Raw genomic sequence first — 54,915 nt, 5'->3', positions numbered from 1 at the left:
TTTATGCCGGTATCCTCCCAGCCCAGCACCTTGCCGGCCTGGTGCTCCGAGACGACGCCGGTGATGTGATCGTCGACCACAACGACTTCGTCGACGAGACCGCGCCATTGCGTGGCGAACATGCCGATGGTGGCCGAGCCGCAGCCGACGCGCATGCGGTGCTCGACCTTGCCGTCGATCACCGGCGGTTTGCCGGCTTCGACCATGACCGTCGCGCCGCCGTCGATGGCGAGCTCGACCGGCTTGCGATTGCAGAGGTTGAGCAGCGCGTCGCAGGTGGCGCGGCCTTCCTGCTTGGAGCCGCCGGTCAAGTGATGGACGCCGCCGAGCGACAACATCTGCGAGCCGTATTCGCCGGTCGTCACATGGCCGATCGCCTCGCCTTGCGAGCGCACGATTGCCGTCTCGTCGCCGATATGGCGGTCGGTGTCGATCTTCACCTTGACGCCGCAGTAGGAGAATATCCCTTCGGTGACGACGGTGACGAGATCGACGCCCTCGACCTCCTGGCTGACGATGAAGGGCGCCGGCTTGTAGTCTGGATAGGTGGTCCCGGCGCCTATTGCTGTCACGAAGCGGCGGCCGGTGTTGACCAGCTCGCCATTCCAGGCCTCGCCCTCGGCGATGAAAGGCACCACCGCGCCGCCGGTCTCGGCCGCGTGGTCGAGGATGGTCAGCGGGTCCATGCGCACGATGCGGCCGCCGACATTGCCGTAGCGGTCGCAGGCGCCGGTGCGGCCGTCGGCGATGTAGCACATGACCGGGCAGGCATCGCAGCGGATCTTTTCCGCCACCTGCTTCTCGCCGGGATCATGGGTTTCGAAACGTTCGGCAAGCTCGCTCATCGGCGCGCCTCCTTCTCACGGATCGCCGCCAGGATGCGGCTCGGCGTCGCCGGCACCTTGGTGACAAGGACGCCAGTGGCGTGGCGTATGGCGTTGAGGATCGCCGGCGCGGTGGGGATCAGCACATGCTCGCCGAGGCCCTTGGCGCCGAAGGGTCCTTCCGGATCCGGAACCTCGACCAGAATATGCTCGACCGGCGGCACATCGCCGATGGTCGGGATGAGATAGTCGTGCAAATTCTCGGTGCGGCCGGGGATGTATTCCTCCATCAGCGCCATGCCGATGCCCTGCGCGATGCCGCCCTCGATCTGGCCTTCGACCAGCACCGGGTTGATCGCCTTGCCGACGTCGTGCGCTGCGGTGATCTTGATCAGCTTGACGGTGCCGAGCTTGAGGTCGACCTCGAGTTCGGCGATCTGCGCGCCGTAACCATAGACGGCGTAGGGTTTGCCCTGCCCCTTGGCGTCAAGCGGCAGCGTTGGCGGGTCGTAGGTTTCCTCGGCGACAAAGACGACGCCGTCGGCATTGGCTTCCAGCTCGGACAAATCGATGCGCCGCGCAGCATCGCCCTCGCGGATGGACAGGTTCGCGCCGTCGAGCGCGATCGTCGCTTCCCCCGAGACATTGGCGAAGCGCAAGATTTTTTCGCGCAAGGCGCGACCTGCCTTCTCCGCCGCCTTGCCGGTGACGAATGTCTGCCGAGAGGCGGATGTTTTGCCGGCGTCGGGGGTGATGGCGGTGTCGGCGCTCTTCAGCCGGAATTTTTCCAGCGGCAGGCCAAGCGCATCAGCGCAAATCTGAGTGATGACGGTGTTGGAGCCTTGGCCGATATCGACGGCGCCCTGGTGCAGCACGACATCGCCGGTTTGCGAGATGCCCACCTTGATTGTCGAGGGATTGGGCAGCGAGGTGTTGCCACAGCCATACCAGCAGGACGCCACCCCGACGCCGCGCTTGCTTGCCGCATGCGTCGCGTTGAAGACTTCCGCTTCGGCCAGCGCTCGCGCCCAATGCGGCTGAAGCTGCTCCAGGCATTCGCCGATACCGACGCCCGATTCCAGCCGCTGCCCGGTGACCGTCTCGCAGCCGTCGCGCAGGCAGTTCTTCAGCCGGAAATCGAGCCGGTCGATGCCGAGCTTGCCGGCGAGCTCGTCATAGAGCGTCTCCTGCATGATGGTGGCCTGCGGCACGCCGAAGCCGCGGAAGGCGCCAGCGATCGGGCCGTTGGTGTGGATGGCGTATCCGGTGGCACGGTAGTTCGGCGTGGCATAGGGGCCGGAGGCGTGCACCGGCACGCGATTGGCCACCGTCGGCCCCCAGCTGGCATAGGCGCCGGTGTTGAAGTCGCCCTCGAAGACCATGCCGGTGATGCGGCCTTCGGCATCGGCGCCGATGGTCGCCTTCATCTCGGCCGGATGGCGCTTGGTGGTCGACATCATCGATTCATTGCGCGTGTAGGCGAGCGCTGCTGGGCGGCCCGTCTTCATCGCCACAAGGCCAATGAGCGGCTGCAGTGAGACATCAAGCTTCGAGCCGAAGCCGCCGCCGGTGGCGGTCGGCACGATGCGGACCTTGTCGACGGGAAGGCCGAGCACCTTGGCGGTGTCGTCGCGATCCATATAGGGCGCCTGGGTGCAGGCGACGACGACCAGCGTGTCGCCGTCCATATAGGCGTAGCCGGCTTCCGGCTCGATATAGGCATGCTCGACAAAGGAGGTTTCGACGGCGCCCGACACCGTGACCGCGGCACCCGCGAGCGCGCCGTCGGGATCGCCGCGTTCGACATAGCCGGAGGTGAGCAGGTTCGCCGGGCGGTGGCTGTGGATCAGCTCGGCACCTTCAGCCTTCGCCTCGCCGGGCTGCAGCATATGCGGCAGCTCGGTCCAGGCGATCGGAAAATCCGTCAGGTCGAGATCGAGGATCGCCTCGCGCTCGCCCGCCACCAGCGCCACCGCCTCGCCGCGCAGGCGGACAAAGCCTTCGGCCAGCGCCGGCTGGTCGGCAAAGGGACCGATGACGCCGAAGCAATTCCTGCCGGGAATGTCGGCGGCGGTGAAGACGCCGACAATTCCGGGATGCGCGCTTGTCCAGGCCTCAAGATCGCCGAAGCTGAAGCCGGCATGATAATGCGGCGAGCGGACCACCAGCACCGACAAGGCGTCAGCCGGGAAGGAATCGCCGCCGAATTTCTCGGTGCCATCGACCTTCGGCACGCCGTCGAGCCGGATCGGCGAAGCCCCGACCGCGTGGCCCACTTCCGGCAGGCGAAGGTCTATGCCGTTCATTTGCCGCGAGGCGCCCATCACCGCCGCGACGATTTTCCTGTAGCCGGTGCAGCGGCAGAGCGCGCCGCCCAGCGCATCCTGCGTCTCGGCCTCGCTTGGTGTCGGGTTGCGCTCCAAAAGCGCGGTGGCCGCGACCAGCAGGCCGGGCGTGCAGATGCCGCATTGCGCGGCGCCATGTTCGAGGAAGGAGGCCTGCAGGGCCGAAAGCCTGCCATTGGCAAGGCCTTCGACGGTGGTCACGGAAGCGCCGGTGACGGACGCCGCCGGCACAAGACAGGCGCAGACCGGATTGCCGTCGACCAGCACCGTGCAGGCGCCGCAATCGCCGGCATCGCAGCCGACCTTGGTGCCGGTGAGCCGCAACTCGTCGCGCAGAACCTGCGACAGCCGCCGGACCGGCGGAACCGAGACGCTGACGGCCGCGCCGTTGACCTCGAAGGCAATGTCGGCGCGTTCCATGCCGGACTGGGTCATGCCGGATTGGGCCATGTTCATGCGGCCACCTTGCCTTGGTCGAGGCCAGTTGCAGAGCGCACGGCGCGGACGACGATCTCGCGCGCCGCGTCCTGCCGGTACTCGGCGCTGCCGCGCACATCGGCGATCGGCGACAATTCATCGAACGGCGCCGACAGCACCGCGTCGGCAAGCGCCTCATCGATCGGACGCCCGCGCAGGGCTGTCTCAACGCCGGCAAGACGGCGGGCAACCGCCGAGCAGGAGCCGACAGCGACCGCCGCTTCGGCGATCACACCGTCCTCGACCACGAGCCGCGCCGCGGCCATGGCGATCGAGATGACGAGATAGCGCCGCGCGCCGAGCTTGACGAAGGCCGAGGTGCCGGCGGCGGAGCGCTTCGGCACGCGGATGGCGGTGACCATCTCGCCCGGCTGCAATGCCGTTCGGCGATTGCCGAGGATGAACTCGCAGAGCGGCAGATGACGGGTGGCTTTCGCCGAGCGCAATTCGACATCGGCGTCGAGCGTCAATAGGGCGGGCACGCCGTCGGCGGCGGGCGAGGCGTTGCAGAGATTGCCGGCGACCGAGCCGACATTCTGGATCTGTACGGAACCCACCTCGCGTGCGGCCGATTTCAGCGCATCGAAGGCGGGCGGGAGCGGGTGACGGACAATATCGGTCCAGGTGGTGCGGGCGCCGATCCGCCAATACTCGTCCGTCTCTTCGATGCCGCGCAACATGGCAAGACCGTTGATGTCGAGGATGTTGTCGCGAAAAGGTTTCGCGCCCTGGGCGGGGTAAAAATCCGTGCCGCCGGCGAGAACGCGCCACCGATCCTCGCCAAGCAAAGCGAGCGCCTCGTCGACCGTGGTGGGTTTCGCGTAACGGATCACGCTCTGCCTTCCAGAACCTTCCCAGAAACGGACCATTCCCACTTGGCCCTCCCAAAGCACCTGGCTTCGGGCTTTCTGCCGGTTTCACACCGGTCAAATTCATTCGTATGCAAATGATATCAGGCGCACTGGAATTGTCAAAGCAAGAGTTCGTGCCGCCGCGGCGGTACGGCAGGCTGAACGCATTTGTTATGGCCTTGGAGGTTGACGGCGCCGGCCATCTGGTCAAGGTTCCGTGTCCGGTCGCGTCAGCGGCCTTTTGGACTGGAGCCTCAAGCCGATACCAGGGGCCCAAACGAGAGGGAACCGCATGGCCGACGAAGCGCTGATCGTCATCGACCTGCAGAACGATTTTTGCCCCGGCGGCGCGCTGGCGGTGGCCGGCGGCGACGAGATCGTGCCGCTGGTCAACGACCTGATCCGGCGGACCGACCATGTGATCCTGACGCAGGACTGGCACCCGGCCGGACATTCGAGCTTTGCCTCCAGCCATCCGGGCAAACAGCCGTTTGAAACCATCGAGATGCCTTATGGGCCGCAGACGCTGTGGCCGGACCATTGCATCCAGGGCAGCCTCGGTTCCGATTTCCATTCCGGGCTCGCCTGGACCAAGGCGGAGCTGGTGATCCGCAAGGGATTCCGCACCGCGATCGACTCCTATTCGGCCTTCTTCGAGAATGACCACACCACGCAAACCGGCCTTGCCGGCTACCTGAAGGAACGCGGCATCGACACGATCACGCTGGTCGGGCTCGCCACCGATTTCTGCGTGGCCTTCTCGGCGCTCGACGCGGTGAAGCAGGGTTTCAGGACGACGGTTAGGCTCGACGCCTGCCGCGGCATCGACCTCAACGGCTCGGTCGAGGCGATGCTGACGCGGATGCGGGATGCCGGCGTGACGCTCGAAGACCATTCGGCGGATTGATCGGACTGTGGGGAAGGTCCCCCTCACCCGGATTGCCAACCGAATTGCGAAGAGCAATTCGGGGCAATCCGACCTCTCCCCGAGGGGAGAGGTCGCCGGCGCTGGCGCCAGCCTCTTCTCCCCACCGGGGAGAAGGTGGCCGCGAAGCGGCCGGATGAGGGGGCGTCTCGCATTTGCCGCACTAGCCATCGCGCTACTATTCCCAGCACAAGCACTGGCCGCCGAAATGCACGAACTGCCCGGCGCCGCCATGTCGCTGTGGTGGGCGCTGCCCTTTGCCGGCCTGCTGCTGTCGATCGCGACCGGACCGCTGCTCTTTCATCGCGTGTGGGAACATCATTACGGCAAGATCGCTGCCGGCTGGGCGGCGCTGGCGGTTGTCCCGCTGGCCGCCGCCTTCGGCATTCCGACGGCAGGCGAGGCGGTGCTGCACACGCTGCTCACCGAATACATGTCCTTCATCATCCTGCTGTTCGCGCTCTACACCATCTCCGGCGGCATCCTGCTTGCCGGCAACATCCACGGCACCCCACTCGTCAATGTCGGCCTGCTTTTGATCGGCGCGCTGCTTGCCTCGGTCATCGGCACGACCGGCGCCTCGATGATCCTGATCCGGCCGATGCTGCGCGCCAACGACAACCGGCCGTTCAACGCCCATGTGGTGATCTTCTTCATCTTCCTGGTGTCCAACATCGGCGGCTCGCTGACGCCGCTGGGCGACCCGCCTTTGTTCGTCGGCTTCCTGCGCGGCGTCGATTTCTTCTGGACGACGATCCACATCCTGCCGGACACGCTTTTTGTCGGCGGCCTGGTGCTGGCTGTCTTTCTCGCGATCGACATCATCCTGCACCGCCGTGAGGCCGGCATGCCCAAGATCAAGGATCCGACACCCGATACAAAGGTGCGCCTGCGCGGCATGGCCAACCTGCCGCTGCTCGCCGGCGTGATCGGCGCGATCCTGCTTTCGGCGAGCTGGAGACCGGGCATTGGGGTTTCCGTGCTGGGTGTCGGCCTCGAACTGCAGAACCTGGTGCGCGACGCCATCATCCTGGCGCTGGCCTTCCTGTCCCTGAAAGTCTCGTACAAGAGCCACAGGCAAGCCAACGGCTTCACCTGGGGACCGATCGCCGAAGTGGCGAAGTTGTTTGCCGGCATCTTCATCTGCATCGTGCCTGTCATCGCCATCCTGCGGGCCGGCCACGACGGCGCGCTGGCACCGCTGGTGGCGCTGGTCACCTCGACCGACGGCCAGCCCGATGATCTCGCCTATTTCTGGCTGACCGGAGCGCTGTCATCCTTCCTCGACAACGCACCGACCTATCTGGTGTTCTTCGAGCTTGCCGGCGGCGACGCCAGGCACCTGATGACGGAGGCCGCCTCGACGCTTGCGGCGATCTCCGCCGGCGCCGTGTTCATGGGCGCCAACACCTATATCGGCAACGCGCCCAACTTCATGGTCTTTGCCATCGCCAGGCATCGCGGCTTCAAGATGCCGGGCTTCTTCGGCTACATGGCATGGTCGGGCCTGGTGCTGATCCCGACTTTTTTGATTGCTGGTTTTCTGTTTTTCGGGTGAGCCGGGAGCGGTCAGCCTCGGCACGGAGGCGATGGCGCTTGCGTAGGCCTGGCCGGCAATTTCTGCTATGAGTGGAAGAGGCGGGAACGATCGAACGCTGAACCGAGGAATGCGTATCGAAGCTTGTTGGGGCGACAATGACCATCCAAGCCGGGAGCCTGCCCTATCTGTCAGGCGAATTCCTGGACAGCCTGACGATTTCCACGTCCGACATGGTCGACGAAATCGAGCGGCAGATCGTCGGCCAGAGGCGGGGCGATGTATGGTGCGCGCCGAAGGCGGTGGTTCTGCCCGGCGACAACCGCTACATCATGGCGACCCTCGGTGTCGCGACCGAGCCTCGGGTGCTGGCGACCAAGTCGCTGGTGGTCAATCCCCGCAACGCCGAGCGGGGACTTCCAACCCTGAACTCGCTGATCACTCTTCTCGACGCCGAAACGGGATTGCCGCTTGCGGCGGTCGACGGCAATTGGGTGACGGCAAAGCGCACGGCCGGCCTCAGCGCCGTGGCAGCCAGGCGTCTGGCTCGAGCCGACTCGGCCTGTGTCGCGTTCATCGGATGCGGTGTTCAGGCGCGCGGTCACCTCGAAGTCCTGGCCGATCTTTTTCCACTGCGGGAGATCCGAGCCTTCGGCCGAGGCACGGTCAATCGGGACGCCTTGTGTCGGATGGCCGAGACGCGTGGTCTGACTGCCGTGGCGAGCGATACCGCCGGAGCGGCGGTCGAGCCCGCCGACATCGTGGTGACCACGGTCACTTTGATACCCGAGCCCGTTCCTTTTTTAGATGCGCATTGGCTGAAGGCCGGAGCCTTCGCGACCATAACCGATCTGGCTCTTCCGTGGCTGCCCAAAAGCATGGCTGTCTTCGACAGGATCGTCATAGACGACCTGGCGCAAGAGGCGCAGATGAGCAAGCCGATGGTGAAGCCCGAGCTCGTCGCGGGCGACCTGACGGGTTTGGTCAACGGCGATGTGCCGGCTCGTCAGAGCGCAAGCGAGCGAACGGCATTCGCTTTCCGCGGCATGGCGGTCGGTGATCTCGCACTGGCCGGCCTGGCATTTACGCGCGGAAAAGCTGTCGGCGCGCTGGACGCTTAGAATCCCGCTCAGCCCACTCCCACATATCTTCGCACCGCTGACGGGTCGGCGCGCAAGGCCTCGACATCGACCGTCTCGCGGTTGCGGCCGTTCTCGATGAACGAGACGCGGTCGGCGACCGAGAGCACGGCGTCGACACGCTGCTCGACCAGGATGGTCGAGACGCCGAGCTCACGCAGCTTGGCCACGGTCTCGCGGATTTTCGCGATCATCGACGGCATAAGGCCTTCGGTCGGCTCATCGAGCAAGAGCACCTGCGGTTCGAGGCAGAGCGCGCGCGCCATGGCCAGCATCTGCTGCTCGCCGCCGGAGAGCGTGCCGGAGCGCTGCTTCAGCCGCTCCCTGAGCAACGGGAAAAGGTCAAGGACGTTTTCGCGCGTTTGCTTGCCCTTGCCGCGTGCCATCAGGCCGATCTCGATGTTTTCCGCCACCGTCATGTCGGCGAACAGGCGTCTGCCCTGCGGCACATAGGCGACGCCGGCCTTCGGCACGTCATGCGCGGCGAGCCCGGTCAGTTCCTTGCCATCCAATTTGATCGAGCCGCTTGCTGCCGGCACCAGGCCCATGATCGCCTTCAGCGTCGTCGTCTTGCCGGCGCCATTGCGGCCGAACAGGCACAGCACCTCGCCCTTGTTGAGGACGAGGTCGAGACCGTAGAGCACCTGCACTTCGCCATAGTAGCAGTCGAGGCCGGCAATGGCGAGCAATCCGCCACTGGTTCCAACGGAGTCAGCCATGGGTCGCTCCGAGATAGGCGTCCTGGACTTGCGTATTGGCGCGAATCTCACCCGGCGTGCCTTCGGCGAGGATCTTCCCCGAATTGAAGACGGTGATGCGGTCGGCAAGCTGCATGACGACCGGCATGTTGTGCTCGATCAGAAGAACCGTCGCGTCCTTGGCGATCCCGCGCACCAGCGCGATGAAATTGTCGATCTCGCTGTCGGCCAGGCCCTGTGTCGGCTCATCGAGGATCAGCAGGCGCGGCTTCAGCGCCAGGCCCATCGCCACTTCGAGCAGACGCTGGTGGCCGTAGGAAAGATGCGCGGCCAGCGTGCCGGCGCGGTCGGCAAGACCGGTGCGCTCCAGCGCGGCCATGACGCCGGTCCTGACCTGCCCCTTGGTGCGGCCGTCCGTCAGCGTGCGTTGCACCGGCAGCGCGACATTGTCGAAGACCGTGAGGTTGGCAAAGACGCTGGTGATCTGGAAGGTGTAGGCGACGCCGAGCCTGACCCGCTGGTAGGCCGGCATGGCGGTGATGTCGACGCCGTCGAAGACAACGACACCTGATGATGGCCGGATGCGGCCGCTGAGCAGGCTGACGAAAGTCGTCTTGCCGGCGCCGTTCGGGCCGATGACGGCGCGGATCTCGCCCGGCATCAGCGCGAAATCAACGCCGTCGACGGCGCGCAGGCCACCGAACTGGCGCGACAAGCCCTTGGTGGTGAGCAGCGGCATCATGGCAGCCACCGCAGCCAGCGCTCACGGATGCTGCCCATAATGCCCTTTGGGGCAAACAGGACGAGCAGGATGAGCGCCACGCCGACAATCAAGAGATAGGCGGAGGTGAAGCCGCTGGTGATGTCGGTGACATAATACATGAACAGCGTGCCGATGAGCGGCCCGAGCGTGGTAGCAGCGCCGCCGAGCAGCACCCAGAGCAGCGGCAGGATCGAATATTGGATCGACGCGAAATTCGAGCCGACATAGCCGAACAGCAAGGCATAGGCCGCACCGGAGGCCGCGCAGATGGCGCCGGAGGCGACGACGGCGGCAAGCTTGTTGGCGACCGTGTCGTAGCCCAGCATTTTTGCCCGTTCCTCGTTCTCGCGAATGGCGGCCAGCACGCGCCCGAAGCGGGAGCGGACGACGGCCAAGGTGACGAACAGCACGATCGCGAACAGCGCCAGCGCGCTCATGTAGCGCACGGTCGGATCGGTCAAGTCGAAGGATGCGCCGCCGATCGAAACCACCCGCGACGCCTGCTGGATGACGAGGCCTTGGTCGCCGCCGGTCCAGGCGGCGAAATAGAGGATCAGCAGGTAGAAGACCTGGGCGAACATCATGGTGACGATCATGAACGCCACGCCCGAGGTGCGCAGCGCCAGCAGGCCGATGACCAGAGCGAGCAGCGCGCCGCAGGCGACACCGGCGACGAAGGCTTCCGGCATACCCCAGCCGAGGTGATAGACGGTCAGGCCCGCGCCGTAGAGGCCGGCCGAGAAGAACATGGCGTGGCCGAGGCTGAGCAGGCCGACATAGCCGAAGAGCAGGTTGTAGCCCATGGCGAAGACCGCCAGCGCCATGATGCGGGCAAACAGGCCCTGATGGTAATCCGGCAGGACGAAGTTCAGCGCGAACAGAAGCGCGATGACGCCGATATGCAGCGCGTAGGTCTTTGCCGGCGACGCATCCCTCATCGCGGCGCGGTTCCGAACAGGCCTTGCGGGCGGAACACCAGCACCATGGCGACGACCAGCGTGGCGATGATCTTGGCCAAGGTCGGCGAGAAGAACATCGAGATGATGCCGTCGGAGAGCCCGATCAGGATGGCGGCGACAACGGTGCCGCGCAGCGAACCGAGACCGCCGATGATGACGACGATGAAAGACAGAAGCAGCGGGTCCTGCCCCATCAGGTAATGCGCCTGGCTGATCGGCACGATCAGCACCGCGGCGATCGCGGCCAGCATGGCGCCGACGGCGAAGACCCCGGCATAGACGCCCTCGACCGGGATGCCGAAGGCCTGCGCCGTCTCACGGTCATATTGGGTGGCGCGCATGATCAGGCCGATCTTGGTGCGGGTCAGCACCAGCCAGGTGATCACGAGCAGCACGGCGGAAGCGGCGACCACCGACAGCTTGTAGCCGGAATAGCCGAACCAGGGCAGAAGGATGCGGTAGCTGAAGGGCGGCTCGACGGGGCGCGCCTCAGGGCCGTAGAAAGTCAGCGCCAGCTGCTGGATGATGTAGAGCATGCCGATGGTGGCGACGATGGTGCTTTCGGGGTTGTAGTTCAGACGGCGCAGCACCAGCCACTCGGCGAGGAACGCGACCAGCCCGACCAGCAAGGGCGCGATCACAAGCGCTGCCACAAAGCCGATGGCCGGGTGGCCGGAAATAGCCGTCGAGATCGCCCAGGCGAGCACCGCGCCCAGCATGAAGAATTCGCCATGGGCGACATTGACGATGCGCATGACGCCGAAGACCAGCGACAGGCCAAGCGCCGTCAGCGCAAGCACGGCGGAGGTGACCAGGCCTTCGAGGGCGGCGAGGAGAAGGTGGGGTCCGAAGTGCATCTGGGCGCCCTTACCCTCCCCCTCGTGGGGAGGGTGACCGCGTAGCGGTCGGGTGGGGGGTGGGGCAAGGGCCATCGCAGCCCCCTCCCCGTCTCACTGGCTTCGCGAAATGCGAAGCCAGTTCGCCGACCCTCCCCACAAAGGGGGAGGGTAAGGCGCCTACAGCGCCTGTGTCGTGTAATCCCCTTCCGGCTCGTAGAGGCCGTCCTCGATCTTGGTCTTGTGGACGACCTTGAGCTTGCCGCCTTCGACCTTGGAGATGTTCTGGATGCCGAAACACTGGTGGATCTTGCCGTTGAAGGTCTTCGGACCCTGCGGATGTTCCGGCCCTTCGGCGAATTCCTTCAGCGCCTCGGTCGCCTCGACCAGCTTGGCGCGGTCTTCGGGTCCCTTGTAGCCGGCGTCCTCCATCGCCTTCTTGACGACATAGAGCGTTTCCCAGCAGCCGAACATATGCGATGCGGTGGAGACGTCCTTGGGATCGCCGACCGCGGCGCCATTGTCGTCGATGCCGACGGCGGCGCGGTAGGCTTTTTGCGCGGCGGAGTCGTCAGCCTGCGCGTAGCGCGGCGAACCCTCCCAGAAATGGCTGCCGTCGAGGAATTCGAGGCCGGGGCTGTTGATGTCGGTAGCCTCGAGCGAATCCATGAAGCCGAAGAGCTGCGGCCGGTTCGAGCCGTAGAACTCGCCGAGCTCCTTGACGAAGGTGAGCACGGCCGGGCCGACCATGACGTGATAGATCACTTCCGTCTCGGCCGGGATCTGCGGGAAGTATTTGGTGAAGGACGATTCCGTCGGTGGGATGGCGATCTGGGCGATCACGTCGGCGCCTTGCGCCTTCAGCGCCGGCGGCAGGTAGTCGCGGTGGTCGTAGCCGAAGGCGAAGTCGGGGAAGATCTGCGTCACCTTCTTGCCGGCATTCGCCGCGATCCACGGCGCCATGGACTGGATCTGGCTCTTCACGTCGGTAATGCCGGGCTGGAAGACGTAGCGGTTGAGCTTGGTCGACGCGACGTGATGGCCTTCGCTCACCACGAAATAGGGGATCTTGTTCTCGCCCGCCGCGGGCGCCGAGCCGATCACCACATGCGAGAACAAGGTGCCGAAGACGATGTCGGTCTTGTGCTGCTTGGCGAATTTGTTGACCACTTCGGCGCCGCGCGCCGGGTCGGTGCCGTCATCCTCGATCACCAATTCGACCTTGCGGCCGCCGATGCCGCCGGCGTCGTTGATCGCCTTGACGGCGGCAGCGCTCGTCTTCTCGTACCAGCGGCCATAGGCGGCGCCGATGCCGGTGCGGTGCGACTGGAAACCTATTCTGATCGGCGCCGAGCTCTGCGCCTGGCTGTAGCGCACGAAGCCGGGCGCCAGCGCAAGGCCGGCACCGGCGGCCATGCCCTTCAGCGCGGTGCGGCGCGACAGCGTCGTTTTGGAGAGGTCGAAAAATCCGTTCTTGTCAGCCATGTCCGTTCCCCTGTTTTTTCAGTCTTGACCAGCGATAAGGCGGCTAATCCATCCCGTTCCGAAGGACGGAAAAATTGCATGTGTACAAACTAAATCACCAAAGCTTTGGCCTGGCAAGCGAGCTTTACCCGACGGCATTGTTGGTACGTTCTTGTGTCATCCGGCGGTCGGCGTGGCAAGCAGCCAAAGGCCGAAGATCGTGTAGGCGATCATCAGCAAGGTGAGGGGCAATTGACTGAGCGCTGCGCGCGATGGCCGCCGATGGAGCCGCCAGGCAAGGCCATGCGCGACGAGCACGGCCAGCACATGGCCGGCGATGATGACGCCGGCCTGCAGGTTCCACAGCCACCAGGCCGACTTGGCGCCGGCGACGACCCCCGCTTCGACCATCCTATTGGCGGTGCCGAACAGGTTCCAGCCTAGTGCGAAGGGATCGGAGAGTGCCACCAGCGCATATTGGCCATCGACCAGAAGCACGGTGAGGTAATGCGCGATGTGGTAGGCAAGCGCGATCGGCACGATCGACCAGACCAGCAGGCCGGCCGCATCGCCGAAGGAATGTTTATCGCCGGCGAGACGCTGGCCAAGAAAGACGGTCAAACCGAATACCGCCGCGAGCAAGATAAAGGTCAGTGCCAAGCCAAGGCTGCCGATGCCGATCAGCGCGGTGCGGCCGGGATATTCCAGCGGATTGACGCCGAACAGGCCGAGCCAGAAGAAGGTCTTCGACAAGCCGTCGAAGGACACCGACGACAGCGCCAGCAACAGGAAGGCCATGCCGCTCTGCGGCAGCGGCTCGGCGGCGAGCAGCTTCGCCCCGGGCCAGCAGAGCGAGAGCCGGCCTTCAAGGCGCTCGACAGGCGCGAAGCGGGCGACCATCGAGAAGAAAACCGTCAGGAATTCGCCGCGCTTGCTCCAGGCGTCGTAGCCGACGACAAGCATGGCGACAAAGCTCGCCAGCCAGTAGAGACCGGCGGCAAAGGCGAGACGGGCCGGATCGTCAGGCGCGGGATCGATCAGCTCGAACCAGGCGAAGGCGAGGACCAGGATGACGGCCGGCCAATAGCCGAGCCAGTTGGGCAGGCGTGGCTTTGCCGCACCGGCATCGAGGCCGAAGACGCGAGAGGCGACACGCCACGGTCCGTACCACGGATTGAGCCACGACCAGATATCACCGAGCACGCCCTGCAGCAGAGTGAAGCCGGCCCAGAGCAGTGTCCAGATCACCAGCGGCAGCGGGTTGGAGAGCGGGTCGCGGCTGCCGAGAAAGCCGGCGGCGACGAGAAGTATGAAGCCGGCAAAGGAAATCAGGCTGAGGATGGTGCGTGGGCGGTCACCGAGGGTGAAGAGCGACAGGCGCTTGCGCCAGAAATTGTCGAGCGCGGCGGGTGGCAGCAGCGCCAGAACGAGGAAGCTGGCGGCCACGGCAAGCGCGCCGCCGGCGATGTAGTAGCCGGTTGGCAGCAGCAGGACGTGGCCGCGGTCGGAGGCGTGGGCGAAGGCGGGGGTGGGGAGAAGCGAGGCAAATGCAGCTGCGATTACCCCAAGGAGATTAACTCCAGCGTCGCGATCCTTCACACCCCCCTCTGTCCTGCCGGACATCTCCCCCGCAAGGGGGGAGATCGGATGTCGCCCCAGCTTTCGCCAATTTTCAACGGTGCAGAAAGATGCGGGGTGCCCGAAGCTGCCAATCTCCCCCCTTGCGGGGGAGATATCCGGCAGGACAGAGGGGGGTGGGCGGGAACTCAACTTATCCGAATTCCATCTAAAGCTAGCTCGGGCGAGTCAGATTCCTCACACCTTCACCAGCTGCTCCACCCTTCCCTTCTCGCCGAAGATCCGCAGATACCGCTTGATCTCCTTCTCATCCCCGGTCGCCTTGGCGGGATTGTCCGACAGCTTCACCGCCGGCCTTCCATTGGCTTCCGTCACCTTGCAGACCAGCGATATCGCATCGAGGCTGTCTGTCTCGGTCGGGGCGCAGCCTTCGAAATCATTGGTGAGGTTGGTGCCCCAGCCGAAGGACATGCGCACCTTGCCGCGGAAATGCCTGTAGGTCTCCTCGATGGTCTCGACCTCCAGCCCGTCGGAGAAGATCAGCAGCTTCTGCTTGGGGTCCTTGCCCTTCTTGCGCCACCAGTCGATGATCCTCTCGCCGCCCTCGATCGGCGGCGCGCTGTCGGGACGGAAGCCGGTCCAGTCGGCGACCCAGTCCGGCGCGTCGCGCAGGAAGGATTCCGTGCCGAAGGCGTCGGGCAGCACGATCAGGAGATTGCCGCCATAATAGCGCTGCCAGTCCTGCAGCACCTTGTAGGGCGACTGCCGCAACTCCTCCTCGGAATTGGCGAGCGCCGCGAACACCATCGGCAATTCATGCGCGTTGGTGCCCAAAGCCTCGAGGTCGTTGTCCATGGCCAGAAGCACGTTGGAGGTGCCGGTGAAGGCGTCGCCGATGCCTTCCTTCAGCGCCTCGACGCACCAGCGCTGCCACAGGAACGAATGGCGGCGCCTCGTGCCGAAGTCGGAAATGCGGATGCCGGGCAGCGCCTTCAGCCGCTCGGTCTTGGCCCACATCTTGGCCTTTGCGCGAGCATAGAGCACATCGAGCGCGAACGGGCCGAAGGAGCGCATCGCGGCTCGCGAGCGCAACTCGTTGATGATGGCCAAGGCCGGGATTTCCCAGAGCGTCGTGTACATCCAGGGGCCGGGGAAGGAGAGCACGTACTGGCCGTCGCGCCTGGACAGCTCGTAGTCGGGCAAGCGGAAATCCTCGAGCCATGCCAGGAATTCAGGTTCGAAAATCTGCTTGCGGCCGTAAAAAGTGTTGCCGCCCAGCCAGATCATCTCCTTCTTGGAGAAACGCAAGGTGCGGGCATGGTCGAGCTGCTCGCGCAGTTCCCTTTCGTCGATCTCGTCGGCGAGGCGGACCGAGGTGGTGCGGTTGATCAAAGTGAAGGTAGCGTCGACCTTGGGATACATGCCCCAGATCATCTGCAGCATCAGAAGCTTGTAGAAGTCGGTGTCCAGCAGGCTGCGGACGATCGGGTCCAGCTTCCAGGTGTGGTTGTAGACGCGCCTCGCTATATCGGTCTTTGCCATGCTTCCTCGCCCATGAAGCACGACGCACTAAAACGCGGGCGCCATACTTCAAGTCCTTGTTCGAGCAATTCCGGATGGGGACCGTCTCGCGGTGTTCCTGGAATTGCCTCAGCCAACTCGCCTCTTAGCACTGTATTTTCGAACGCGCTCCCCGCTTTGCAAGCTGGCCCGACAAAAAGCAGCTATGCAAGTCCAGCCGTCAGGACGCGGTCCTGGAGCATTTCGCCGTTTCACGCAAACGGCGAAATGCTCCAGCTTTCTTGTTTTGACGCAATTCCAGACGGAGGCTACGGCGAAGTCGCCGAGCCTAAACGCTTCACACTTTTCCTGGAATTGCTCTGGCCCCTATGACCTTGAGGGCGGGGCGTTTCCTGCGGCTGGGCACGCGACCGGCCACCGGCGCATCGGCGCGGCCCTCATCCTGCTCTTTCTCGGCGAACAGCCAATCGATGAAGAGCTGGACGATCGGCGCCGAGCGCATCTCGTTGCGGCAGACGACGTAGAAATCGTCGACCGCCGGCACCGACAGGGTGAAGGGCGCGACGAGCATGCCCCTGGCGAGCAGGGCGCGCGCCGTTACGGAATCGCCGAGCGCGACGCCATGGCCATGCACGGCGGCCTCCGTCGCCATGCGCGCGTCGCCCAGATGGTGGCGGCGGCCGCGCGCGAGGTCCAGCGCGTCGGCTGCGGCGAGCCAGGTGTGCCATTCGCGGCCGTCGTCGCCATGCAGGAAGACGTGGTCGGCAAGGTCGCGCACGCCGCGGATCGGCCGATTGTTGATCAGCGTCGGGCTGACCACGGGGAAGAGTTCCAGCCCGGACCATTTGCGCATCCAGCAATCGGTCCAGCTACCGTCGCCATAGTGCACGCAGACATCGATCTCCGGCGCGCGAATATCGCGGGCGTCGTTGGATGGGATCAGGGTGAGCTGGATGTCGGGATATTGCGCGGTGAAGGAGCCGAGCCGCGGCGTCATCCAAAGCAGCAGCAGCGCCGGCACGCAGGACACCGACAGCGTGCCGGCACTCGCCGGCCGCGTCATGCGCTGCGTGGCGGCGGCGATGCCTTCAAAGGCGGCTGAGACCGCCGGCAGGAATTCGGCGCCGTGCGGCGTCAGCTTCACGCGCTGGCCGCTGCGTTCGAAGAGTTTCACGCCGAGCGATTGCTCGAGCGCCTTGATCTGATGGCTGACGGCGCCGTGCGTGACATTCAGCTCACCTGCCGCCTTGGTCAGCGAGGCGTGGCGCGCCGTGGCCTCGAAGGCGCGCAGCGGGTTCAGCGGCGGCAGGCGCTTGGCCATGGAAGGGCTCCTACTTTGTGAGATTTTCTCACAACCTAGACCCTAACAATATCAATTGATTTTTCAATGCGGCTGCTCGACACTTTTGCCTGGAACAGCTTCAAGAGACGGGAAATCCGCAGCACAGCCGGCGGGCAACGATCCAGCCGGGCAACCGGCCGGCTTGGCAAACCGTCCGTGCGGGCAGCAAGCAGAGGAGAACCGGACATGGGTTACGATCGCGGCAAGCTCGAAGCGTTGCGCCGCAAATATGGCGAGAGCCATGGCGGCGAGATGTTCGACCCGAAATTCCGCAAGGTGGCCGACAAGATCTTCAACAAGTCGGGCACGCGGCTTGCCCCCTATTCCGGCGTCCCGACCTTCCTCGCCGCGCCCTATCGGGAAATTGCCGCCGAGAACCCGGACTTCGGCGACCTGCAGGTGGCGATGATCGGCGTGCCGATGGATCTCGGCGTCACCAATCGTCCCGGCTCGCGCTTCGGGCCGCGGGCGCTGCGCGCCATCGAACGCATCGGCCCTTACAACCATGTGCTGGAATGCGCGCCGACGCATGAGCTTCGCGTCGCCGACATTGGCGACACGCCGTTCCGCAGCCGCTACCGGCTGGAGATCAGCCACGAGGACATCGAAAAGCGCACCAACCAGATCGTCGATGCCGGCTTGCTGCCGCTCTCGGTTGGCGGCGACCATTCGATCAGCCATCCAATCCTGAAGGCGGTCGGCAAAAAAGCGCCGGTCGGCATGATCCATATCGACGCCCATTGCGACACCAGCGGGCTGTTCGACATGACCAAGTTCCACCATGGCGGGCCGTTCCGCAACGCGGTGCTGGACGGCGTGCTCGACCCGTCGCGCACCATCCAGATCGGCATCCGCGGCTCGGCCGAATATCTGTGGGAGTTCACCTACGAATCCGGCATGACCGTCGTGCATGCCGAGGAAGTGACCGGCCTCGGCATCCCGGCGATCATCGAGAAGGCGCGCAAGATTGTCGGCGACGGTCCGACCTACATCTCCTTCGACGTCGACAGCATCGATCCGGCCTTCGCGCCGGGCACCGGCACGCCGGAAGTCGGCGGGCTTACGACGCGCGAGGTGCTGGAGCTGCTGCGCGGGCTGAAGGGCCTGAACATCGTCGGCGGCGACGTCGTCGAGGTGGCGCCGCAATATGACTCGACCACCAACACCGCCCATGTCGGCGCCCAGGTCCTGTTCGAGATCCTGAGCCTGATGGTGTTCAGCCCGGCGATCAAGAAAGGCTGAAACCAACTGACCAATACGGCCGCCGCGCTGGAGCCGGCGGCCGGTTTCAACAACAAGCTTCCAGCAGGGGAATAACCATGACTCTTCGCAATGCACTGAAATCCGCCATCGCGGCGGCCATGATGCTCGGCGCCGCAGGCCTCGCCACCCAGGCGAAGGCCGACGCCGTCGACGACATCACCAAGGCCGGCGCCATCAATGTCGGCATCTTCTCGGACTTCCCGCCCTTCTCCTCGGCCAGCGCCGATATGAGCATCAAGGGCTATGATATCGACGTGGCGCAGGCGATCGCCGATTCGCTCAAGGTGAAGCTCAACCTGGTCAGCGTCACCGGCCAGAACCGCATCCCTTATCTCACCGACAAGCGCGTCGATATCCTGATGAGCGTCGGCTATTCCAAGGAACGCGAGCAGGTCATCGACTTCGCCGCCGCCTATGCGCCCTATTACATCGCCGTCATCGGGCCGAAAGCAACGGCCGTGAAAGGCAAGGAAGACCTCGCCGACAAGTCGATCGCGGTCAATCGCGGCACGCTGGAGGACACCTCGCTGACCGAAGCCGCGCCGGCTTCGGCCGACATCCGCCGCTTCGACAACTACAACTCCGTCATCCAGGCCTTCATCTCCGGCCAGACGCAGCTCATGGTGGTCGGCAACGATGTCGGCGCCCAGGTGCTGGCCGAGCAGGACGCGCTGCAGCCGGAGCAGAAATTCCAGCTTTTGACCTCGCCATCGCATATCGGCCTCAACAAGAACGAGGACCGGCTGAAGAAGGCGGTGAACGATGCGGTTGCCAAGATGCTCGCCGACGGTAAGCTCGACGAGAGCTCGAAGGCCTGGCTGAAGACGCCGCTCAATCCCGACAATCTCAAGGATTGATCTCCGGCGCGGTTCAGCCTGCAATGAGGGCTGAGCCGTTCCGCCTGCTCCAACAAGGTCAATCGCCATGGGCTACAGCCTCGACTTCGGCTGGCTTGCGGGTGCGGCGGGCGTGATCGCGCGCGGCGCGGCGACGACAATCCTTCTGATCGCCGTCACCACGCTCGCGGGAACCTTCCTCAGCATCCTGGGCGCCGCCGGCAAAAGAAACGGCCCTAAGCCGCTTCGGCTGGCAATCGGCTGCTATGTCGAGGTGATGCGCAACACGCCGTTCCTGGTGCAGCTGTTCTTCATCTTCTTCGGCCTACCCAGCCTTGGCGTCAGGCTGGACCCGATCCTGGCCGCGATGCTGGCGATGACGCTCAACATGGCGGCCTATACGATCGAGATCGTCGGCGCCGGGCTCGACGCCGTGCCGCGCGGACAGACGGAGGCCGCCCTGGCGCTCGGCCTCAGGCCCCGCCAGGTGTTCATTAAGATCGTGCTGCCGCAGGCGCTGAAGGTGATCTATCCGGCGCTGACCAGCCAGATCGTCATCATGATGCTGGAATCGGCCGTGGTATCCCAGATCGCTGTGCGCGAGCTGACCTACGAAGCCGACATGCTGCAGGCCCGCACCTTTCGCGCCTTCGAGACCTATTTCGTGGTGACCATGGTCTATCTCGGCCTGTCGATGGGGCTGCGCCGGTTGCTCGTTGCCGGTGGACGCCGGGCGCTTGGGGCAGGCGTGTCATGATCGAGTTCACCCTCTGGGACATCGTGCGCAACCTTCTGCTTGCCGCCCGCTGGACGGTGCTGTTGTCGCTCGCCGCCTTCATCGGCGGCGCGCTGGTCGGGCTGGTGGTGCTGTTCTTCCGCATCGCCAAAAACAAATGGGTGAAGCGGATAGCCTCGGGCTATATCGCGCTGTTCCAGGGCACGCCGCTCTTGATGCAGCTCTTCCTGATGTTCTTCGGCCTGCCGATGCTCGGCCTGCGCATCGAACCGTGGACGGCGGCGGTGCTTGGCTTGACCTTCTTCGCCAGCGCCTATCTCGCCGAAATCTGGCGCGGCGGCGTCGACGCGCTGCCGAGGGGACAGTGGGACGCCGGCGCCAGCCTCGGGCTGCACTATCTGCAGGAACTGCGGCTGATCATCCTGCCGCAGGCCTTCGCCATCACCCGCGCGCCGACCGTCGGCTTCCTGGTGCAGCTGATCAAGTCGACGGCGCTGACCTCGATCATCGGCTTCGAGGAACTGGTCAGGACCTCCAACGCCATCAACAATGCCACCTTCGAACCGTTCAAGGTCTACGGGCTGGTGGCGCTGATCTTCTTCGTCATGTGCTTCCCGCTGACGCAATATGCGCGGCGGCTGGAGCGCGCGGCGGCGCGTTGAGCCGGCGAAAGGGTGCCGAACGGACCGGCAGCCTTTGTCGATCAATGCCCGAAGGCGAGCTGCGGCGCGATGCGATCGCGCCGGAGCCAGCGCGCCAGCAGCAGCGCCGCCACCACGGCCAGCCCCGTGGCCAGGCCGATCCAGATGCCGACGCCGTTCAGGCCGAAATGGAAGGCAAGCAGCACGCCGAGCGGCAGGCCGACGCCCCAATAGCCGATCGCGGCGTAGATCATCGGCACCTTGGTGTCGTGCAGGCCGCGCAGCATGCCGGCGGCAACCGCCTGGGCGCCGTCGAAGATCTGGAACAGCGCCGCGAACACCAGGAACGACACGGCAAGCGTGATCACCCTGGCATTGGCCGGATCGGCAAGATCGATGAAGGCGCCGATCAGCGTGTGCGGCCAGAGGATCATCACGAGGCCCATCAGCGCCATGAAGGACACGCCGATGACGAAGGCAGTCCAGCCAGCGCGCGACACGCCTTCTGGATTGCCGGCGCCATGCGCAAGGCCGACCCGGACCGTGGCCGCCTGGTTAAGGCCGAGCGGCACCATGAAAGAGATCGAGGCAATCTGGATGGCGATGGCGTGGGCGGCGAGCGAGTCCGCATCGATCAGGCCCATCAGCAGCGCCGCCGCATTGAAGATCGTCACCTCGAAGGCGAGGATGCCGGCGATCGGCAGGCCGAGTCTCAACAGGCCGCGGAAGCGCGGCCAGTCGGCGCGCCAGAAGCGGCCGAAGAGACGATAGCGGCGGAATTTTTTCTCCAGCATCACCACCGCCGCCAGGCCGGCGAACATCAGCGTGCTGGACAAAGTGGTGGCGAGACCGGAGCCGGCGATGCCCATCGATCTGACGCCGAGATTGCCGAACATGAACACCCAGTTGAAGAAGGCGTTGCAGGCGACCGCGACGAAAACGATGATCAGCGCCCAACCCGGCCGCTCCAGCGCCGAGATGAAGGAGCGCAGCACGATATAGCCATAGAAGGGCAGCACCGCCCATTGCAGCCAGTGCAGATAGATGCCGGCCTCATGCGCGAGTTCCGGCTTCTGACCCATGGCCAAGAGCACCTCCTCGCCATGCCAGAGGAAGAGCCAGATCGGGATCGAGATCAGGATCGCCAGCCACAGGCCCTGGCGCACGGTGCGGCGCAGGTCGCGCACCGAATGGCGGCGGCGGCCGAGCTCGGTCGCCATCATCGGCGAGGTCGCCAGCATCAGTCCCAAGCCAAAGATCAGCGGCATGAAATAGAGGTTGGAGCCGAGCGCGCCGGCGGCGAGCGTGTCCGGCCCGAGCCGGCCCATCATCATGACGTCGGTCGCGGTCATGGCGGTCTGGCCGAGATTGGTCAGCACCATCGGCCAGGCAAGCGCGATCGTCGCCCTGATTTCCTGACGCCAAAGGTTTTCCGGCGCGAGAGCGCCGGTTTCGATCGCAGACATTGTTCCGCTCTTTCAGAACACGGCGCGTCGGCAAAAAGGCCGGAAGCCGTACACAACGGCGCAAAATGGCGCCATTTGCGTCGCCTTGTGGATGAAAAGCGACATGTTGGCAAGGGAGGAGGCCGGGTTAGCGATTGATCCAGGCCGGGCCCGGAGTCCGCGACGCCTCTTTCATTTGCCGCCCGCGGGCTGCTACGGATGGCCCTTGGCATGCGCAGCAGCGCGCCATGCCGGGAGGAATGGATGCCGTTCAGGCGCAGAAAGAACACGGCCGCGATCCCGCGCACAGTGCCTGCCTTCGAGCACATCGTGACGGAGGCCAGCGACAGTTTCCTGTGGCGGCTCGACGATTATCCGTGGGAGCGCAATGTCTGGAATTTCCATCCCGAATACGAAATCCACCTTCTGCGGAAATCGTCCGGCGTGGTGCTGGTCGGCGATCATATTGGCGAATTCGGGCCGGGCTATCTGACCATCGTCGGCGGCGGGCTGCCGCATGACTGGGTGACGGCGGTGCAGCCTGGCGAGCTGATCGAGGGCCGCGATATCGTGCTGCAATTCGATCCCGAACGGCTGCGCGGTTCATCCGGGCTACTGCCGGAATTGCGCGAGCTGGAGCCGTTCCTGGAGCGCTCGCTGCGCGGCATGGTCTTCCACGGCCAGACGGCGCTCGACGGCGCCGAGCTGATGGAGCGGATGGGGGAGGTGCATGGGCTGGCAAGGTTCCGCATGTTCCTCGAGCTGCTCGACCTCTTGGCCACCACCGACGAATACGCGCTTTTGTCGTCGCCGGACTTTTCGCCGCTTCTCGACGCAGAATCGCTCGATATCATCCAGCGCTCGCTGACCTATCTGTTCCAGCATTTCGCCGAAGACCTGAAGCTGCCGGACGTGGCCGCATTGGCCGGCATGAGCGAAAGCACGTTCTCGCGCTTCTTCCAGAAGAACACCGGCAACTCCTTCAGCGATCATGTCGCCAAGCTGAGGCTCTGGCAGGCTTGCAAGCTGCTCGCCGACACCGATATCCCGATCACCGACATCTGCTTCCAGGTCGGCTACATGAACATCTCGAACTTCAACCGGGCCTTCCTGCGCAAGCACAAGATGACGCCGTCCTCCTACCGCAAGCTGTCCCGACAGCGGCTGACGCTAAGGGCGTAACACAGCCGACATCCACCCACTTCCGATTGCGCTGATACTCGTGTGACGGGCAGACTCTGTCGGTGACATTTTTTGCACCGCACAATGCATAAAAGTACAGGTCTGCCGCAACGGGGCTTCTAGTCTCGCCTTCTCCAACTGCTCATTTTGGCGATGGGTGGCAGGTCAGACGGGCGACGGTGAGGGTCGCTTAGTCAGATGACCTCCGCTGCCGCGAGTGTTCCTGGAGGAGAAAAATCAATGAATTCACATCGGCTCGCTGCCAGCCTCGGCGCAGCGTTCGTGCTTACCGCTTCCGTATCAACCACAGCACTTGCCCAGGCGCCGGTCTGCTCGGCGCCGGTCAAGGTGCTGGCGCAGCCTCGCGACGGGCTGACGCTTCTGGAGGACTCCAAGGACGAGTTCAAGAAACTCTCCGGCGCCTCGTTCCAGATCGATTACCTCAACGAGAACGACCGCCGCGCCAAATCGCGCGCCGACGCTTCCACCGTCGGCAACTACAACGTCTACTATGTCGACGAGGCCAATGTGGCGCTGTTCGCGTCCTCGGGCTGGATCGCGCCGCTCACCGATTATTATCCGGCTGACTATGACTTCGCCGATTTCGATCCGGGCCGTCAGAAGGTCGCCACCTATGACGGCAAGGTGTGGTTCGCGCCGCTGACCGGCGGCGGCGACCTTATGGTCTATCGCAAGGACGTGCTGGAGGCCGCCGGCATCCAGCCGCCGAAGACGCTGGACGAGCTGATCGCCGACGTGCCGAAGCTGACCAACGCCGACAAGGGCATATACGGCATCGCGCTGCGCGGCGCGCGCGGCTCGGGCGCCAATGTCTGGCGCTGGATGCCCTTCTTCAAGGCCTATGGCGGCAAGTGGTTCGACGGCGACAAGCCGGCTTTCAATTCGGACGCGGCGGTAAAGGCGACCGAGACCTATCTGAAACTGTTCAAGGACTCGGCCCCCGGCACGCAGACCGGCAGCTGGGATGAATCAACCGGCGCCTTCCTGTCCGGTCAGGTCGCTATCCTCGTCGAATCGACGCCGCTATCGGGCATGGCGGTCGACCCGAAGACCTCGCAGGTGGTCGGCAAGGTCGGCTTCCTGCCGCCGCCCTCGCCGCTGCCTGGCGGCGGCTACGGCCATGGGCTTGCCATCGGCACCAAGGCCAATGCGGACGACGCGGCGAAGAAATGCGCCGGCCTGTTCATTGCCTGGGCGACGTCGAAGGAGAATGAGAAGCGCCGTCTCGACGCGCATCAGTTCGGCGAGCTGAACCGCACCAGCGTGCTCTCCAGCAAGGAATTCGCCGACATCTACGGCGCCGATCTCGGCCAGGCGTTGGCCGAAACGGGTAAGGTGACGGCGGTGAACTTCTGGCAGGACCCGCGCTGGCCCGACCTCGGTGACCGCTGGGGCATCATCCTGGAGGAACTGGTCACCGGCACGCGCACCGACATCAAGGGCGGCCTCAACGAGCTCGAGGCCTATGCCAACGATCTGGTGAAGAAGAAGTAATCCTCCCGCCCGCGGCGCGCGGTTCACGGCATTCGAAGGAATGCCGGGACCGGCGCCGCGGGACCTTCACCAGACAGCAGCAAGATTCCGAGGATAGGCAATGCGCCGCCGCTCTTCCCTGCCCATCACCTTTCTTGTGCCGACGCTCGCCATCCTGCTGGTGCTGTCGATGGTGCCAACGCTCTACGCCATTGTCATCGCATTGCAGAACCGCGAGCTGAGCGCGCCCGGCTATTCCTGGGTGTGGTTCTCGAACTTCGCCGACCTCTTTGCCGACCGCCGCTTCCTCAACGCCGTCTGGGTCTCGGTGAAATGGGAGATCGTCACGGTCGTCGCGACCATGGTTGTGGCGATCGGGCTCGGTGTGCTGATGTTCGAGGTCGCCGGCCCACGCCTGCGTAATTTCTACTGCCTGCTGTTCATCATCCCGGTGCTTTTGCCGCGCGTCTCGGCGGCCTTCGTCTGGAAATTCGCCTATCACCCGCTCTACGGCATCGCGACCTATCCCTACCGGCTGATCACCGGCGGGCTGATCTTCGATCCGCTGTCCAAGCCCGGCACCGCGCTCTTCGCCGTGGCTTCGGTGGACGTCTGGCAGTGGGGGCTGTTCTTCGCCGTCATCGTGCTCAAGCTGCTCGAAACCTTGCCGCCGCAGCCGATCGAGGCGGCCAGGCTCGATCACGCCAGGCGCTGGCAGATCCATGCCTATGTCACCTTGCCGATGCTGAAGGCGCCGCTGGTCAGCCTGATGTTCGTCAAGATGATCGAATCGCTGCGCTCCTTCGACCTGATCTATGTGATGACGCGCGGCGGGCCGGGCGTCGCGACCGAGACGCTCGACATGTATGCCTTCTCGCAGGGCTTCATCGAATCCGGCAAGGTCTCCTACGCTTCGGCCATGGCCGTGCTGATGATGATCGCGACCGTCATCACCTTCACCATGCTGTGGAAGCGGGTGCAGGCATGAAGCCATATCGATTGAGACCGGGCCGCCTCATCGCCAAGGCCGTCCTGGCGCTGGCTGGGTTCCTCGCCGTGTACCCGCTGGTCTGGACGGCGCTCAATGCGCTGAAGAACAATGTCGACATCATCACGCGCGTGCCGAAGGTGATCTTCACGCCGACGCTCGCTAATATCAGCTACATCCTTGGCCGTGACAGCGTGCTGACCGGGCTCTACAACTCCGCGGTCGCCTGCGGCGCGGCGGTGCTGATCGGCATCGTGCTTGGCTTGCCGGCGGCCTATGCAGTGGCGCGCTATCCCAACCGTTTTGCCGGCGACATCCAGTTCTTCGTGCTTTCGCTGCGCTTCCTGCCGCCGGTGGCGGTGGCCATTCCGCTGATGGTGATCTGGCTGCAGATCGGCCTCTACGACACTTTGCCGGCGCTGATCGTCACCTATTCGCTGCTCACCATCTCCGTCATCATGTGGCTTGCGATTCCGGCCTTCCAGGGCGTGCCGAAGGAGATCGAGGAGGCGGCTTTCGTCGACGGCTACGGCGCCTATTCGGTGTTCTGGCGGATCGCGCTTCCCGTTGCGGCGCGCTCGCTGATCGGCGCCATCGCCTTCAGCTTCGTCTTGGTCTGGAACGAGTTCCTGATCGCACTGATGCTGTCGAGCTCCAACGCCAAGACGCTGCCGATCGTGGCTTCCGAGCTGTCGCAGCAAGGCATGAACGTGCCGTGGGGCATCCTCAACGCCTCGGTCGTGCTCCTGTCGCTGCCGCCGTTACTCTTCCTGGGCGTGCTCAGCGGCTTCCTGAATTCCGTTTTCCGGCAAAAAAAAGTTGAAGTGAGGATACCCGATGCGGGCACTGGTGCTTGAGAAAAAAGGCGAACTGTCGCTGCGCGAGATCGCGCTGCCGCAAGAGGTCGGACCGGACGATGTTCGGATCGCCATCCACACGGTCGGCGTCTGCGGCAGCGACGTGCATTACTACACGCATGGCGCCATCGGCAGCTATATCGTGCGCCAGCCCATGGTGCTCGGCCATGAGGCCTCTGGAACGATCGTCGAAGTCGGCGCCAATGTCACGAGCCTGAAGGTCGGCGATCGTGTCTGCATGGAGCCCGGCGTGCCGAACCTTGCGTCGCGCGCGACGAAGCTCGGCATCTACAATGTCGATCCGGACGTCCGCTTCTGGGCGACGCCGCCGGTGCATGGCGTGCTCGCGCCCTACGCCGTCCATCCGGCTGCCTTCACCTACAAGCTGCCGGACAATGTCTCCTTCGCCGAGGGCGCGATGGTCGAGCCCTTCGCCATCGGCATGCAGGCGGCGGCCCGCGCCCGCATCGTGCCGGGCGACGTCGCCGTGGTCGTCGGCTGCGGCCCGATCGGCATCATGATCGCGCTCGCCGCGCTGGCGGGCGGCTGTTCCAAGGTGCTGATCTCGGACTTCTCCGCGCCGAAGCTGGAGATCGCCGGCCAGTATCCGGGCATCGTGCCGGTCAATGTCGGCGAGCAGTCGCTGGTCGACGCGGTGCGGAGCGCGACGGACAATTGGGGCGCCGATATCGTGTTCGAGGCGAGCGGCAGCCCGAAGGCCTTCGCCAATTTGTTCGACATCGTGCGGCCGGGCGGCGCGGTGGTGCTGGTCGGGCTGCCGGTGGAGACGGTCGAGCTCAATGTGCCGGCGGCGATCTCCAAGGAAGTGCGCATCGAGACCGTGTTCCGCTATGCCAACATTTTCGACCGCGCCTTGCAGCTGATCGCCTCCGGCAAGGTCGACCTCAAGCCGCTGATCACCGGCACCTATGATTTCTCCGAGAGCATCAAGGCGTTCGAGCGCGCGGCGCAAGGCAGGCCTCAGGACGTCAAGCTGCAGATCCTGCTGACCGGCGAGAAGGGATAAGGCATGTCCGCCATCGTTTGCTCCCATGTCGACAAGGCCTATGGCGCCACGACCGTCATCCGCGATCTCAACCTCGCGATCGAGGAGCATGAATTCGTCGTGTTCCTGGGGCCTTCCGGCTGCGGCAAGTCCACGCTTCTCAGGATGCTGGCCGGGCTGGAAGACATCAGCGGCGGCGAGGTGTCGATCGGCGGCAAGGTGGTCAACGATCTCGAGCCGGGCGACCGCGGCATCGCCATGGTCTTCCAGAATTATGCGCTCTATCCGCATATGACGATCTTCGACAACATCGCCTTCGGGCTCAAGCGGCAGAAGGTGCCAGCGGCCGAGATCAAGAAGCGGGTCGAGGCGGTCTCGAAGACGCTCGGGCTGGAGCCCTATCTCGGCCGAAAGCCGACCGAGCTTTCCGGCGGCCAGCAGCAGCGCGTGGCGATCGCGCGCGCCATGATCAAGACGCCGAAAGTGTTCCTGTTCGACGAGCCGCTCTCCAATCTCGACGCCAAGCTGCGCAACCATATGCGCGTCGAGATCGCCAGGCTGCACCAGTCGCTGAAGACCACCACAGTCTATGTCACGCATGACCAGCTCGAGGCGATGACGCTGGCCGACCGCATCGTGCTTCTGAAGGACGGCGTGATCGAGCAGATCGGCTCGCCGGCGGAGATCTATCGCCATCCCGGCAACCAGTTCGTAGCCGGCTTCATCGGCACGCCGAACATGAATTTCATCGAGGCGATGGTCAGCCGCAACGGCGATGGCTGGACGCTGACCAGCGCGGGGACGGTGCTATCGCTTGAAGGCGGCGGCTTCCATCTGCAGCATGGCGATCGGGTAGTATTCGGCATCCGGCCCCCGGATCTCAAGACGGCGAACGGAGGCGCAGGCAACATCCTGCAAGGCACCGCCGACCTCATCGAATTCCATGGCAATGACGCGCTGGTGACGTTCGGCTCGGGCGGCAAGGAGATCAGCGCGCTGGTGCCGGCCCGCGAATGCCCGGAGTTGCGCGCGCCCGTGCGCTACAGCTTCGATGAAGAGAGCATCCATCTATTCGACGCAGAGACCGGTAAGTCGCTGCGTAGGCAACAGGTTAGCTGATTTCGTCGAGCATCTGCCGCTGGCGGTGCATTTCGAGGAAGATGCGGTAGTCGCGGTCGAAGCGGGCGCCGGCTTCCTTGTTGGGCGGGCGCGTCCTGCCGCCCTGCTGCATGGCGACGCAGGCCGCGTTGAGGTCGGGGTAGAGCCCGGCGGCGGTTGCCGCCACCATGCCGGTGCCGAGCAGCACGGCCTCGTCGGCCAGCGGCTCGACCACAGTGCAGCCGGTGGCGTCGGCATAGATTTCCATCAAGAGCGGGTTCTTGGTGTGGCCGCCGGTGACATGCAGCGTGTCGATCAGATAGCCGTTCTCGTTCAGCGCCTCGAGCACATGGCGCACGCCGAGCGCGATGCCGACGGCAGTGCGCCAGTAGAGCTTGCACAGGCTGTCGAAGGAGGAATCGAGCGTCAGGCCGCTGATGACGCCGACCGCGTGCGGGTCGGCGAGCGGCGAACGGTTGCCGTGGAAATCCGGCAGCACATGCAGCCTTGCGGCCAGCGCGTAGCCGTCCTCGGCGCGCAGCTCGGCGACGCGCCGGGCGATCTTCATGTGCATGGCCGCGTCCGGCTCGCCGCCGGCGCCATGCCAGCGGATGATGTGGTCGAGCAGCGCGCCGGTGGCCGACTGGCCGCCTTCCGACAGCCACAGCGTCGGCAGGGCCGCGCCGAAATAGGGACCCCAGACGCCGGCGAAAGGCTGCGGGTCATGCGACATCGCCATGACGCAGGACGATGTGCCGGCAATCAGCGCCAGGTGCCGGCTGATGTTCTCCTCGTCGCCGGCAAAGCCGCCCAGGACACCCAGCGCGCCGGCATAGGCGTCGATGACGCCGGCGCCAACCCGGCATTTTTCAGTCAGGCCGAGCTCGGCGGCGGCCTTCGCCGTCAGCGGACCGATATCCGTGCCGACTGGGCTCGCCTTTTCCGGCAGATTGCCGTGCTCGAACAGGTCGCCGAGGCCGACGAGCTCGAAGAAGTCGCGCCGCCAGCTTTCTTCCTCATGCGCGAGATAGGTCCATTTGGCCGTCAGCGTGCATTGCGAGCGGGCGAGCGAGCCTGACGCCTTCCAGGTCAGGAAATCGGCAAGGTCGAACAGATAGCCGGCTTCATTCCATGTCTTCGGCAGATGACGCTTCAGCCACATCAGCTTCGGCGTTTCCATTTCCGGCGACATCACACCGCCTATATAATCGAGCACGGCGTGGCCGCTCGCCGTGCATTCATCGGCCTCGGCGATGGCGCGATGATCGAGCCAGACCATCGTGTCCCAGCGCTTCTCGCCGGTGACCGAGACGCTGATCTGGCCGCCATGCCTGTCGCGCGCGACCAGCGAACACGTGGCGTCGAAAGAGATGCCGGCAATATTGCCTGCGGCAACGCCGGATTTCTCGAGAGCGGACCGCACGGATTTGCATACCGCCGACCAGATATCCTCCGAATCATGCTCGGCATGATCGGGCTTGGGCTGATGCATGGCAATCGGATGATCGGCGCGGGCGAGCAGGTTGCCGCGCGCGTCGAGAATGCCCGCGCGAGCGCTCCCGGTGCCGACATCGACCGCGCAAACGAAACTCTTCGTCAAGATGCTTTTTCTCTCGCTCCCAGGCCTGCAATCAGATCGGGCAATTGCAGCATGTCAGCGAATATAGAGTCCGGTTCGGTCGACGCAAGCCGGGCTTTCAAGCCGGGATTTCCGGCATGCGAGCCGCCGGTGAAGGCGAAGACCCGCATGCCCGCCGCGCGCGCCGCGGCAACACCGGCCGGGCTGTCCTCGACGACCAGGCAATTGCGCGGATGCGCCCGCAGGGAGGCAGCGGCATGGAGGAAAAGGTCGGGCGCCGGCTTGCCGCGCTTGACCATGGTGGCGCTGAAGATATGCGGCTCCAGCAGCGGCAGCAGGCCGGTGACGTCAAGCGCGTAGCGGATGCGCTCCAGCGTGCCGGACGAGGCGACGCAGCAAGGCAGGCCGAGCTTCGGCAGCACCTCCTTGACGCCCGGGATCGGCTTCAATTCCTCGCGGAACTTGCGCATCAGGTCGACGCGCATGGCGGTCAGGTGCTGGTCGCTGATCTCCAGCCCGAAATCGCGGCCGAGGATCTCGCGCACGCTCTTCATGCTCTTGCCGAGAAAATGCTCGTAGGCGGCGTCCTCACTGACCGCGCCGCCGGCGAGATCGATCATGCCGAGCAGCGCCGAGACCGAAAGCGCCTCGCTGTCGACCAGCACACCGTCACAGTCGAAGATGACCAGTTCCGGCCGCATCGCGATCTGCTTCCAGTGAGCGTCAGAGCTTGCCGGCGAGATAGCGCGTCAGGGTTTCGCGCGCGCCGTTCGCCCACAGCGCCTTCAAGGCATGGGCGAAGGCCCCGGCGAAGACGGGCGAGCGGCCGACATCGCCATAGATGTCATCCATCGCCAGCCAGGCCTTCGGATCGCCCTTCGCGGCCTTCGCGGTGGCCTGCATGCGATCCCAGTTGGGGTCGTTCGGCTCGGTGACCGCGCCGCTGTCGGTGGTGCCGAAGCAGTAGCGGCACCAGAGCGCGGATTCCAGCGCGAGGCCGGCAACGCCCTTGCCCGCTTTCAGCCGGTCGGCAATCGTCGGGATGATGAATTTCGGCTGGCGGTTGGAGCCGTCGAGGCAGAGCCGGCGGATGGTGTCGCCGATCTTGGGATTGGAGAAACGGCGCTCGATGAGCTGGTAGTAGTCCTCCAGATCGGTGTTCGGCACGGGCGGCACGGTCGGAATGATCTCGTCATGCTCGAGCTTCGACAGGAATGCGCGCACCAGCGGCTCCTGCATGCCTTCATGGACGAAATGGATGTCCATCAGCCCGGCCGGATAGGCTATTGTCGCGTGGCCGCCATTGAGGATGCGGATCTTCATCAGCTCGTAGGGCGACACATCCTTGACGAACTGCACGCCGACTTTCTCCAGCGCCGGACGGCCGGCGGTGAAATGGTCCTCCAGCACCCATTGCTTGAACGGCTCGCAGAACACCGGCCAATTGTCCTCCAGCCCGAAATCGTCGGCCAGTATCTTGCGCTCGCGGTCGGTGGTGGCCGGCGTGATGCGGTCGACCATGCCGTTCGGGAAGGCGACCTTGTCCTCGACCCATCTGGCGAGGTCCTCGTCGATCAGCCGGGCGAGGCCGATGACGCCGTCTGAGGTAACGTGGCCGTTGTGGGGGATGTTGTCGCAGGACATGACGGTGAACGGCACGATGCCGTCGGCGCGACGGCGCAGCAGGCCGGCAAGGATGATGCCGAACACGGTTTTCGGCGTGGCGCCCGGCTGCGCGTCGGCGACGATGTCGGGATGAGCCGGGTTGAACTTGCCGGAGGCCGGGTCGATGAAATAGCCGCCTTCGGTGATGGTCAGCGACACGATCTTGATCGCTGGATCGGCAAGCTGGTCGATGGTCGCGGCGGCATCGCCGGGCGTCAGGAAATCGATCATGGCGCCGGTGACCCGGGCGCTCATGTGACCCCGGTCCTGCTCGACAACGGTGGTCAGCCAGTCCTGTTCCTGCAGCTTGGAACGGCCGATCTTCTCACCTTCGAACACGCCGGCGCCGATCAGCGCCCAGTCATGGCCTTCGCCGGTAGCAAACAGATCGTCGAGATAGACCGCCTGATGCGAGCGGTGGAAATTGCCGACGCCAAAATGGACAATGCCGGCCTTCAACGCAGAGCGATCATATTTCGGACCGGCGACCTTGGCCGGCAGCCTGGCGAGATTGGAGGAAGAGAGTTTCACGGTCATCTCATTTTACCCTTTGGCCGATCCGCAGCCCGACTGTTCCGCCTCCTGTGGAGTGGGAGTGAGGGGCGGCGCCTGGTGTTCCAGTCCGCTGCCCCTCACCTGCCCCATGGCGTCTTCTCCGGAGGAAAGAGAGAAGCGCCTTCCCCCTCAACCGTTCAACTCATCCACTGCCCGCCATCGACATTGTAGGTCTGGGCGACGATGTATTCGGCCTCGTCGCTGGCGAGGAAAACCGCCATGCCGGCGAGGTCCTCCGGCTTGCCCATGCGGCCATAGGGAACGCCTTCGCCGACCAGCCGCTTCTTCTCGCCTTTCGGCCGCTTCTCATATTTGGCGAACAGCGCGTCGACCTGGTCCCACATGTCGCTGTCGACGACGCCCGGCGCGATGCCGTTGACGTTGATACGGTGCTTGATGAGGTCGAGCCCGGCCGATTGAGTCAGCGAGATGACGGCGGCCTTGGTGGCGCAATAGACCGCGACCAGCGGCTCGCCGCGGCGGCCGGCCTGGCTCGCCATGTTGATGATCCTGCCGCCCTTGCCGCGCGCGATCATCGAGCGGGCGGCCGCCTGCAGCATGAACAGCGTGCCGGCGACATTGACCGCGAACAGTTTTTCGTAGCTCGCCCTGGTTATCTCCACGATCGGCGCCAGGTCGAAGATCGCGGCGTTGTTGATCAGCACGTCTAGACCGCCGGCCTTCGCCTCGACCGCCTTCACCGCCGCCTCGATCGAGGATTGGTCGGTGACGTCGAGCCGGATTGCGTAAGCCGCGGATCCGATCGCTTTCGCCGTCGCTTGCGCCGCGTCGAGGTCGATGTCGGCAATCGCCACCGTCGCGCCTTCGCGCGCATAGGCCTCGGCGAAAGCCCTGCCGATGCCGCGCGCCGATCCGGTGATCAGCGCCGATTTGCCTCTCAACCTCACTGTCCCGTCCTCACGCGGCCAGCGCCTTGCCGTCGGCGCCGAAGCGGTGAAGCTTGGTCTTGTCGGGGGTCAGGTAGACGGTGTCGCCATGCCTGACCGCGACCTCGCCGTCGGCGCGGACATTGACCGTGCCGATGCCGTCTGCCTGGACGTGCAGGAAGGTGTCTGAGCCGAGATGCTCGGCAACGCCGACCGTCGCCTTCCAGTCGCCGGACGAGGTCGAGATATTGAGATGCTCGGGCCGGATGCCGATGGTCTTGGCGCCGTATTTCTCCGCCGGCGCGCCTTCGATCATGTTCATCTTGGGCGAGCCGATGAAGCCTGCGACGAAGAGGTTCTTCGGCGTCTTGTAGAGCTCCATCGGCGAGCCGACCTGCTCGATGTTGCCGGCGTTCAGCACGACGATCTTGTCGGCCATGGTCATGGCCTCGACCTGATCGTGGGTGACGTAGATCATCGTCGTCTTCAGCTGATGGTGCAGCTCGCTGATCTCCAGCCGCATCGTGCCGCGAAGCGCTGCATCGAGATTGGACAGCGGCTCGTCGAACAGGAAGGCCGAGGGCTGGCGCACGATGGCGCGGCCGATGGCGACGCGCTGACGCTGGCCGCCGGAGAGTTGGCCTGGACGCCGCTCGAGATAGTTGGTGAGGTTGAGGACGCGCGCGGCGTCCTTCACCTTCTTGTCGATGGTCGCCTGGTCCTCGCCGGCCATCTTCAGCGGGAAGGCGATGTTCTTGGCGACCGTCATATGCGGATACAGCGCGTAGGACTGGAACACCATGGCGAGCTTGCGCTTGGCCGGCGCCTCGCGGGTGACGTCGCGGCCATCGATCGAGATGGTGCCGCCGCTGGTGTCCTCCAGCCCGGCGATCAGCCTGAGCAGCGTGGACTTGCCGCAGCCCGAGGGGCCGACGAACACCACGAACTCGCCGTCCTCGATGTTGAGGTCGATGTTCGGAATGATCGTCGTCGACCCGAAGGACTTGGAGACGTTCTTGAGCGTGATGTTTCCCATGGTTTCCTCCCGGGGATGGTCTTCGTCGTCCGCCGCGTGGGCGTTCCTACTTCACGGCGCCAAAGGTCAGGCCGCGCACCAGCTGCTTCTGGCTGAACCAGCCCATGATCAGGATCGGCGCGATCGCCAATGTCGAGGCCGCCGAGAGCTTTGCCCAGAACAGGCCTTGCGGACTGGAGAAGGAGCTGATGAAGGCCGTCAGCGGCGCGGCGTTGGTGGTGGTGAGCCGAATGGTCCAGAACGCCTCGTTCCAGGCGAGGATGATGTTCAAGAGCATGGTCGAGGCAATGCCGGGAACGGCCATTGGCGTCAGCACATAGATGATCTCGTTCCAGAGCGAGGCGCCGTCCATGCGCGCCGCTTCCAGGATCTCGCCGGGGATCTCGCGGAAATAGGTGTAGAGCATCCAGACCACGATCGGCAGGTTGATCAGCATCAACATGACGGTGAGGCCGATGCGGCTGTCGAGCAGGCCGCTATCGCGGAAGATCAGGTAGATCGGGAACAGCACCGCGACGGCCGGCATCATCTTGGTGGACAGCATCCACATCAGGATGTCCTTGGTGCGCTTGGTCGGCGAGAACGCCATCGACCACGCCGCCGGGATGGCGACGATGAGCGCGAGGACGGTCGAGCCGACCGAGAGCAGCACCGAATTGAAGAAGAACTTGAAGTAGCCGCTCTGCTGCTGGACCTCCGAATAACTCTCGAAGGTCCCGGACGGGATCAGGTTGAAGCCCTGGATCGCCTCCTGCTCCGACTTGAACGATGTGATGATCGTGTAGAGGATCGGAAAGAAGATCAGCAGGGCGACGACCCAGGCCGCGGCCGTGGCGATGGTCTTGTGCTGGGTGGTGACTGCGCGGGCCATGTCGGGTCCTCCCTCACTTGTCCAGGTTCTTGCCGACGGCGCGCATGGCGAAGAAGGCAACGATGTTGGCGAGAATGACGGCGATCACGCCACCGGCGGATGCCTGGCCGATTTTGAACTCCAAGAGCGCCTTCTGGTAGACCAGGAAGGGCAGGTTGGTGGAGGCGTAGCCGGGGCCGCCATTGGTGGTGACCAGGATCTCGGCATAGACCGAGAGCAGGAAGATCGTCTGGATCAGGATGACGACGGTAATGGCGCGCGACATATGCGGCAGCGTCAGGTAGATGAAGCGGCTGAGGAAGCCGGCGCCATCCATTTCGGCCGCTTCCTTCTGCTCGCCGTCGAGCGACTGCAGAGAGGTCAGCAGGATCAGCGTGGCGAAAGGCAGCCATTGCCAGGCGACGATCAGGATGATTGCGGTCAGTGGATGCTGCCCGAACCAGTCGATCGGCTCGGCGCCGAAGAAGCGCGCGATATCGGCAAAGACGCCATATTGCGGGTGCATGATCATGTTCTTCCACACCAGTGCCGCGACCGGCGGCATGACGAAGAACGGCGAGATGACCAGGATGCGCACGATGCCCTGGCCCCAGATCGGCTGATCGAGCAGCATCGCCAGAAGGATGCCGCCAACTACGGTGATGACCAGCACGCTGACGACGATGGTGAGCGTGTTGAGGATGGCGGCGAAGAACGCCGGATTGGAGTAGAAGAGCTTGTAGTTGGCGAACCAGACGAAGCCGTCGCGGATCGGGTTCAGCGGATTGTACTGCAGGAGCGAAAAGTAGATCGTGAAGACGAGCGGCACGATCATCCAGATGAACAGCAGGACCACCGATGGCGCCATCATGAAACGGGCAAGCGAACGGGTTTGCTGAGTAGCCATGACGGTCACCCTCCCAAGGTCAGCCGGATTTTCAGAGTTGTGCCCAGAATCTTCCCGGTTTTGAAGGGTGGCCGCCCGAACTGGGTTTCGGGCGGCCCCTTGCCGGCCATGATGGGCGACCGGCGTTCGGCACCGGGAGGAGCCTTACTTGATGTAGCCGCCTTCGGTCATGGCCGCGGTGGCCGCGTCTTGGGCCTGCTTGAGGGCATCGTCGACGCTCGACTGGCCGGCAAGGGCGGCCGAGAAGAGCTGGCCGACGGTGGTGCCAAGACCCTGGAATTCAGGAATGGCGACGAACTGCACACCTACATAAGGCACCGGCTTGACCGTCGGATGCGTCGGGTCGGCGGCGTTGATGGAGTCCAACGTCATCTTGGCGAAGGGCGCGGCCTTCTGGTACTCCGGATTGGCATAGAGCGAAGAACGCGTGCCCGGAGGGACGTTGGCCCAGCCTTCCTTCGAGGCGACCAGTTCGGCATAGTGCTTGCTGGTTGCCCAGGAGACGAACTTCTCGGCGGCATCGGCCTTCTGGGTGCCGGCGGGGACCGCCAGCGACCACGCCCATAGCCAGTTGCCGCGCTTGCCGAGGCCATTGTCGGGCGCCAGCGCATAGCCGACCTTGTCGGCGACCTGCGAGGCCTTCGGATCGGAGACGAAGGACGCGGCGACCGTGGCGTCGATCCACATGCCGCACTTGCCCTGCTGGAACAGCGCCAGGTTCTCGTTGAAGCCGTTTGACGAAGCACCTTCCGGACCGTCGGCCTTCATCAGGTCGACATAGAACTGCAGCGTGTTCTTCCATTCCGGCTGATCGAACTGCGGCTTCCAGTTCTCGTCGAACCAGCGGGCGCCGAAGGAGTTCGACATGGCGGTGAGGAAGGCCATGTTCTCGCCCCAGCCGGCCTTGCCGCGCAGGCAGATGCCGTTCACACCATTGGCGCGGTCGGTCATCTTGTCGGCGGCCTGCTTGATGAAGTCCCAGGTCGGCGCGTCGGGCATCTTGAGGCCCGCCTTCTCCATCAGGTCCTTGCGGTACATGACGAAGGAGCTTTCGCCGTAGAAAGGCGCGGCATAGAGCTTGCCGTCGACCGAAAGGCCGCCGGCGATGGCCGGAATGATATCCTTGACGTCATAGTCGTCGCCGAGCTTGTCGAGCGGCAGCAGCCAGCTCTGCTTGGCCCAGATCGGAACCTCGTAGGTGCCGATGGTCATGACGTCGTACTGGCCGCCCTTGGTGGCGATGTCGGTGGTGACGCGCTCGCGCAGCACGTTCTCTTCAAGGGTGACCCAGTTGAGCTGGATGTCGGGGTTGGCCTTGGTGAAGTCGTCCGTCAGCTTCTGCATGCGGACCATGTCGCCATTGTTGACGGTGGCGATGGTGATGGATTCGGCATGCGCGGCGAAAGCAAGGGCGCTGGCCGACAACAGGCCCAGGGTGAGCGTGCGAAGTTTCATCAAATTCCTCCCTTAAACCAAGATGAGCATTTGCCTTGGCTTTGAGCAATTACTCACTTGCCATGATTTATGTCAAGGCGGAATCGATGCTGCAGCGCAGCAGAAATGACGCTACGTGACCCTGTCCGGCGACGCGGCCGGCACATTGGAGACGGGAGCTGAAGGCAGCCGGCTTACGGGCAGGCGATCTCGGCCAGGATCCAGTCGCGGAAGGCCCGGATCTTCGGCACGTTGCGGCGGGCCGTCGGATAGACCAGCCAGTAGGCGTGGCCGTCGTCGCCGACCAGGTCGAAGGGCTGGACCAGGCGGCCGTCGGCGATCTCGTTCTTGAACAGCGCCCTGGTCAGGATCGCCACGCCATGGCCGGCCATCGCCGCGTTGGCCTCATAGGCCTGCGCGCCCATGCTGGAGCCCGGCCGCTTGGCGAGATCATGCCCGGTCACGCCGGCGGCCTCGAACCATTGCGTCCACCAGATGTCGCCGGGATCGAGGATCGGCAGGCGCAACAGGTCAGCCGGTTCCTTGACGCCGCCTATGCTCGCCGCGAGCTTGGGGCTCAGCATCGGCGTGAAATCGGCGTCGAGCAGCTTATGCGCCTCAAGGCCCGGCCATTTGCCGCCGCCTGAACGGATGGCGAGATCGACATCCTCGCGCGCGAAATCGGTCAGGCGGCTCGACGTGTCGAGCCGCACGCAAGGGCCGGATGGGCAATCTGGAACGCACCCAGATGCTGGGCCAGCCAGTTCGAGGCGAAGGTCAGCACGGTGGTGACGCAAAGCAGGCCGTCGGCGCCGCCGCGCGCAGCGGCATAGGCCTGACCCAAGATGGCGAAGGCTTCGCTGACCGCGGGCGCCAGGCGCTGGCCGGGTTCGGTCAGCTCGATCTGCTTCGGACGGCGCAGGAACAGCGGCGCGCCGATGCGTTCCTCTAGCACCTTGATCTGGTAGCTGGCAGCCGCCTGGGTCATGCCCAATTCCTGCGCCGCCTTGGTGAAGGACAGGTGTCTTGCCACCGCTTCGAACACCCGGATCGCCGGCAGTGGCGGCAGCGGCGCAAGCTGTGGAGAGTTCAAATCGGGCATAAGGCCTCCTTATGGGTCATGATCGAGGTTTAATTGGAAGCACGAACCAGCCAGACCGATATTTGGGATCAACGATCAATCCAGTTCAAGCATAGCGAAGGCTGACGATCATGGTCACGGTTCAGGAAAAACTCGTTTCCAACCCGACACACGGCTGGTTTTTCACGCTGGTGCGGGGATTTGCAAGGTTTTCGGGCCGCAGGCGCGGCTATATCGATGTCCGGGAACTATCCGGGCATCTGCAGCGCGACATGGGTTTTCTCGACGGCAACGACCCGCGCGGGCCCTCGCAATAGCCGGCTCTTTTTTATCGGCGATCAGCCGGCAAGCAGGGCTTCGGCCGTCCGCTCGTCGGTGATGAGGCCATTGACCAGCCGGCGGTTGACGGCGGCGAGGATGCCCGGCAGCTTGCGGTCGCCCATGGCCAAGGCGATGACCAGCGACTTTTCCCGCGACGGCAGCGCGGCGGAAGACACGCGGTCGTTGGTGATGCCCTCGATCATGCGGCCTTCGCGGTCGAAGACCCAGCCGACGATCTCGGCGATGCCGCCGGCCTTCTGAAGCGCCTTCAACTCGCTTTCGGAGATGAAGCCGTCTTCATAGAGCGGGGCCTTTGGCCCGAGATCGCCGATGCCGACGAAGGTGACATCGGCTTCCGCGGCCAGCGCCAGCGTCGGCTGGATCATCGGCTGGTTGAGCAGCATTTCGCGTTCCTCCGGCGAGGAGGCGATGACCGGCAGCGGCATTGGGAAGGACCGCGCCTTGACGCGGTCGGCCATGGTGAAGATGACGTTGTAGAAGGCGGCCGAGCCGTCCGGCGAGATGTTGCCTGTCAGGGACACGACCTTGTGCTGCGGGCAGTCCATCGGCGGCAGTTGCTCGATCGCCGCCTTCAGCGTGCGTCCGGTGCCGATCGCCATGACGATGGGGGCTTCCGAGCGCAGCCGGCGCTCGATCTCGGCCGCCGCCGCCTCGGCGATGCCTATGGTCGTCGAGTTCGATGTCGGATCGCTCGGCACCACCTCGACAAGGTCGAGCGCGAAGCGTGACTTCAACCGGGCGGCAAGGTCGAGGCAGTTGGCGATCGGGTGATCGACCCGCACCTTGATCAGGCCCTCGGACATCGCCAGCGATACCAGCCGCTGCGCCGTCTGCCTGGAAATGCCCAACTTGGCGGCGATCTGGTCTTGCGTGTTGCCGGCAACATAATAAAGCCAGCCGGCGCGCGCGGCGTCGTCCAACCTGGTGCTGCCGGTTTCCTGTCGCGAATTCACGTCCTGCCTCCCAGCCCGCAATGCCGAAACGGGCGCCATAGCTTACAGCGAATATGCCGGCGCGCAATTGTCTATCGAAAGAGCAATTGCTTGGGCGTCCAGCGGGCTAACAAAGGATCAATTCGTCGCGCTTGCGACCATTTGCCGGCGGGATGGTTTATCTCCACTGGGAAACCGATTAAGGGGATCGGCGAAGGGAGCCGCGCATGACGCCGAAAGCCGTTTTCTGGGATATGGACGGGACGCTGGTCGACAGCGAGCCGCTGCATGAGGCAGCCCTTGTGGCGGCGCTGCGCAGCGTCGGCATCGCCCCGCCGCACGATTTGCATGAGCGCGTGCTGGGCATCGCGGCATGGCCGGTCTACGAGATGCTGCGCGACGAGTTCGGCCTCGGCCTGCCCTTCGACGACTGGATCGTGCGCAAATACGATCACTACCTGCCGCTGGCCGAAACGCTGAAGCCGCGCCCCGGCGCGATCGAGGTGTTCAATGAATTGCGCGCGCTCGGCGTCGAGCAGGCGGTGGTCTCGAATTCCGACCGGCTGATCGTCGATGCCAATCTGCGCGCCGTCGGCCTCACCTATCCGGGCATGATGACGGTCAGCCGCAACGACGTGATCGACGGCAAGCCGCTTCCCGAACCCTTCCTGCGCGCCGCTTATCTCGCCGGCGTCGACCCGGCGGATGCTTTCGCCGTCGACGACAGCCTCACGGGCGCCATGGCCGGACTGGCGGCCGGAATGAAGACGATCTTCTGGCCCGAAGCGCCGATGGAGGGCCCGGCCGGAGCGATTGTGATCAACAGCGCTGAGGGATTGAGGAAAGAACTCGGACTCTAGCGAGACCGCCAAGGTCGGCGCCGCCCCTCATCCGATCCTTCGGACCACCTTCTCCCCGTGAACGGGGAGAAGGAAGAAAGGTCAATTCCGGTAGACCGGCTCTTCCTCGTCGAGGATCGCTTTCAGTTCCGCCAGATGGCGCTCGGCCTGGCCGGGATAATCGTCCATCTCGCGCGCGGTCTTCTCGGCAATCTCGTCAGAGAGCGTGCGCAGCGGGCGGCCGGTCCACAGCGCCTTGATGTAGGTCTCGGCGGCGCGCTCGAAGTAGAACATGCGGTTGAAGGTGTCGGCTACCGTGTCGCCGATGACCATCACGCCGTGATTGCCCATGACCATTACCTTGACCTTAGGGTCGGTGAGAAGCTGCGAGCAGCGCTCGCCCTCCTCCTCGAAGGCGAGCCCGCCGTAATTGGCGTCGACGACATGGCGGTTGAAGAACATGGCTGAGTTCTGGTCGACCGGCGGCAGCGTCGAATCGGCCAGCGAGGCAAGCACGGTGGCGTGGATCGAATGAACATGCATGGCGCAGCGCGCATGCGACACGTTGCGGTGGATGGCGCCATGCAGGCCCCAGGCGGTCGGATCGGGCGCATTGGGCCCGGACAGCGTTTCGGGATCGTTGGCGTCGATCAGGAGCAAGTCGCTCGCCTTGATGCGCGAGAAATGCACCTGGTTCGGGTTCATCAGGAATTTCGTGCCGTCCTCATTGACGGACAGCGAGAAGTGGTTGGCCACCGCCTCATGCATGTTGAGCCGCGCGGTCCAGCGGAAGGCGGCAGCGAGGTCGACCCGCTCCTCGTAATAGGGCAGGTTGCTCAGCGGTTCCTTATGCAGGCGGGCAAGGCTCATGGAAAATCCTCCTGTTTGGATGAGAATGCCGTGCGACGCCGCTGCCAGCAACCGCAAACTGGTAGGTCAGCGGCTTACGCGGCAGGCCGTTCCGACTGCAGCCCGCCCTGCTCGACGATGAAGTCGATCACGTCCTGCAAGCCCTTGCCGCGCGACAGGTCGGTGAAGCCGAACGGCCTTTTGCCGCGCATGCGGCCGGCATCGCTCTCCATGACGTCGAGGTTGACGTTCACATAGGGCGCCAGATCGCTCTTGTTGATAATGAGGAAATCCGAGCGGGTGATGGCCGGGCCGCCCTTGCGCGGGATTTCCTCGCCCTGGCAGACCGAGATGACATAAAGCGTCAGATCGGCAAGGTCGGGCGAGAAGGTGGCGGCGAGATTGTCGCCACCGGACTCGATGAAGATGATATCGAGGTCGGGGAACTTTTTGTTCAACTCCGCGATCGCCCGCAGGTTGATCGAGGCGTCCTCGCGGATGGCGGTGTGCGGACAGCCGCCAGTCTCGACGCCGACGATGCGCTCCTCCGGCAACGCCTGCAGGCGCACCAGAATCATGGCGTCTTCCTTGGTGTAGATGTCATTGGTGACGACGGCGATTGAAAAATCGTCGCGCAACGCCTTGCAGAGCTTTTCGGTGAGCGTCGTCTTGCCGGAGCCGACGGGGCCACCAATGCCAATGCGAAGAGGACCGTTTTTCGACGTCATGCCGGGAACTCCGTGATGGCGAGGATTGCGAAGCCCAGCCCGATCAACAGGCAGAGCGGCGAATAGAGACTTTGGTCGAGCCGCGCGAAAGGCTGCTCGGGCGCAAGCCGGCGCCACCAGGGCGTGAAGCCGGCAATGCCGCGGCCGAGGAAGACGAGGCCGATCATCAATGCGGTGGCCGCCAGGCCTTCTCTTGGAAAAGGCGTGGCGAACACGCCGGCGAGCGCCAGCGGCCAGAGCGTCGCCAGTCCCAGGCAAGCGGCGACGGCAAAGCTCGCGAAGGACGACGGCATCTCATCGATGCCGCGGAAGCCGACGACGGCGCGGGCGCATGACGCCTGGTCCATGCCCGGCCAGATGCCGCCTATGCCCCAATAGACATGCAGCGTGGTGATCAGGAGCAGGACGAAGGAGAGGATGGCGGCAAACACGGTCATGAGCGGAACAGCCTGGAATATTGCGTTTCGTGCTGCATCGCCGCTATGTCGGACATGAAAGCCGCGCCGCCGAGATCATCGAGCGTAGACGCTGCTGCGCGGGCAGCCGTGTTCATGGCCAAGGTTTCGAAGCCGGCTAACAATGCGACCGCGTCGAATTGGCCGAGGACGCCGAGCCTGATCGCCGCCTGCACGAGATTGGAGAAGAAAGCCTGCAGGAAAGCGGACAGCGCCTGCGCAAGATCGATGCCGCCGCTGCGGGCAACGGCGCCGACCGCAACGCAATAGGGGCAGTCGGCCGGCAGGCGCTGCAGCACCGGAGACGGCCAGGCGGAGGCCGCCTGGAGAAAGGCCGTGCCCTGCAGCATGGTTTCGAGATGACGCTCCCGCGAGCCGGCAAGCGCCTCGGCCAGCGTGGCGACTTCCGCCAGGTCGCCGCCGTCACGCGCGCGACGCCAGCTTTCGGCGAAGAGCACGGCGTCGTTCCAGCCCGACCCCATCTCGACCAGAGTCTCCAGCCAGCCGGCGAGATCTTCGCGATCGGCGATCAGGCCATCGTGCACGGCACGCTCGAGCCCGTGGCTGTAGGAGAAGCCGCCGACGGGAAAGGCCGGCGACAGCCAGGCCATTAGCCGCAAAAGTGCGACGGTGGAAAGCTGCTCAGTCATGATGATGATGGTGGCCGTGGTGGTGATGGTCGTGGTCGTGATGATCATGGTCATGGTGGTCGTGGTCATGGCCATGATGGTCATGGTGGTCGTGCGAATGGCCGTGATCGTGACCGGAATAGGCGCCGCGCACCGGGCTGAACGGCTGCGAAACCTCGCTCACCGTGGCGCCGAGGCCTTCGAGCATCGCCTTGATGACATGGTCGCGCAGGATGAGGATGCGGTCGGCCTCGATCGCCGCCGCGAGGTGACGATTGCCGATGTGCCAAGCTAGCTCAGTGAGGTGAGCTGTGTCGCGGGCGCGGATGTCGTAGACCTCTTCGGGCGCCGCGACGATTTCGAGCTGGCGGCCGTCCTCCAGCACCAGCCGGTCGCCATTGGCAAGCGCCACCGGTTCGGGCAGGTCGACCAACACCTTGTCGCCGGCCGCGGTCTCGATGGCGCGGCGGCGCAGATGGCGCTCGTCATGCGGCAGCACGGCCTTGTCGTAGGGCGTGGCCGAAGCCGGATCGCCGGCGGCAAGCACCGAGACGGCACGTGGAAACTTGGTGAAATCGGTGGTGATGTTGAGCTTCATTTCATGGCTCCGCCATTGGCTTGGGCGCGGGCACGAGCGGGTCGCGACAGCACGCGGTCGAAATAGGCGCCGACCCGTTCAGAGTCGATCGGGAATCTTCCGGCGCGGGCCCAGCCGCCCATATCGCCGAGCAGGACGTCGACGGCCGAGAAGCGGTCGCCCAGCGCGTAAGGCTTGTCGCCAAGCCGGCGATCCAGCGCTTTTATTTCGGATGCGAAATCATACGCCGCGGCCGGGCCGACATTGACCCGAACATCCCTTGGCAGCAGGAAGCGGTGGCGCAGCTTGTTCCACAGCGGCGCTTCGAGCTCGCTCTGGGCGAAATGCATCCAGGAATCCATCTCGGCGCGCCCGGCAACACCCGGATTGGCGCCCATGCCTTTGTCGGCATGCTTGTCGGCCAGATAGACGCAGATCGCAGCGGAATCCGTGATTTTAAGGTCGTCGTCGATCAGGATCGGCACCTTGCCTGAAGGGTTGAGCGCGTAGGCTTCCGGCGAGCGCAGCTTCACCTCGACAAACTCGTAGGGCTGCCCGAGCTCCTCGAGCATCCAGAGCACCCGGCTGACGCGGGAGCCGCGCGATCCGACAGCCTTGTACATGGTTGAACTCTTGCCTTTTCCGAGAACCCTACCGCATTGCGAACGCTCAGACGATGGTGTCGAACAGCCGCAGGATGAACGATATCTGGTAAATCAGCGCAGCCGCGACGAAAGCGATGTGGAAGCGTTTGTCGCGCACCAGGATCGCCACGATACAGAGCGCCACGAAGACCGGCGTGCGGAACAGATATTCGTTGCCAAAGCGGGCGAAATGCTCCGGGCCCTTGAGCAGCGTGTCGATGACGTCGAGCAGATAGGTCGCGCCGAGCACCCCGAAGAACCAGGCGCGGCGCGAATAGAAATAGTCCTCGTAGCTGGTGTAATCGAGCATCGAATCCGGAAACAGCAGCGCGCAGAGCAGGAACAGCGTGATGGCGTAAAAGATGATGAAAAGGTACTTGCCGAAGGTCCAGTTCTCGATGGCGTAGAGGCCGAACTCCCACCACCAGAAATGCACCAGCATCAACAGCACCGAGGCAACCCAGGCGAGATGCACCGCATAGAGCCGGTATTGGCCGGGATGCTGGACGATGCGGGCGGTTCCCGAAAGCAGTCGCGTGACGCCGAGGCCGATCACCATGCCCATGACGATGCGGATGTGCGGGAAGATGTCGTGCTGGGAGGCGATTTCGGTGGGCATGCCTGATCACAATGCTACTGCTTTGCAGCATATTGCGATCCGCGAGCGCGAGCCGCAACGACATTTGCCCGCTAATCGGACCAGCCTCACCTCAAAACAGAAAATACCTCTGCGCCATCGGCAGCACAGTCGCCGGCTCGCAGGTCAAGAGCTCGCCGTCGGCGCGAACCTCATAGGTTTCGGGATCGACCTCGACATGCGGCGTGGCGTCGTTGAGCACCATGGAATGCTTGCCGATGCCGCCGCGCGTGTTCTCGACCGCGACCATCGCCTTGTCTACACCGAGCCTTTCCTGCAGGCCGGCATCGAAGGCGGCTTTGGAGACGAAGGTCACCGAGGAGTTGGTCAGCGCCTTGCCATAGGCGCCGAACATCGGCCGGTAGTGCATCGGCTGCGGCGTCGGGATCGAGGCGTTCGGATCGCCCATGGGTGCGGCCGCGATCGAGCCCCCGACCAGCACCATTTCGGGTTTCACCCCGAAGAAGGCCGGATTCCACAGCACGAGATCGGCGCGCTTGCCGACCGTGATCGAGCCGATCTCCTTCGACAGGCCGTGCGCGATGGCCGGGTTGATGGTGTATTTGGCGATGTAGCGGCGGACGCGGAAATTGTCGTTGTCGCCGGTTTCGTCGGGCAGCGCGCCGCGCTGGCGCTTCATCTTGTCGGCGGTCTGCCAGCAGCGGATCGCCACCTCGCCGACGCGGCCCATGGCTTGGCTGTCGGAGGAGATGATCGAGAAGGCGCCGATGTCGTGCAGAATGTCCTCGGCCGCGATGGTCTCCTTGCGGATGCGGCTCTCTGCGAAGGCGATGTCCTCGGGGATCGACGGCGACAAATGGTGGCAGACCATCAGCATGTCGAGATGCTCGGCCAGCGTGTTGACGGTGTAAGGCCGGGTCGGATTGGTCGAGGACGGGATGACGTTGGGCAGGCCGCAGACCTTGATGATGTCGGGCGCATGGCCGCCGCCGGCGCCCTCGGTGTGGAAGGCATGGATGGTGCGGCCCTTGATCGCCGCCACGGTGTTCTCGACGAAGCCTGACTCGTTCAGCGTGTCGGTGTGGATCATCACCTGCACGTCATAGTCGTCGGCGACCGACAGGCAGCAATCGATTGCCGCCGGCGTGGTGCCCCAGTCCTCATGCAGCTTCAGCGAGCAGGCGCCGGCCAGCACCATCTCTTCCAGCGCCGCCGGCCTTGACGCGTTGCCCTTGCCCGACAGGCCGATATTCATCGGGAAGGCGTCGAAAGACTGGATCATGCGCGCCATGTGCCAGGGGCCGGGCGTGCAGGTGGTGGCCAAAGTGCCATGCGCCGGACCGGTGCCGCCGCCCAGCATCGTGGTGATGCCGCTCATCAGCGCCTCCTCGATCTGCTGCGGGCAGATGAAATGGATGTGCGCATCGAAGCCGCCGGCCGTCAGGATCTTGCCTTCGCCGGCGATGATCTCGGTGCCCGGACCAATGATGATGGTGACGCCATCCTGCGTGTCCGGATTGCCGGCCTTGCCGACCGCGGCGATGCGGCCGTCCTTCAGGCCGATATCGGCCTTGACGATGCCGGCGAGCGCATCGACGACCAGCGCGTTGGTGATGACGGTATCGACCGCGCCGCCCAAACGCGTGACCTGGCTCTGGCCCATGCCGTCGCGGATGACCTTGCCGCCACCGAATTTTACTTCCTCGCCGTAAACAGTGAGGTCCTTCTCGACCTCGACGAAAAGCTCGGTGTCGGCAAGCCGCACCTTGTCGCCGACTGTCGGTCCATACATCTGCGCATAGGCGGCGCGGCTTATCCTGGCCATCAGCAATTGCTCCCGAAATTCCAATTGTTTGCGCGCGGGGCACACATTGTCGCCACCCAATGGTCACGCAATGACCCGCCCGGCGACACTTTGAGCGCCCATTTCAGCGTTCCCATCGGGCCGTTGAGGCGGGCGGAATCACTCCCAATCCGATGGAAGGAATACCCATGCGCAACGCGATACTTGTCGCCGCAGCCGCCACCTTGATGATGGCGGGCGCTGCCGGCGCCCAGCAGCAACCGACGCCGCAGCCCAGCCCGTCGCCGGCCGCCCCCGCCGCGCCGAAAGCCCAGTCCGCGGTGCCGTCTATCCAGAGCGTCAACGTCGTCGACATCACCGAACTGCCCAAGGACGCGCAGACGCAGGTGAACCAGATCGTTGCGCAGCGCGGCGATGCCGGCCTGCAGACCTTGCGCAAGTCGATCGACGCCACGCCCAAGGTGAAATCCGCGCTCGAAGCCAAGGGCATGAGCTCGGCGCAGGTGATCGCCGCTAGCATGCAGCCCAATGGCGCGCTGACGCTGATCACCAAGAAAGCGAGCTGATTGCGCGCCAGGGCGGGCCGCCTTGCGGTCCGCCAACCGTATTTTGAAGGGAATGCGGGCCGCCTCGTGGTCCGCCGTCCGGCTTTTGCTGGGAACCACTGGCCAGACCGGACCGTTTCGCTGTTTTCGCCCCGTCACGAGTTCAGTCAGGAGCGAACGATGGCGAATACTCGGCCTTTTGCAAAATGCAGTTCCGTGGTTGCCGCCGCGCTTTTCTTGGCCACGCCCCAGGCGGCGTCCGCGGCGCAGCCGCTGGACAACGGCAGGCCTGCCGCGGCGATTGTCGATTCCGATGTCCGCCAGGAAGAGGCGCTCGCCCGGACGGAGGCCGGAAAGGTCATCACGGCCATCGACCGCACCCGCGACAATATCGGTACGGTGCGCAAGACCACCAAGCTCGACAGGGTCGATATCGTGTTCCTGACCGATGCGGCGCGCAGCGAAGGCGGGCCGCCTCCAGCCATCGAGAACAAGATGAAGCAGCATCAGGAGGACGTCGCCGAACTGCGCCAGGAGATCGAGGCGAACGCCTTGCTCTTCAACGCGATCGATTCGCGGCGCGTGCAGGCCGAGGACGTGCTCGCCGTGGAGTTCGACAATCCGGGGAAGGTCGTCATCTACGCGGCCGCCAAGCCGCCGAGGTGATGTGAGCGCACCGACGGCCGTCACAGCTTGCCCATCACCTTCTGCTGGAAGCCATAGACCTCGCGCTTGCCGCCCAGCGGCACCAGGGTGACGTCGCGCTCCTGCCCCGGCTCGAAGCGCATGGCGGTGCCGGCGGCAATGTCGAGCCGCATGCCGCGTGCGCGCTCGCGGTCGAATTTGAGGCCCTCATTGGTCTCGAAGAAATGGTAATGGCTGCCGACCTGGATCGGACGGTCGCCGCTGTTGGCGACCTTGAGCGTGACGGTCGGACGGCCCTTGTTGAGCTCGATATCGCCTTTGGCCGCAATAATTTCACCGGGGATCATCGCGCCCTCACACCATGCCGAAGGCCAGGCCAATGCCAGTCGCCGCGCAGGCGGCACCGGCTGCGCGCGCCAGGCCACCGAAGCGCGAGCCCACGCCGAGACCGGCCGCGAGGCCGAAGCCGTGGAGCAGTGCCGTGGCCATCGCGAAACCGGCCATATAGTCCAGGCCCCCGACATTTTCCGGCACCTCGGTGCCATGAGCATGGCCGTGGAACAGCGCGAACAGGCCGATGATGGCCACCCCGGCCGAGACCGGCAGGTCGATCGCCAGCGCCACCAGCAGGCCGAGCGCCACGACGGACGCGAGGATGCCCGGCTCGATGAAAGGCACCGGCACATGCAGCATGCCGAGCGCGCCGCCGGCGAGCATCACGCCGACGAAGGCAAGCGGCCACGCCCAGATCGCCTTGCCCCCCTTCAGCGCGGCCCAGAGGCCCACGGCGATCATGACCGTCATGTGGTCGAGGCCGGACAGCGGATGCGCCAAACCGGCGGTGAAGGAAGAGGCCGTGCCGATGCCGACATGGGCATAAGCGGGCATCGCCGCGGCCAGCAGGAGGATGACGGCGAGCGTGCTGCGTTTCGTCGAGGCGGAGATCATCTTTTGTGCCCTTCCCATTGACCTGGTTAAGCGGCCTTGCGCGGGCCGCAGCCTTCGGCCTTGAGCACGCGCCTGGTCGACGGCGGATATTTCGCAAGCTTGGCGGCCGGGCGGATCGGCCGCGGCGCGAAATTGCCGCCGCAATTCGGGCAGACGCCGCCCAGCACACTATCCACGCAGTCGGCGCAGAACGTGCACTCGAAGGTGCAGATCAGCGCATCGGCCGCCTCCGGCGGCAGATCCTTGTCGCAGCATTCGCAATTGGGTCGCAGTTCCAGCATCGGCCCTTCTCACCTGATCGGTTCGTGCACGGTCACCAGCTTGGTGCCGTCGGGAAACGTCGCTTCGACCTGGACGTCGTGGATCATCTCGGCGATGCCGTCCATGACCTGGGCGCGGGTGACGACATGGGCGCCGGCCTCCATCAGCTCCGCGACCGGGCGGCCGTCACGCGCGCCTTCGACGACGAAGTCGGTGATCAGGGCGATGGCTTCGGGATGGTTGAGCTTGACGCCGCGCTCCAGGCGCTTGCGCGCCACCATCGCCGCCATGGCGATGAGCAGCTTGTCTTTTTCACGCGGCGTAAGATTCATGCAATGTCCCGGTATTTCAGATCAGAGTGACCACAATTTAGGCAGGCCAGCTCGACCGTTGAGCAGTTCGACGAGCGGAACCAGCCGCTTGCGGAGCTGGTAGCCGTCGCCGGCGCAGAGCCTCGCAAGAAGCTTGCCAGATCGGCCGACGCTCCAGAAACTCGCGCCGCCGCAGTCACTGATAACGGGGCCGCCGATGCCGGGATCGCCGATGATGGCGCGGACTTTGTCCAGCAGGTCTTCCGCTTGCGGCGAAACGAGCAGCAGCGTCGCGACGGCAAGCGCGCCACCGGTCACCGCCGGCCGCTGGAGCGTTGCCGCGATATCCGGGCCGAGCCGGAAATCCTCCGCATGGATCAGCACGCCGCCCTGGCGGACCCGCCAACGGTCGTGGAAGTTGCCTTGAACCGTCCGCTCACCCATCGCCAGCCGGCCGAACAGCGTGGCTTCGAGCACCAGCGCTTCGGCATCCTCCGCGAGATCGACATCCAGCGTGCGGGCGAAGGCGGCGCGGTTGAAAACGATGGTTTCCTGCGGCAGCCAGGCGATGCGGCCGCCCGGACCGACCCGCAGGCCGACGCTTGTCTCGGCCCTGTCGGCGGCGGCGCGATAGACCTTCTCGCAGGCCTGGGTGGTAATGGAGGCGGAAGCGCCGGCGCCGACCTCGATCGTCCAGCCAAGGCGGTCGCCGCCGGTCATCCCGCCGGCTGTGTTGATCAGCACTGCCTCGAGCGGATCGCCTTGCACCGCCGGCAGGCGGATCTTGGCCGATCCATCCTGATAGAGCCGCTGCAGGCGCGTCCGGCCCTCGCCCTTGCCGCAGAAAAGCCTGGCTCGCCCTGCAACACGTTGCGCGGCAGGCAAAGCAGGAGCGGCCAAAGGCGAGGCGGGGTTGGATGCCAAGGTGTTCTCGATCGTGTCCACGATTCCAGGTTAAGCACTCCGGCGACTTTGTCGATATATCGCTTGTTGCTTGACAACGTTTTGGTTTCTATAGAGGGAAGCCACCCTGGAGCGGTCGCGCGGTGTCTGGCGAGGTAAGGGCAACGGCGTTGTTGGATCCGGGGATCAAAAGGGGCGCTGATCAGTTGGCGTCGGGAAACGACAGGGAAGGAACCGAATGGCTGACCAACTGACGACCGAGATCATCGAAAAGATCAAAGCGCATGCCGACACCGGCGGTGAGGAGATCACCGCCAGCACCGATCTCGGAACGCTCGGCATCCATTCGCTGGAATTGACCGAGATCATCTTCGATCTCGAAGAAAAGTACGGCATCGAGATCGAGATGAACACGGTCGATGCCTGGAGCAACCTCAAGAACGTCGGCGACATGGTCGAGGCGGTTCGCGAACTGATCGCGAAAAAAGCCTGACTGCATGCAAAAACGGGTCGTCATCACCGGCATCGGCGGGATTTGCGGGCTCGGCAACGATGCGGCGGCGATGTGGGACGCCATGCGCGCCGGCCGCTCGGCCATCGGCCCGATCGACAATCCGTCGCTGCATGACCTCAAGGTCAAGACCGGCTGCGAAATCAAGCAATTGCCGGACCATGGCATCGACCGCAAGCAGGTCGTGTCGATGGACCGCTTCAGCCTGCTGGCGGTGATCGCGGCGCGCGAAGCCATGCGGCAATCCGGATTGACGGCGCATGCCGACAACACCTACCGGATGGGCGCGATCGTCGGCATCGGCGTCGCGGGCTTCGAGACCATCGAGGAGAATTACCGCGCGATCCTGCTCGAGGGACGCAACCGCGCCGCCATCTTCACCGTGCCGAAAGTGATGCCGGGCGCGGCCGCCGGCCAGGTCAGCATGGCGCTCGGCCTGCGCGGCCCTGTTTTCGGCGCCACGTCGGCCTGCTCGTCCGCCAATCATGCGATCTCCTCGGCCGTCGACCAGATCAGGCTCGGCCGCGCCGACGTGATGGTCGCCGGCGGCACCGAAGCGCCGCTGGTGTGGGGCGTGCTGAAGGGCTGGGAGGCGCTGAGGGTGCTTTCACCCGACACCTGCCGGCCGTTCTCCGCTGACCGTGCCGGCCTTGTGCTTGGCGAAGGCGCCGGCATGGCGGTGCTCGAAAGCTACGATCACGCGACGGCGCGCGGCGCCACGATTCTGGCGGAGATCGCCGGCGTCGGGCTTTCCGCCGATGCCTCCGACATCGTCGCGCCGACCGTCGAGGGACCGGAAGCGGCGATGCGTTTCTGCCTGGCGGATGCCGGGCTGAACCCGGAAGACGTCGACTACCTCAACGCGCATGGCACCGGTACCAAGGCCAACGATCAGATCGAGACCGCCGCGATCAAGCGCGTCTTCGGCAACCACGCCCCTTCTCTCTCAGTCTCCTCTACCAAGTCGATGCATGCGCATTGCCTCGGCGCTTCCGGCGGGCTGGAGATGATCGCCTGCGTGATGGCGATCCGCGACGGCATCGTGCCGCCGACCGCCAATTATCGCGAGCCGGACCCGGAATGCGACCTCGACGTGACGCCCAACACGGCGCGCGAGCGAAAGGTGCGCGCCGCGCTCAGCAACAGCTTCGCCTTCGGCGGAACCAACGCGGTGCTGGCCTTCAAGGCCGTCTGAGTGCAGCCTGCCGGTTGGCGCGTGGCAGCCGGCTGCCGGTGTATTGATCCCGGCCGGCCGCAGACCTAATTCTTGCTCACCCCGCCATGAGCGCCGCCCGGCGCCAATCCCTGTCCGGAGTTTCCGATGACCGACCTGTCCGCCTTTCCGATCGCCAAGCGCTGGCCGGCCAAGCAGCCCGAGCGCCTGCAGCTCTATTCCGCCACGACGCCCAATGGCGTGAAGGTCTCGATCGCGCTCGAGGAAATCGGCCTGCCCTATGAGCCGCATTATGTCGATATCGGCAAGAATGAGAGCTGGACGCCGGAGTTCCTGTCGCTCAACCCGAACGGCAAGATCCCGGCGATCATCGACCCGGACGGCCCGGGCGGCAAGCCGATCGGCCTGTTCGAGTCCGGCGCCATCCTGCTCTATCTGGCCGACAAGACCGGCAAGCTCATTCCCGCCGATCCGGCGCGCCGCTACGAGACGATCCAGTGGGTGTTCTTCCAGATGGCGGCGATCGGCCCGATCTTCGGGCAGGTCGGCTTCTTCCACAAATTCGCCGGGCGCGAAATTGCCGACAAGCGGCCGCTCGAGCGCTATCGCGACGAATCGCGGCGGCTGATCGGCGTGCTCGAAACGCGGCTGAAGGGCCGCAAGTGGATCATGGATGACGACTACACCATTGCGGACGTGTCGATGCTGGGCTGGGTGCGCAACCTGATCGGCTTCTACGAGGCGCGGGAGCTGGTCGGCTTCGATGATTTCCCGACCGTCGCCGCATGGTTGGAGCGTGGCCTGGAACGGCCGGCGGTGAAGCGCGGCCTCACCATTCCGGCAAGGGGCTAAAGCTATTCAGGGAAGGATGGTCGGGCGCAGCGACTTCGCCGCAGCCTGCCTCGCGGATGCGTAAACCCTAAAGGGCTATTTCGCCTTGGCCTTGGCGCCACTGCGGCCAAGCATGGAGGCCGCAAGCCGCGCGGTCGCGACGACCGCTCCTGTCGCGACGGTGGCCACGGCGCGGATCGGGCCTGATTTCTTTGCCGCCGGCTTGGGATGTTTCGCGCTCTTGGCCTCGACCTTATGGGCCGCCGCCTTGTGAGCCGTGCCGGGCGTCACTTTCTTCGGTGCCGCCTTGCCAAAGGCCAGCTTGGCGTCTTTCGACCGCTCGGCAGTCGCGGGGCCGGCGCCGGCCTTGGCCTGCGTCGCTCTGGATTGGGTGGCCCGGGTTTTTTTGGCCACGGGTTTTCTGCTGTTGGTTGCCATCTGACGGCTCCTGCTTGTTTTCTTTCGCAATTCCGAACGGAAGGCGGTTGCGCGCCCTTTCGGAATTGCTCCGTCGCCGGACAATTCGGAACAGAGTGATAACGGGGTGAAAACCTTAAAGTTCCCGCCGGAAAATATTGAAAATTGAGCAGGTTAACCAATCATCAGGGTCGTTAACCAACGATCAGTCATTGACCAACGACCATGTCGGCCGGCCGACGCCGCGCCAGCACCCGTTCGATGTTGGGCATGTCATTGGAGGCGATCCAGGCACGGGCGTCCTCATCCGACTTGCCATGCTCGCGCCAGCGCTCCATCAGCCGGCGCTCGAGCTCATTGCGCGGCACGTCGACGAAAATGGTGAAATCGAACAAAGGCGCCAGCCGCGACCACGGCTCCTCGTCGAGCAGCAGGTAATTGCCCTCGACCAGGATGAATTTGGTGTCGGCGGAAACGATCTCGGCCGCCGCGCGCGACAGTTCGATGCTGCGGTCGAAGACCGGGATGGCAATGTCGGGCTCGCCGGAGCGGATGCGCTTCAGCAGCGTCTCGAAGCCGGCGAAATCGAAGGTTTCCGGCGCGCCCTTGCGGGGACGCAGGCCGCGGCGGTTGAGGATGATGTCGTCATAATGGAAGCCGTCCATCGGCACGACCTCTGAACTGCCCTCAGGCAAAAGCTCATGCAGGCTCGCCGACAGTGTCGACTTGCCGGAGCCCGGCGGACCGGCAATGGCGACGACGAAGCGCTTGGCCTTGCCGGCGCGCTTGAAGATGGCGGCTGTGATATGGGCGATCTCGGACATCGGCGCCTCTTCGGTAAGGTTGCGGCCGGTATTTTGGCGGGTGTCGGTGGAAAATTCAAACCTCGTTCCTGGACGCCGAGGTTTCAACCGATTGTTTGGCAGGGCCACCTTCGAGATTGGCCGGAACGCCCGTCCCTTCGTCATCCACGGGCGGAGCAAGGAGCGCAGCGACGCAGCGCAGACCCGAGGATCCTGTGTGTTGGTTCTGGTGTATGGTTTGAGGTGGGAAGGAGACCGAGTGGATCCTGGTCGTCCTTTCGGACAGGCCGTGGCATGGCCCGGTCCCTTCCCACCGGTGAACCATCAACCTGAACAGTTGCACGGGGCTGTTCGAAGCAGACCCCGCACC

56 protein-coding genes and 1 pseudogene (1 of these 57 only partly in view) are annotated in these 54,915 nt (G+C 64.5%); 20 read left to right on the top strand and 37 right to left on the bottom strand.

What is annotated here, in order from left to right; all coding sequences use genetic code 11:
* The 3 genes in view from EN852_RS32145 to EN852_RS32135 are tightly spaced (each overlapping or abutting the next) and all read right to left on the bottom strand, a layout consistent with a single transcriptional unit that may run on beyond the window.
* Positions 1-845, bottom strand: partial view of a 6-hydroxynicotinate reductase gene (locus tag EN852_RS32145; RefSeq protein WP_127879916.1) — the 5' portion only. 697 nt of this gene lie to the left of the window's left edge; only the first 845 of its 1,542 coding nucleotides appear in the window; its start codon is at positions 843-845; its stop codon lies off the left edge, out of view.
* Positions 842-3,625 carry a molybdopterin-dependent oxidoreductase gene (locus EN852_RS32140; RefSeq protein ID WP_127879915.1) on the bottom strand — a complete coding sequence of 928 codons (2,784 nt, stop codon included), beginning with the start codon at positions 3,623-3,625 and terminating at the stop codon, positions 842-844. The genes EN852_RS32145 and EN852_RS32140 overlap by 4 nt, the downstream gene beginning before the upstream one ends.
* On the bottom strand, positions 3,622-4,479 hold the full coding sequence (locus EN852_RS32135; protein WP_127879914.1) for a xanthine dehydrogenase family protein subunit M: 858 nt from the start codon (positions 4,477-4,479) through the stop codon (positions 3,622-3,624). The genes EN852_RS32140 and EN852_RS32135 overlap by 4 nt, the downstream gene beginning before the upstream one ends.
* 310 nt (positions 4,480-4,789) lie before the next feature.
* Between EN852_RS32135 and pncA the strand changes: the two genes are divergently transcribed.
* From pncA to EN852_RS32120, 3 genes are all read left to right on the top strand, one after another.
* Positions 4,790-5,404: a bifunctional nicotinamidase/pyrazinamidase gene (pncA, locus tag EN852_RS32130; protein ID WP_127879913.1), complete on the top strand. Its 615-nt coding sequence runs from the start codon at positions 4,790-4,792 to the stop codon at positions 5,402-5,404.
* Positions 5,405-5,558: 154 nt separating this feature from the next.
* Positions 5,559-6,980 carry a sodium:proton antiporter gene (locus EN852_RS32125; RefSeq protein WP_127879912.1) on the top strand — a complete coding sequence of 474 codons (1,422 nt, stop codon included), beginning with the start codon at positions 5,559-5,561 and terminating at the stop codon, positions 6,978-6,980.
* Between the two features lie 137 nt (positions 6,981-7,117).
* A complete protein-coding gene (locus EN852_RS32120) occupies positions 7,118-8,080 on the top strand; it encodes an ornithine cyclodeaminase family protein (RefSeq protein WP_127879911.1) in 963 nt (320 codons plus the stop codon).
* Between the two features lie 8 nt (positions 8,081-8,088).
* On the opposite strand, the gene EN852_RS32115 is transcribed toward EN852_RS32120, so the two are convergent.
* The 8 genes from EN852_RS32115 to gcvA form a co-directional block, all read right to left on the bottom strand.
* On the bottom strand, positions 8,089-8,817 hold the full coding sequence (locus EN852_RS32115) for an ABC transporter ATP-binding protein (protein WP_127879910.1): 729 nt from the start codon (positions 8,815-8,817) through the stop codon (positions 8,089-8,091).
* Positions 8,810-9,538 carry an ABC transporter ATP-binding protein gene (locus EN852_RS32110; protein ID WP_127879909.1) on the bottom strand — a complete coding sequence of 243 codons (729 nt, stop codon included), beginning with the start codon at positions 9,536-9,538 and terminating at the stop codon, positions 8,810-8,812. The genes EN852_RS32115 and EN852_RS32110 overlap by 8 nt, the downstream gene beginning before the upstream one ends.
* On the bottom strand, positions 9,535-10,497 hold the full coding sequence (locus EN852_RS32105) for a branched-chain amino acid ABC transporter permease (protein WP_127879908.1): 963 nt from the start codon (positions 10,495-10,497) through the stop codon (positions 9,535-9,537). Before EN852_RS32105 ends, EN852_RS32110 begins: the two co-directional genes overlap by 4 nt.
* Positions 10,494-11,375, bottom strand: a complete 882-nt coding sequence (locus tag EN852_RS32100) for a branched-chain amino acid ABC transporter permease (protein WP_127879907.1) — start codon at positions 11,373-11,375, stop codon at positions 10,494-10,496. The genes EN852_RS32105 and EN852_RS32100 overlap by 4 nt, the downstream gene beginning before the upstream one ends.
* 159 nt (positions 11,376-11,534) lie before the next feature.
* Positions 11,535-12,839: an ABC transporter substrate-binding protein gene (locus EN852_RS32095; RefSeq protein ID WP_127879906.1), complete on the bottom strand. Its 1,305-nt coding sequence runs from the start codon at positions 12,837-12,839 to the stop codon at positions 11,535-11,537.
* Between the two features lie 156 nt (positions 12,840-12,995).
* Positions 12,996-14,441 carry a hypothetical protein gene (locus EN852_RS32090; protein WP_127879905.1) on the bottom strand — a complete coding sequence of 482 codons (1,446 nt, stop codon included), beginning with the start codon at positions 14,439-14,441 and terminating at the stop codon, positions 12,996-12,998.
* Positions 14,442-14,633: 192 nt separating this feature from the next.
* The gene (gene pncB, locus EN852_RS32080; RefSeq protein WP_127879904.1) at positions 14,634-15,938 is read right to left on the bottom strand and encodes a nicotinate phosphoribosyltransferase; all 1,305 of its coding nucleotides are present in this window, start codon (positions 15,936-15,938) and stop codon (positions 14,634-14,636) included.
* 316 nt (positions 15,939-16,254) lie between these two features.
* Positions 16,255-17,238, bottom strand: coding sequence for a transcriptional regulator GcvA (gcvA, locus tag EN852_RS32075; protein ID WP_127866706.1), 984 nt, complete (start codon positions 17,236-17,238; stop codon positions 16,255-16,257).
* A 207-nt stretch (positions 17,239-17,445) separates the two neighbouring features.
* On the opposite strand from gcvA, the gene speB reads away from it, so the two are divergent.
* The 4 genes from speB (at position 17,446) to EN852_RS32055 (ending at position 20,756) form a co-directional block, all read left to right on the top strand.
* The gene (gene speB, locus EN852_RS32070; RefSeq protein WP_127879903.1) at positions 17,446-18,501 is read left to right on the top strand and encodes an agmatinase; all 1,056 of its coding nucleotides are present in this window, start codon (positions 17,446-17,448) and stop codon (positions 18,499-18,501) included.
* Between the two features lie 77 nt (positions 18,502-18,578).
* Complete coding sequence (locus EN852_RS32065) at positions 18,579-19,379, top strand: transporter substrate-binding domain-containing protein (RefSeq protein ID WP_127879902.1); 801 nt, start codon at positions 18,579-18,581, stop codon at positions 19,377-19,379.
* A 67-nt stretch (positions 19,380-19,446) separates the two neighbouring features.
* Entirely contained in the window at positions 19,447-20,115 is a 669-nt protein-coding gene (locus EN852_RS32060) for an amino acid ABC transporter permease (RefSeq protein ID WP_127879901.1), read from the top strand.
* On the top strand, positions 20,112-20,756 hold the full coding sequence (locus EN852_RS32055) for an amino acid ABC transporter permease (RefSeq protein WP_127879900.1): 645 nt from the start codon (positions 20,112-20,114) through the stop codon (positions 20,754-20,756). Before EN852_RS32060 ends, EN852_RS32055 begins: the two co-directional genes overlap by 4 nt.
* A 41-nt stretch (positions 20,757-20,797) precedes the next feature.
* Here the strand turns inward: EN852_RS32055 and EN852_RS32050 are convergent, their stop codons facing one another.
* Positions 20,798-22,201, bottom strand: a complete 1,404-nt coding sequence (locus EN852_RS32050) for an MATE family efflux transporter (RefSeq protein ID WP_127879899.1) — start codon at positions 22,199-22,201, stop codon at positions 20,798-20,800.
* Positions 22,202-22,444: 243 nt separating this feature from the next.
* On the opposite strand from EN852_RS32050, the gene EN852_RS32045 reads away from it, so the two are divergent.
* The 6 genes from EN852_RS32045 (at position 22,445) to ugpC (ending at position 28,826) form a co-directional block, all read left to right on the top strand.
* Positions 22,445-23,362, top strand: coding sequence for an AraC family transcriptional regulator (locus tag EN852_RS32045; RefSeq protein WP_127879898.1), 918 nt, complete (start codon positions 22,445-22,447; stop codon positions 23,360-23,362).
* 240 nt (positions 23,363-23,602) lie between these two features.
* The gene (locus EN852_RS32040; protein WP_127879897.1) at positions 23,603-24,877 is read left to right on the top strand and encodes an extracellular solute-binding protein; all 1,275 of its coding nucleotides are present in this window, start codon (positions 23,603-23,605) and stop codon (positions 24,875-24,877) included.
* Between the two features lie 100 nt (positions 24,878-24,977).
* The gene (locus tag EN852_RS32035) at positions 24,978-25,844 is read left to right on the top strand and encodes a sugar ABC transporter permease (protein WP_127879896.1); all 867 of its coding nucleotides are present in this window, start codon (positions 24,978-24,980) and stop codon (positions 25,842-25,844) included.
* Positions 25,841-26,701, top strand: a complete 861-nt coding sequence (locus tag EN852_RS32030) for a carbohydrate ABC transporter permease (protein WP_189546300.1) — start codon at positions 25,841-25,843, stop codon at positions 26,699-26,701. The genes EN852_RS32035 and EN852_RS32030 overlap by 4 nt, the downstream gene beginning before the upstream one ends.
* Positions 26,682-27,728: an NAD(P)-dependent alcohol dehydrogenase gene (locus EN852_RS32025; RefSeq protein ID WP_127879894.1), complete on the top strand. Its 1,047-nt coding sequence runs from the start codon at positions 26,682-26,684 to the stop codon at positions 27,726-27,728. The genes EN852_RS32030 and EN852_RS32025 overlap by 20 nt, the downstream gene beginning before the upstream one ends.
* Positions 27,729-27,731: 3 nt before the next feature.
* Positions 27,732-28,826 (top strand): sn-glycerol-3-phosphate ABC transporter ATP-binding protein UgpC, encoded by a 1,095-nt coding sequence (gene ugpC, locus EN852_RS32020; protein ID WP_127879893.1) that lies wholly within the window; start codon positions 27,732-27,734, stop codon positions 28,824-28,826.
* On the opposite strand, the gene EN852_RS32015 is transcribed toward ugpC, so the two are convergent.
* From EN852_RS32015 to EN852_RS31975, 9 genes and pseudogenes are all read right to left on the bottom strand, one after another.
* Positions 28,819-30,405 carry an FGGY-family carbohydrate kinase gene (locus tag EN852_RS32015; protein WP_127879892.1) on the bottom strand — a complete coding sequence of 529 codons (1,587 nt, stop codon included), beginning with the start codon at positions 30,403-30,405 and terminating at the stop codon, positions 28,819-28,821. The two genes, ugpC and EN852_RS32015, sit on opposite strands and share 8 nt — an antisense overlap.
* Positions 30,402-31,085 carry an HAD-IA family hydrolase gene (locus EN852_RS32010; protein WP_127878419.1) on the bottom strand — a complete coding sequence of 228 codons (684 nt, stop codon included), beginning with the start codon at positions 31,083-31,085 and terminating at the stop codon, positions 30,402-30,404. The genes EN852_RS32015 and EN852_RS32010 overlap by 4 nt, the downstream gene beginning before the upstream one ends.
* A 22-nt stretch (positions 31,086-31,107) precedes the next feature.
* A complete protein-coding gene (locus EN852_RS32005) occupies positions 31,108-32,586 on the bottom strand; it encodes a mannitol dehydrogenase family protein (protein WP_127879891.1) in 1,479 nt (492 codons plus the stop codon).
* Between the two features lie 155 nt (positions 32,587-32,741).
* Entirely contained in the window at positions 32,742-33,512 is a 771-nt protein-coding gene (locus tag EN852_RS32000; protein ID WP_127879890.1) for an L-iditol 2-dehydrogenase, read from the bottom strand.
* A 10-nt stretch (positions 33,513-33,522) separates the two neighbouring features.
* Positions 33,523-34,527: an ABC transporter ATP-binding protein gene (locus EN852_RS31995; protein WP_127866723.1), complete on the bottom strand. Its 1,005-nt coding sequence runs from the start codon at positions 34,525-34,527 to the stop codon at positions 33,523-33,525.
* A 46-nt stretch (positions 34,528-34,573) separates the two neighbouring features.
* Complete coding sequence (locus tag EN852_RS31990; RefSeq protein ID WP_127866724.1) at positions 34,574-35,398, bottom strand: carbohydrate ABC transporter permease; 825 nt, start codon at positions 35,396-35,398, stop codon at positions 34,574-34,576.
* Positions 35,399-35,411: 13 nt separating this feature from the next.
* Complete coding sequence (locus EN852_RS31985; protein WP_127866725.1) at positions 35,412-36,284, bottom strand: sugar ABC transporter permease; 873 nt, start codon at positions 36,282-36,284, stop codon at positions 35,412-35,414.
* 144 nt (positions 36,285-36,428) lie between these two features.
* Positions 36,429-37,739 carry a sugar ABC transporter substrate-binding protein gene (locus EN852_RS31980; protein ID WP_127866726.1) on the bottom strand — a complete coding sequence of 437 codons (1,311 nt, stop codon included), beginning with the start codon at positions 37,737-37,739 and terminating at the stop codon, positions 36,429-36,431.
* Between the two features lie 173 nt (positions 37,740-37,912).
* A pseudogene (locus EN852_RS31975) lies at positions 37,913-38,820 on the bottom strand (LysR substrate-binding domain-containing protein).
* A gap of 110 nt (positions 38,821-38,930) precedes the next feature.
* Between EN852_RS31975 and EN852_RS31970 the strand changes: the two are divergent.
* The gene (locus EN852_RS31970; RefSeq protein WP_127878409.1) at positions 38,931-39,116 is read left to right on the top strand and encodes a hypothetical protein; all 186 of its coding nucleotides are present in this window, start codon (positions 38,931-38,933) and stop codon (positions 39,114-39,116) included.
* A gap of 21 nt (positions 39,117-39,137) precedes the next feature.
* Here EN852_RS31970 and EN852_RS31965 read toward each other — a convergent pair whose 3' ends face one another.
* Positions 39,138-40,094 carry a sugar-binding transcriptional regulator gene (locus EN852_RS31965; RefSeq protein ID WP_127866729.1) on the bottom strand — a complete coding sequence of 319 codons (957 nt, stop codon included), beginning with the start codon at positions 40,092-40,094 and terminating at the stop codon, positions 39,138-39,140.
* Positions 40,095-40,300: 206 nt separating this feature from the next.
* Between EN852_RS31965 and EN852_RS31960 the strand changes: the two genes are divergently transcribed.
* Positions 40,301-40,933, top strand: a complete 633-nt coding sequence (locus tag EN852_RS31960; RefSeq protein ID WP_127879889.1) for an HAD family phosphatase — start codon at positions 40,301-40,303, stop codon at positions 40,931-40,933.
* Positions 40,934-41,014: 81 nt separating this feature from the next.
* On the opposite strand, the gene EN852_RS31955 is transcribed toward EN852_RS31960, so the two are convergent.
* From EN852_RS31955 to ureC, 8 genes are all read right to left on the bottom strand, one after another.
* Positions 41,015-41,782: a class II aldolase and adducin N-terminal domain-containing protein gene (locus EN852_RS31955; RefSeq protein WP_127879888.1), complete on the bottom strand. Its 768-nt coding sequence runs from the start codon at positions 41,780-41,782 to the stop codon at positions 41,015-41,017.
* A gap of 74 nt (positions 41,783-41,856) precedes the next feature.
* Positions 41,857-42,489, bottom strand: a complete 633-nt coding sequence (ureG, locus tag EN852_RS31950; protein ID WP_127879887.1) for an urease accessory protein UreG — start codon at positions 42,487-42,489, stop codon at positions 41,857-41,859.
* Positions 42,486-42,926 (bottom strand): DUF3995 domain-containing protein, encoded by a 441-nt coding sequence (locus tag EN852_RS31945; RefSeq protein ID WP_127879886.1) that lies wholly within the window; start codon positions 42,924-42,926, stop codon positions 42,486-42,488. Before EN852_RS31945 ends, ureG begins: the two co-directional genes overlap by 4 nt.
* Positions 42,923-43,594, bottom strand: coding sequence for an urease accessory protein UreF (locus EN852_RS31940; RefSeq protein WP_127879925.1), 672 nt, complete (start codon positions 43,592-43,594; stop codon positions 42,923-42,925). Before EN852_RS31940 ends, EN852_RS31945 begins: the two co-directional genes overlap by 4 nt.
* Positions 43,587-44,171, bottom strand: coding sequence for an urease accessory protein UreE (locus EN852_RS31935; RefSeq protein ID WP_127879885.1), 585 nt, complete (start codon positions 44,169-44,171; stop codon positions 43,587-43,589). The genes EN852_RS31940 and EN852_RS31935 overlap by 8 nt, the downstream gene beginning before the upstream one ends.
* Positions 44,168-44,773 carry a glutathione S-transferase family protein gene (locus EN852_RS31930; protein ID WP_127879884.1) on the bottom strand — a complete coding sequence of 202 codons (606 nt, stop codon included), beginning with the start codon at positions 44,771-44,773 and terminating at the stop codon, positions 44,168-44,170. Before EN852_RS31930 ends, EN852_RS31935 begins: the two co-directional genes overlap by 4 nt.
* 46 nt (positions 44,774-44,819) lie before the next feature.
* On the bottom strand, positions 44,820-45,413 hold the full coding sequence (locus tag EN852_RS31925; RefSeq protein WP_127866736.1) for a hypothetical protein: 594 nt from the start codon (positions 45,411-45,413) through the stop codon (positions 44,820-44,822).
* Between the two features lie 91 nt (positions 45,414-45,504).
* Positions 45,505-47,220 (bottom strand): urease subunit alpha, encoded by a 1,716-nt coding sequence (gene ureC, locus EN852_RS31920; RefSeq protein ID WP_189546302.1) that lies wholly within the window; start codon positions 47,218-47,220, stop codon positions 45,505-45,507.
* Between the two features lie 164 nt (positions 47,221-47,384).
* Here ureC and EN852_RS31915 point away from each other — a divergent pair, with 164 nt between their 5' ends.
* A complete protein-coding gene (locus EN852_RS31915; protein ID WP_127866738.1) occupies positions 47,385-47,762 on the top strand; it encodes a hypothetical protein in 378 nt (125 codons plus the stop codon).
* Positions 47,763-47,921: 159 nt separating this feature from the next.
* Positions 47,922-48,407, top strand: a complete 486-nt coding sequence (locus tag EN852_RS31910) for a hypothetical protein (RefSeq protein ID WP_127879924.1) — start codon at positions 47,922-47,924, stop codon at positions 48,405-48,407.
* A 20-nt stretch (positions 48,408-48,427) separates the two neighbouring features.
* Here EN852_RS31910 and EN852_RS31905 read toward each other — a convergent pair whose 3' ends face one another.
* Genes EN852_RS31905 through EN852_RS31885 form a run of 5 tightly spaced genes read right to left on the bottom strand, consistent with a single transcriptional unit; the run spans position 48,428 to position 50,791 of the window.
* A complete protein-coding gene (locus EN852_RS31905; RefSeq protein ID WP_127878387.1) occupies positions 48,428-48,733 on the bottom strand; it encodes an urease subunit beta in 306 nt (101 codons plus the stop codon).
* Between the two features lie 7 nt (positions 48,734-48,740).
* Entirely contained in the window at positions 48,741-49,334 is a 594-nt protein-coding gene (locus EN852_RS31900; protein WP_127879882.1) for a HupE/UreJ family protein, read from the bottom strand.
* A gap of 26 nt (positions 49,335-49,360) precedes the next feature.
* Positions 49,361-49,615 (bottom strand): DUF1272 domain-containing protein, encoded by a 255-nt coding sequence (locus EN852_RS31895; RefSeq protein ID WP_127879881.1) that lies wholly within the window; start codon positions 49,613-49,615, stop codon positions 49,361-49,363.
* Positions 49,616-49,624: 9 nt separating this feature from the next.
* Entirely contained in the window at positions 49,625-49,927 is a 303-nt protein-coding gene (locus tag EN852_RS31890; protein WP_041003069.1) for an urease subunit gamma, read from the bottom strand.
* A gap of 21 nt (positions 49,928-49,948) precedes the next feature.
* Positions 49,949-50,791 carry an urease accessory protein UreD gene (locus EN852_RS31885; RefSeq protein WP_246694469.1) on the bottom strand — a complete coding sequence of 281 codons (843 nt, stop codon included), beginning with the start codon at positions 50,789-50,791 and terminating at the stop codon, positions 49,949-49,951.
* Between the two features lie 256 nt (positions 50,792-51,047).
* Between EN852_RS31885 and EN852_RS31880 the strand changes: the two genes are divergently transcribed.
* The 3 genes from EN852_RS31880 to EN852_RS31870 all read left to right on the top strand — a co-directional run bounded on the left by EN852_RS31880 (position 51,048) and on the right by EN852_RS31870 (position 53,346).
* On the top strand, positions 51,048-51,302 hold the full coding sequence (locus EN852_RS31880) for an acyl carrier protein (RefSeq protein WP_041003067.1): 255 nt from the start codon (positions 51,048-51,050) through the stop codon (positions 51,300-51,302).
* Positions 51,303-51,306: 4 nt separating this feature from the next.
* Entirely contained in the window at positions 51,307-52,515 is a 1,209-nt protein-coding gene (locus EN852_RS31875) for a beta-ketoacyl-[acyl-carrier-protein] synthase family protein (protein WP_127866743.1), read from the top strand.
* Positions 52,516-52,641: 126 nt separating this feature from the next.
* Positions 52,642-53,346, top strand: coding sequence for a glutathione S-transferase N-terminal domain-containing protein (locus tag EN852_RS31870; RefSeq protein WP_127879880.1), 705 nt, complete (start codon positions 52,642-52,644; stop codon positions 53,344-53,346).
* A gap of 75 nt (positions 53,347-53,421) precedes the next feature.
* Here the strand turns inward: EN852_RS31870 and EN852_RS31865 are convergent, their stop codons facing one another.
* Together EN852_RS31865 and EN852_RS31860 are read right to left on the bottom strand one after the other, a co-directional pair.
* Positions 53,422-53,739, bottom strand: a complete 318-nt coding sequence (locus EN852_RS31865) for a hypothetical protein (protein WP_348643498.1) — start codon at positions 53,737-53,739, stop codon at positions 53,422-53,424.
* 212 nt (positions 53,740-53,951) lie between these two features.
* Positions 53,952-54,566, bottom strand: coding sequence for a nucleoside triphosphate hydrolase (locus tag EN852_RS31860; RefSeq protein ID WP_127879878.1), 615 nt, complete (start codon positions 54,564-54,566; stop codon positions 53,952-53,954).
* Positions 54,567-54,915 lie beyond the last annotated feature (349 nt).

Origin of the sequence: Mesorhizobium sp. M2E.F.Ca.ET.209.01.1.1, assembly GCF_004010375.2 — a bacterium.
Taxonomy (GTDB): domain Bacteria; phylum Pseudomonadota; class Alphaproteobacteria; order Rhizobiales; family Rhizobiaceae; genus Mesorhizobium.
Note: the sequence above shows the minus strand (reverse complement) of the source record. Positions and strands in the feature narration are given on the sequence as shown.

What these genes read in the sequence shown, in the direction of transcription:
- EN852_RS32140 (WP_127879915.1), bottom strand. Translation starts at nt 3,625, where the DNA reads ATGAACATGGCCCAATCCGGCATGACCCAGTCCGGCATGGAACGCGCC.
- pncA (WP_127879913.1), top strand. Translation starts at nt 4,790, where the DNA reads ATGGCCGACGAAGCGCTGATCGTCATCGACCTGCAGAACGATTTTTGC.
- EN852_RS32125 (WP_127879912.1), top strand. Translation starts at nt 5,559, where the DNA reads ATGAGGGGGCGTCTCGCATTTGCCGCACTAGCCATCGCGCTACTATTC.
- EN852_RS32120 (WP_127879911.1), top strand. Translation starts at nt 7,118, where the DNA reads ATGACCATCCAAGCCGGGAGCCTGCCCTATCTGTCAGGCGAATTCCTG.
- EN852_RS32115 (WP_127879910.1), bottom strand. Translation starts at nt 8,817, where the DNA reads ATGGCTGACTCCGTTGGAACCAGTGGCGGATTGCTCGCCATTGCCGGC.
- EN852_RS32110 (WP_127879909.1), bottom strand. Translation starts at nt 9,538, where the DNA reads ATGATGCCGCTGCTCACCACCAAGGGCTTGTCGCGCCAGTTCGGTGGC.
- EN852_RS32105 (WP_127879908.1), bottom strand. Translation starts at nt 10,497, where the DNA reads ATGAGGGATGCGTCGCCGGCAAAGACCTACGCGCTGCATATCGGCGTC.
- EN852_RS32100 (WP_127879907.1), bottom strand. Translation starts at nt 11,375, where the DNA reads ATGCACTTCGGACCCCACCTTCTCCTCGCCGCCCTCGAAGGCCTGGTC.
- EN852_RS32095 (WP_127879906.1), bottom strand. Translation starts at nt 12,839, where the DNA reads ATGGCTGACAAGAACGGATTTTTCGACCTCTCCAAAACGACGCTGTCG.
- EN852_RS32090 (WP_127879905.1), bottom strand. Translation starts at nt 14,441, where the DNA reads ATGTCCGGCAGGACAGAGGGGGGTGTGAAGGATCGCGACGCTGGAGTT.
- pncB (WP_127879904.1), bottom strand. Translation starts at nt 15,938, where the DNA reads ATGGCAAAGACCGATATAGCGAGGCGCGTCTACAACCACACCTGGAAG.
- gcvA (WP_127866706.1), bottom strand. Translation starts at nt 17,238, where the DNA reads ATGGCCAAGCGCCTGCCGCCGCTGAACCCGCTGCGCGCCTTCGAGGCC.
- speB (WP_127879903.1), top strand. Translation starts at nt 17,446, where the DNA reads ATGGGTTACGATCGCGGCAAGCTCGAAGCGTTGCGCCGCAAATATGGC.
- EN852_RS32065 (WP_127879902.1), top strand. Translation starts at nt 18,579, where the DNA reads ATGACTCTTCGCAATGCACTGAAATCCGCCATCGCGGCGGCCATGATG.
- EN852_RS32060 (WP_127879901.1), top strand. Translation starts at nt 19,447, where the DNA reads ATGGGCTACAGCCTCGACTTCGGCTGGCTTGCGGGTGCGGCGGGCGTG.
- EN852_RS32055 (WP_127879900.1), top strand. Translation starts at nt 20,112, where the DNA reads ATGATCGAGTTCACCCTCTGGGACATCGTGCGCAACCTTCTGCTTGCC.
- EN852_RS32050 (WP_127879899.1), bottom strand. Translation starts at nt 22,201, where the DNA reads ATGTCTGCGATCGAAACCGGCGCTCTCGCGCCGGAAAACCTTTGGCGT.
- EN852_RS32045 (WP_127879898.1), top strand. Translation starts at nt 22,445, where the DNA reads ATGCCGTTCAGGCGCAGAAAGAACACGGCCGCGATCCCGCGCACAGTG.
- EN852_RS32040 (WP_127879897.1), top strand. Translation starts at nt 23,603, where the DNA reads ATGAATTCACATCGGCTCGCTGCCAGCCTCGGCGCAGCGTTCGTGCTT.
- EN852_RS32035 (WP_127879896.1), top strand. Translation starts at nt 24,978, where the DNA reads ATGCGCCGCCGCTCTTCCCTGCCCATCACCTTTCTTGTGCCGACGCTC.
- EN852_RS32030 (WP_189546300.1), top strand. Translation starts at nt 25,841, where the DNA reads ATGAAGCCATATCGATTGAGACCGGGCCGCCTCATCGCCAAGGCCGTC.
- EN852_RS32025 (WP_127879894.1), top strand. Translation starts at nt 26,682, where the DNA reads ATGCGGGCACTGGTGCTTGAGAAAAAAGGCGAACTGTCGCTGCGCGAG.
- ugpC (WP_127879893.1), top strand. Translation starts at nt 27,732, where the DNA reads ATGTCCGCCATCGTTTGCTCCCATGTCGACAAGGCCTATGGCGCCACG.
- EN852_RS32010 (WP_127878419.1), bottom strand. Translation starts at nt 31,085, where the DNA reads ATGCGGCCGGAACTGGTCATCTTCGACTGTGACGGTGTGCTGGTCGAC.
- EN852_RS32005 (WP_127879891.1), bottom strand. Translation starts at nt 32,586, where the DNA reads ATGACCGTGAAACTCTCTTCCTCCAATCTCGCCAGGCTGCCGGCCAAG.
- EN852_RS31995 (WP_127866723.1), bottom strand. Translation starts at nt 34,527, where the DNA reads ATGGGAAACATCACGCTCAAGAACGTCTCCAAGTCCTTCGGGTCGACG.
- EN852_RS31990 (WP_127866724.1), bottom strand. Translation starts at nt 35,398, where the DNA reads ATGGCCCGCGCAGTCACCACCCAGCACAAGACCATCGCCACGGCCGCG.
- EN852_RS31985 (WP_127866725.1), bottom strand. Translation starts at nt 36,284, where the DNA reads ATGGCTACTCAGCAAACCCGTTCGCTTGCCCGTTTCATGATGGCGCCA.
- EN852_RS31980 (WP_127866726.1), bottom strand. Translation starts at nt 37,739, where the DNA reads ATGAAACTTCGCACGCTCACCCTGGGCCTGTTGTCGGCCAGCGCCCTT.
- EN852_RS31970 (WP_127878409.1), top strand. Translation starts at nt 38,931, where the DNA reads ATGGTCACGGTTCAGGAAAAACTCGTTTCCAACCCGACACACGGCTGG.
- EN852_RS31960 (WP_127879889.1), top strand. Translation starts at nt 40,301, where the DNA reads ATGACGCCGAAAGCCGTTTTCTGGGATATGGACGGGACGCTGGTCGAC.
- EN852_RS31955 (WP_127879888.1), bottom strand. Translation starts at nt 41,782, where the DNA reads ATGAGCCTTGCCCGCCTGCATAAGGAACCGCTGAGCAACCTGCCCTAT.
- ureG (WP_127879887.1), bottom strand. Translation starts at nt 42,489, where the DNA reads ATGACGTCGAAAAACGGTCCTCTTCGCATTGGCATTGGTGGCCCCGTC.
- EN852_RS31945 (WP_127879886.1), bottom strand. Translation starts at nt 42,926, where the DNA reads ATGACCGTGTTTGCCGCCATCCTCTCCTTCGTCCTGCTCCTGATCACC.
- EN852_RS31940 (WP_127879925.1), bottom strand. Translation starts at nt 43,594, where the DNA reads ATGACTGAGCAGCTTTCCACCGTCGCACTTTTGCGGCTAATGGCCTGG.
- EN852_RS31935 (WP_127879885.1), bottom strand. Translation starts at nt 44,171, where the DNA reads ATGAAGCTCAACATCACCACCGATTTCACCAAGTTTCCACGTGCCGTC.
- EN852_RS31930 (WP_127879884.1), bottom strand. Translation starts at nt 44,773, where the DNA reads ATGTACAAGGCTGTCGGATCGCGCGGCTCCCGCGTCAGCCGGGTGCTC.
- EN852_RS31925 (WP_127866736.1), bottom strand. Translation starts at nt 45,413, where the DNA reads ATGCCCACCGAAATCGCCTCCCAGCACGACATCTTCCCGCACATCCGC.
- EN852_RS31915 (WP_127866738.1), top strand. Translation starts at nt 47,385, where the DNA reads ATGCGCAACGCGATACTTGTCGCCGCAGCCGCCACCTTGATGATGGCG.
- EN852_RS31910 (WP_127879924.1), top strand. Translation starts at nt 47,922, where the DNA reads ATGGCGAATACTCGGCCTTTTGCAAAATGCAGTTCCGTGGTTGCCGCC.
- EN852_RS31905 (WP_127878387.1), bottom strand. Translation starts at nt 48,733, where the DNA reads ATGATCCCCGGTGAAATTATTGCGGCCAAAGGCGATATCGAGCTCAAC.
- EN852_RS31900 (WP_127879882.1), bottom strand. Translation starts at nt 49,334, where the DNA reads ATGATCTCCGCCTCGACGAAACGCAGCACGCTCGCCGTCATCCTCCTG.
- EN852_RS31895 (WP_127879881.1), bottom strand. Translation starts at nt 49,615, where the DNA reads ATGCTGGAACTGCGACCCAATTGCGAATGCTGCGACAAGGATCTGCCG.
- EN852_RS31890 (WP_041003069.1), bottom strand. Translation starts at nt 49,927, where the DNA reads ATGAATCTTACGCCGCGTGAAAAAGACAAGCTGCTCATCGCCATGGCG.
- EN852_RS31880 (WP_041003067.1), top strand. Translation starts at nt 51,048, where the DNA reads ATGGCTGACCAACTGACGACCGAGATCATCGAAAAGATCAAAGCGCAT.
- EN852_RS31875 (WP_127866743.1), top strand. Translation starts at nt 51,307, where the DNA reads ATGCAAAAACGGGTCGTCATCACCGGCATCGGCGGGATTTGCGGGCTC.
- EN852_RS31870 (WP_127879880.1), top strand. Translation starts at nt 52,642, where the DNA reads ATGACCGACCTGTCCGCCTTTCCGATCGCCAAGCGCTGGCCGGCCAAG.
- EN852_RS31860 (WP_127879878.1), bottom strand. Translation starts at nt 54,566, where the DNA reads ATGTCCGAGATCGCCCATATCACAGCCGCCATCTTCAAGCGCGCCGGC.